Source organism: Staphylococcus intermedius NCTC 11048 (assembly GCF_002902385.1).
GTDB lineage: Bacteria > Bacillota > Bacilli > Staphylococcales > Staphylococcaceae > Staphylococcus > Staphylococcus intermedius.
In genome coordinates, this window is sequence record NZ_PPQH01000007.1 from 1 (window position 1) to 51,566 (window position 51,566).

A 51,566-nucleotide genomic window follows, 5' to 3' on the forward strand; every position below is an offset into this window, starting at 1 on the left:
AATCTATATAATTTCTATATAGGGTTTACATAACATAAATATAGTCAAATTGAATTTTTACTTCATTCTCCGTGCATAGCTGTTAAAAGCCTTTAAATGCGCCTGATTAGTCCAAATTAAAAAGCCGGTAGCTTTGCATTTTCACAAAGTACAGGCTTTTTATTGTTATGTTATCGTTTAATTTTTGAGCGCAATCGATTTAACACATCAAACACGAAATATTTTACTTTATGGATCGGTTTATAGAAGTCACCAACCAGCTCTTCAATTTGCACTCCGAATCCTCGTTTAAAGCGATACACACCATAGTCCTCGCTATTTTCAGTGAAATCGCCTGAGACACCGTAAAAATTATAACGCTCATAACCATGGTCAAAACAATAATTAATCATAAACCAATGCATGGCGTATGGTCCCATAAAGTGGCTGTATTTCTCACTTGAACCACCTGAGAAGTAATTAATTTCGTATGCATTCGCAAAATAAACGCCTGCTGCTAAGTTTAAAACAGAACCATCCGTTTTGCGTAATTCACTCGCTTTTAACATCTCTTGTTGATCATGGTCGATTTGTTTATCTAATTCTGCAATTTTCTTAATTTGTTTATCTGATTTATTTTCATTGGCCATCATTTGGTCACGGCGCGTTTCTTTGTCGTTTAAACTTTCTTGCAACGACGTAATATATTCATCTAGATCAATGTAAGCCAATGGTACAAGCGCTTTATGGCCGTATGTGTTAATAAAGTTTTTGAAATAGTCGTCCGTTTTAGAGACAAATCCTGCACGTTCTTCAGTTTCACGGTATAATTCTAAAAATTGATCAAATTCATCCGCTTCAAGAAACCTTACTTTCACACCAAAATTAGTTGCTTTATTAATATTACGTTTACGCTGACTATCAAATTGCTTTTTCAACGTTTGTGGTGTGTGATCTTTTAAATCCAACACACCCATCCATCTCACTTGGCTAGACGTATCATATGATGTTGTAAAACCATGATGACGGTAACCATGTGATTTGAATAGTTGTACAAGTTTATCGTTAGGCATCTTGTCACCAATAGGATGAATATCTTTATCATACACTTGATAAATCCAATATGGGTCCATTTTTACGTATAAGCATTTATTTCTATTTAAATATTGATCTAATTCCTTTAAATAAAAATCTGCTAACCCTAAATCACTATAATCCATAACCGGACCACGGTTTGAATAATAAACATAACTTCCTGCTGTTGGAATTTTGGAAAATAAGCTCGCTGCTAAAACTTGGTTGTTGTCATCTTTCACACCTAACAGCACCACTTGAAAATCATCTGCTTCACGTGTTGCAATATTTTCTTTCACCTGAAAATAATGACTTTCTAATGCAGGATTTTGAACAAATTGGTCGTATTCTTCAACTGTTAATTCTGTAAATTTCATACCAATAAATCCCCTTCTCTTCACTCATCTTATCTTTTAATCTTCTTTTTAAGCTGTTTTAATGTCGTATAAATCTTATAGACCGGTTTTTGAACGGGCTTAATAAAATCACCTACGTATTCAATGACATCTGCGTTATAGCCTTTTTTGAACTTGACCACTCCAGCATCTTCCGCATCTTCAGTAAAGTGACCACTAATACCGTAAAAGTTGTAGCGTGGAATGTCGTGTTCAATCGCGTAATTAATCATTTCCCATTGAACAGCATAGCTTCCTGCAAAGTGGCGGAATTCATTTGCTGTTCCACCCGCATAATACACCACTTCAAACGGATTAATAATAAAGAAGCCGGCTGATATTGGTAATGTGTCACCATGTTTCGCTTGTAATTGTTCCGCTTCTTGAATTTTAGCTTGGTTCGCTTCTAATTGTTGCATTAAATTTTTCTTTTTATTCAATGCTTTTTGGTTGTCTGGGCGTTTCTCAAGTTCTTTTTCAGTTTTAGCAATTTGTTTGTGGAAATCTTGCTCTTCAGATTTCAGCTCTGGTATATACGTTGTAAAATCAATGTAAGCTAATGGGACGAGAACACGGTCTTTATAATGTTTAAGTCGGTGATAATAAAAGTCATCTTCACGGTCAACAAAGTCTTTTGTTTCCGATGTATCTTCCATAAACGAGCGTAAAATATGTAACTCATTCTCATCCAAAAAGCGCACTTTCACACCATTTTTCTGCACTTTTTTCGTATTTCGCTTTCTCAAACTATCCATATTGTTCAGTATATCTTTAGCCGTTTTACCTTCAACATCTAGTACAGAATGGAAACGAATTTGTCTTACTGTGTCAAATCCCGTTGTAAAGCCTTCGTGTTCAAACCCGAGTTGCGCCATTTTGTCAAAGAACCAATCATTTTGGAATCGTTCAATCACTTCACCATCATGATTACGTTTTAACATTGGCAAGTACGGGTCGACTCTTACATATAATGCATTGTATTTTTTTACATATTTCGTCAGTTCATTAAAAAAGAAATGAACGAGTTCTTGGTTCTCATAATCCATCACAGGTCCGCGATTCGTATAAAAATATTTGAACACTTTCATGACTGGTACCGCAGTTAATAAACAAGCAGCTAATACTTGGTTTTGATTATCTTTAATACCGACGAGATGTGTTTCGACACCTTCTGCCACTTTAAGCTCGTAGTTCCCTACCATTTGCGTAAAATGGCTGTATGGCATACTATCCGTGAACGCACCGAATTCTGCCGTTGTTAAATTTGTAAACTTCATTTTTAATACTCCTATTTCTCTTTATATCTTTTAGCGATATTACATATTCTGATATACCCTTATTTCACTATCTTTAAAAGATATACAATCTTTTTTCATTTCCCTCATATACACCCTTATAGTCTTTCTACATTTTAACTTATTGTATCAGAATTCGCCAACAAGACGTGGTGCGACTACACTAATTTTGAAAAACAGTAGGCTTCTAATAATGCTTGCGCTGCTTTAATAGAATCTAAATGCGTGCGTTCCATTGCATGAGATGACTCGATGCCTGCACCGAAAAGGCCGTGTTTGACATCTGCTCCTGCTTTTAGCGCCGCTGAAGCATCTGAGGCATAAAATGGATAAATGTCGACTTTATAAGGGATGTTGTGTTCTTGACATAATGATACGAGGTGATGACGTAACTGTTTATGATAAGGTCCTGAAGCATCTTGTGCACAAATCGATACCGTATATTCATCAGAAGCTTGACCATCTCCTAGCGCCCCCATATCAAATGCAATAAACTCAACTATTTTGGGGTCAATACTTGAATTTGCGCCATATCCAATTTCTTCATTATTTGAAATATAAAATTGAATCGTGTGTGGTAACTGGTCTTTGCGATGACGGTACTGTTTTAAAAATTCCATAATGATTGCGACACTCACTTTATCATCTAAATGACGTGATTTAATAAACCCTGAAGCTGTCACTTCTGTTCGCGGATCAAAGCTGACAAAATCGCCTACTTCTATACCGAGTGCTCGTGTTTCAGCTGCTGACGTTACTTTCTCATCAATACGGACTTCGATATGATCTTGATTCCGTGGAATTTCATGGTTATTCGCATAAACGTGTGGCGATGTCTCGTGTAGCAGTATTGTGCCTCGATACGTCTGACCTGTTGCTGTTTCGATCGTACAATATTCGCCTTCAATCGCGTTATAACGAAAACCGCCAATTAACGCTAAACGGAGTCGGCCGTCTTCTAAAATTTCTTTGACCATCGCCCCTAGTGTATCCACATGCGCCGTAATACACTTTTTCTGTGTATCATCGTCGCCTTTCACTTCAATTAATAACCCACCCTTTCTCGTCAACTGTGTTTCATAACCATAAGATGCCACTGTTTGCTGTACATACGATATCGCACGGTCCGCATTACCTGATGGGCTATGAATCGCTGTCAAGGCAGCTAATGTTTCAATCACTGGTTCATTCATTACAACGTCCTCCCTTATATCTTTGTTTCTATTGTACCGATGATTCTATAAAATCTCACGTATTCGTATAAGTACTATTGCAATTAAACGCGTTAAAATGTTAAACTATGGCATATTTATAAAAAATAGAGGCGGTGTTTTAGCATGACCCACGTATTTTTTGTTGGTTTAGGCTTAATAGGAGGAAGTTTAGCAAGTAACATTAAATATTTTCATCCAGACATCACGATTTCCGCCTATGATGCACATCACGAACAATTAGAACGTGCCTTATCCATTGGCATTATCGATCAAGCGTCTTCAAACTATGAAACGACCTTGCAAGAAGCAGATATCGTGATCTTTGCAACACCTGTACAAACAACAGTGCAATATTTGAATCAACTTCCACAATTGAAAACGAAACCTGGTTTAATTGTGACGGATACAGGCAGTACAAAATCTACTATCCAAGCATTCGAAAAAGACTTACTCTCAGCAGATATTCATCTCGTCGGTGGTCATCCCATGGCAGGAAGTCATAAATCCGGGGTACTTAATGCGAAAAAACATCTCTTTGAAAATGCCTACTACATCCTCGTTCATCAGTTAACAGAAAATCAAGAAGCCGCACAACAAATTGAACAATTACTTGCACCGACACACGCGCGTTTCATTCATTTAACCGCTGATGAACACGATCAAATCACAGGTGTGGTCAGTCATGTTCCGCATCTCATTGCTTCGAGTTTGGTTCATTTGAATGCCTTTTATGCAGAAGACGTACCTTTAATTCAAGATTTAGCTGCAGGTGGATTTAGAGATATTACACGTGTTGCAAGCAGTAGTCCTGAAATGTGGCGCGACATTTCGATTGAAAATAAAGCACATATCGTTTCATCTTTAAAACAGCTGCAACAACAGCTTACCGAAACCGTGGACATGCTTGAACAAGGTCACGAAGAAGCGTTATATCAATTTTTCGACCAAGCGAAAACATATCGTGATGGGTTACCTATTCGGGGTAAAGGCGCGATGCAAAGTACGTACGACCTTTACGTCGATATTCCTGATAAACCGGGGATGATTTCAAAAGTGACAGAAATACTGAGTACACATCAAATTTCTATACGTAACTTGCGTATTTTAGAAGTGCGTGAAGATATTTACGGTGCTTTACGTATCAGTTTTAAAAAAGCTGAAGATCGTGACGCAGCAATAATCGCACTTTCTGATTTTGATACGTATTTAAGTTAATTTTTCATATTTAATCATTGTATAAGCAATAGAAAGTTAAAAATTTTGAGCGCTATTCACTTTCATTGATTTTACAGCTTCATATTTTTGATTTTTGCTTACATCGTAGGAAGGGGCTGGGAAACTCAATTGTGTCCCGCCCTCATCTTAGTATGTTCGCGCTCGTGCTATGCCAATGTCAAAGCCTGTCTTACATTTGATGACCTGCCATTAATCCTAAACGACCATATTTCGTACCTGCATCAGTGAGAGAAATAGCTCTCGATACGATACCTCTCCCATATTTTGCTTGTAACCCATCGATTGTTTTCGCTAACTTCTCTTGGCGCAATCGTTGAAATTCATCGGTAAACAAATCTAAATTCCGTTCATTTTCATCCATCAATTGTGTAAGTGATACACTGAGCGTCCGATACAACGCGCCTTGGTCACAATGCATATCAGCTAAGCGCTTCACCTCTCGATAGATATCTTGATCTAAATTCGTCCCAGTGTGTAACGTATACTGTTTCGACACACGACCACCTTCTTTATAACCCATAGAAAAATGAATCGTCCGTGCAATTTGCTGACGCGCTCTCAAACGTTGCGCCACGTCTTCAATCAACTCTTGCATGACCACATGTGCTTCACGGTACGTATAATCACGCAATAAAATTTGACTTTTACATATCGACGGATTAATGATTTGATACGCCTCATTCATACGACTTTGATCTATCCCGTGCGCATGCAGGTGCCAATCCACACCTAAAATTCCGAAATCCCGCTTCAAATATTCATATGGATATTGTGCCAACTGTCCAATTTTAAATATCCCTCGCTGATTTAATTTCTTCTCTGTCTTTTTAGCAATACCCCAAAATGAACTCAGCGGTGTAATTTCCCATACTTTGTCAGGCACATCTTGATAACGCCATTCCGCAATATAATCTGTTCGCTTTTTCGCCTCATGATCGAGCGCTAACTTACTGAGCAACATATTCGAGCCAATTCCTATCGCACAATGCACTTTCGTCTCATCATAGATTTCTTTAATCAAACGTTCACAAAATGTCTGTAGCGTCGTATTGAAGCGATAGTAACTCTTCGTGACATCCATAAAAAACTCATCAATACTGTACTGATGTAAATCTTCAGGCGGCACATAGCGAAGTGCAATTTCAGAAATTTTAAGTGACACCTCTAAATAACGTCGCATACTCGGATTAATAATATAAATGTCATTATGATGTGGAATTTCAAACAAACGTGAACCTGTCTGAATTCCCATCGCTTTTAGAGGAGGTGTCGCCGCCAACACGACAGAACCTTGCCTTTTTGTATCTGCAACGACTGCAAGCTTGGTAGTCAGCGGATCGAGCCCTTTCTCAATACAAGACACACTCGCAAAAAAACTTTTTTGATCAACACATAAAATGTCCCTATCTTCTAATAAATGATAATCATACATCACATCTCACCCTTACTTATCAACCTGATATTCTCATTATACACGAACACTTGTTCTATAATCAAGACAAAAAGAATGTATGTTCTGTTTTTAAACAACACGCTACAATGGTACATCGCGCACTAAAAAAGGTAGATACGCCAATATATGACCGTACCTACCATAAATTCATTTCATTAACGACGATATGGAATCACCGCTTCAGTTTCCTCATCAACACCATAATCAATATAGACATGTGTATTGAGATAAACGTGACTTTTATTTGATTTGAAGTTCAATGTATCTGGATGAAAATGAAACGGAATTTCTTTTTCTTCACCGACATCAATTGTAAAAGCTTCGTCTATCTCAAAACGATTCAATTCATGTGAAATCAATGAAAAATCACTTGTTTCATCATCATTTTCATATTTTTCTATCATTGTTAACACAATATGATTCACTTTTTGATCACTTTGACCTGCTTTTAAATGGATTGTTCCGGCAATCGCATCAGAAACATCAAACGCTTGCTGTTCTAATCGAATAAAGACTTTCATACCATTGATGCCTAGAGATGTTAATACGTTGTCAAAACCCATAAAATCCCTCCATATTTCATTTCTTTACTCTTATGATACCGGCTAACGATTCTATCGCGCAACTCTGAACAAAAATGGTATAATGAAGACAAAGTATGAGGAGGTTAGAACGATGCCAATAGTAACAGTTCAATTATTAGAGGGGCGCAGTGACGAACAATTAAGAAACTTGGTTAAAGAAGTGACAGATGCCGTGGAAAGTACAACTAACGCTGATCGCAATGCCATTTCTGTAGTCATTCAAGAAATGAAAAAAGAACATTACGGTGTCGCTGGCGTACGTAAATCAGATCAATAAAATAAAAGTAAGTATAAAACGAGCCTGAGCTAAACACTCAGACTCGTTTTTTATGTTTTAATCTTCCAAAAATGCTTTAATTCTCTTTTTATTTTCAGCTTTATCAATACCTAAAGCTGATCCCCCATCATTCGTCGTAATATTTTCATAGCTGCCTTTTACGGGTACACTGAGCGTTTTAATGTCTTTGTCTCCTCGCACGATAAAGCTGAATCCCGTTTGATAAATTGCTGAATCCGGCATATCGGTACTCACATAACCACGCATAATCCCTGCAAGCTTCGGTGCTTTGAAAATAGATGAAGGTTGAACCAATTGTTGCTTTAATGCCGCCATAACTTGTTGCTGTCTTCTTACTCGCCCAAAATCTCCTTCTGGGTCATTACGGAAACGTGCATAACCAAGTAACTCTTTACCATTTAAACGATGATTCCCTTTTTTTAAAGATACACCAATTTTTTCAGACATATCTTTTTCCACATTAATTGGCACACCTTTTGGGGCAAGTTCATCAATCATAGCTTCAAAGCCTTTAAAATCTAGAGTGGCGTAATATTCTGGATCAATGCCTAAATTCGACTTTAACGTTTGGCGCAATAGCTCAGGGCCACCTAATGAGTATGCCGCATTAATTTTATAACTATTGTATCCAGGAATATCAGCATAAATATCACGCATGACAGAAATGATCTTCATATCTTTCTTAATATAGTCGTATTGTGCGACCATAATAGAGTCTGTACGTGATACACCACCATCTTCACGGTCAGCACCTAAGATGAGTACAGTTGCTTTACCATCATTTTTAGATACGCCATTAAATTTGTGGATCTTTGAAGCTTGATGCTTGTCCTTAGCCACTTCAAGTCCATTTTTGTAACTTGAAAAAGCGTACACGACAAAAATAAGAATAATAAGAATAATAAGAATCAACGCCAATATAACAAATGGCAATTTTCGTATCTTTCTCTTTTTTCGACGTTTCAATGTTTTCTCAGAAGAGTTTGAGCTGCTACGATTCAAATTGTTTTCTTTCATCTTATCAACCTTATATCTTCAAAATTGTGTAATTATGTATTATAATTAATACACACTAACGTTATATAAATTTATTTTAAAAATCAAGTAAAAACATTAAAAATGGTACCAAGGTCTCACAAAGGGAAGGATGTTTAGATGAATATCAACACAGCATATTTCGCAGGCGGTTGTTTTTGGTGTATGACACAACCCTTCGATCAAAATGAAGGGATTGAAAAGGTGAAGTCCGGTTATATGGGCGGACACGTCGATCACCCCACATATGAACAAGTGAAATCAGGCGATACAGGACACTATGAAACTGTAAAAATTGAATATGACGTCGCACTTTTTTCTTACCAAAAACTGTTAGAAATTTTCTTCTCAGTCATTGACCCGACAGATGACGGTGGACAATTCCAAGACCGAGGTTCACAATACCGTACTGCAATTTTTTATACTAATGATGATCAACGTCAAGTGGCTGAATCTTATATTGCTTCATTAGAAGGCACGTTAAATCACGACAAAGCGATTGCAACAAAAGTGTTACCCGCTTCAGCATTTTATGAAGCAGAAGCATACCACCAAGACTTTTATAAAAAACAACCTGAACGTTTTGCACAAGAAAAAGCAGAACGTGAAGCATACGCTAAAGAACACGGCATTCAATAGAATTATCACAAACTGACTGGAAGCTTATCAAAGTTTCCAGTCTTTTTATCAACTTTGATACATCCTATTAAAGCATATCTTGACCTTCAATTTAAGAAGCGGAAAAGATGCCTTTCATGTTATCCACTTTCACTTCCTCTGCGTTACCATTCCCTGCTAAAGTCCAACGAAGGTGACATCCAATATTGTTAAATATGCCTTTCCCCCGTGATGCTTTTACTTATTTTAATCAATTCATTTTTATCATATAACTTTATACGCTCACTTTCAATATCACGCGCATCATGCTTAAAAAGATTTTCATCCAATCAAACGACCCGATCATTGCTATCCCTAAACCCCTGGCTTATGAGAAAAGGGACCCGAACACTTAATGTCCAAGCCCCTCAATGAAATCTATTTATATTTTTTTCGAATGACACGTGTCACTTTCAGCAAGCTTTCCCATGCACTTTGTCCTCGATGATAAATGAGAAAACGTGATTCCCATTCCGGATTGAATTTACTTTTATATTGACGTAAGCCTTGGAAGCTATACAAACCATTAAAATGTTCATAAAAACGACCCGCAAATTTTTCTCTTAAATGGCCATATGGCACTTGACCGACATTCGACAAGGTTGCCATTCCCATATTAAAATGTTCATACCCTTCTGCTTGTGCCCACAAAATCATATGCAAATATAAGGCATCCATAAACGGTAATCCTAAAGACTTATCCCAACGAATTAAGTCAACAGAAATCGTTGTCGAACCTTCAACCGGCATCAATGTACAAAACGCATCGATATGACCATCTTCATTTCTTAACACAGCGACTGGTGCCGCATTGACATAAGACGGCGTAAAACGACCCACAGAGAAATAAAATTCTTGCTGCTTCCCTAACCACTCACGGCTAATCTCATGCAAGCGTTCGTATGTCGCTTCATCTAATGGGGTGTCGAGAATTTCAAATTGATAACCTAACGACTCCAATTTATTCAATGTCGCACGGAAACCACGACGTTTCTTTCCTGCAACAGTAAAGTCAGCCACTGGAATGAGCGCTTCTTCTCCCAATTTAAAGAACTGATTACCAAAGTCATGATATAACGTCAAATAATCTTTCGAAACTTGATAAAATATGACGTCGCCACCTAAATACGTTGCATATTCATAAAACTCGGTCAACAATGAATAAAAATCTGACTTTTCGCCGACTGGATCACCAAGCACAATAAATGAACTACGATCGTGACGATACATGATAAATGCCGTTTTTTGTTCGTTCACAAACACAAGCTTGTCATCACTATATAGCAAATGACTGAGGAGATGTCCGCCATGTTGTTTTAAAATAGCACTTGCGATTTCTCGATCATGTAACTCTCTAGGACGACGATAATTCCATTCAAAGATATAGATAAGTACAACAACTAGAATCGTCATACCGATAATAGATAACCAAAATGTCGAACGTAACAAGAAGAAGTCCACTTTAGGCGGTAAAACATCGAGCGCCAATAAAAATTCACGAACGAGCATTTGGTTGAAGTACAGTAAAATGACACTAATAACGACCATGGCCAACATACTTTTCATTCGTACAGGTCGTTTCAATACGCGTGACTTGCGGTAAGCAAAAATCAATGCGGCTAATATGAGCACGATGATCACCACTAACAATGACAAACCGTAAACGTAGAAGTTAGACAGCAACAAAATCACCATAGCAACAATCGCAAATAAAATCGCGCGTTTACTTCGTGCCACAATACCACGTAAATTCAGTAATAAAATCAAGCTCGCACTGACGTTAAAGATGTACAACAACGTAAACAATAAATGATGTTTCTTGTTGGCTGCATCAAATATAATTGAAAAATTGTTGAGCAGTAAAATCAAGCTCATCATAAAGACTAATATACTTAAAGCAATAGATGGCACTAATCCGACTAAATCTTTTTGGAAGGACTTTAAGAAGCCAGATAATTCTTTAGCAGGCAAAAAGTATTTCGATTCAAGTACATATTTACGTGCTACTGTTCCAAATTCGAATACCGTTAACACGAGTGCGATGAGTAGCGGGAAGAAATAATAAGCAAAACGATAAAGTAATAACCCTAAAACGACTTTTTCTTCTGCTACACCGAGTTGTTGTAACCCGAGTAAGACGATGAGGTCAAACGCCCCGAAGCCCCCAGGAATAAACGATAACAGCCCTGAAATCGCTGCAACGATGAAGATGCTTAACACAATTGGAAAAGACACATTCACCCCTACAAGCGTAAAAGCACAGTACAGTACGATACTCGCAAGCAACCATTCCATACTCGATATAATCGTAAATACAGAACCTAACCAACGTGCTGAACGATCAACCGGTGATACCCATGAAACAATAATAAAAACAGGTAATAAAAATGCAACAATATAAAGAAAAACAGTAAACCATACTGATGTGCGATTTAAAAAGCTAACATCTAGCACGTGCGTCACAATCAGTAACGATAAAAAGCTCAGACCTGTTAACATCGAAGTCAACATGTACGAAATAAATTTCACGAGTTTTTTACGTTCAGTCGTAAAACTCCCGTAAAACCACATTCTGACGCTCGCTCCAATAAAACCGCCAAAACCGATAATATTGTTAAATGAATTAATAATATAACCGACACGTAATGCTTTAAACTTTGATAAGGATAACTTGAAGCGTGCCGTTAAAATGACATCATAGAGTGATAATAAAATCACAGAACTGCCCCCAAGTAAAAAGAGGCTAAACGTTTCCATTCGACTAATTTGATTAAATAAAAGGAAAACACGTTTAAAATCAATATGCGCTAATTCACGTCCTAATACGATAGAAATCGTTACAATCAAAAATAGAATAAACGCGACTTTAAAGTATTTTAATAAATGCTGTTTTGTCATGATTAGGGGTCCTTTCTGTAGTGTAATAACTGTGCATACCAATAAAAAGAGATTGAGCTTCACAAAACCGCCCAATCTCGTTATGCTACACTCATTTAATCGTTACGACTATATTCTTCTTTAGGCATCTCATAAGGACCTGCATCATCCGCATAATATTTATTATAACGACGCTTGAATAGAAGGAAGATATGCGAAACGAGTACTTTTAAAATCGCATAGCTCGGAATTCCCAAAATCACACCGACAATGCCCAGTAAATTTCCGGCACATAAAAGGACAAAGATAATCGTTAAAGGATGAATTTTAAGTGTTTTACCCATAATATTAGGTGAAATAAAATGCCCTTCAATAAACTGCACTGCTGTCCATACAATAATGAGTTTAATCAACATAAACGGTGATGTAATAATCGAAATAATAATTGCTGGGGAAATCGCAATCGTAGGTCCTAAATACGGCACCACACTCGTTACTGCTGCGATACTTGCTAAAATTAAAGCATAGTCTAAACCGATAATTGAATAACCGATAAAGAGTAAAATACCGATACAAAATGAGACAATGATTTGACCTTGAATGTATGAGCCCACTTGTTCACTCATTTTATCTAACAAATCATGCACATCTTTACGGAATTTTGGCGGTACAATTTTATTTGAAAACTCTTTAAAACGGTGGCCATCTTTTAACATGAAGAATAACACGAACGGCACCGTAATAATAACGACTGTAATATTCACAACTGCTTCAGCGAAAACACGAATTTTAGAACTCAAGCCATCTGCAAAAGTCGGAATCTTCTCCTGCAAGCCTGTCACAGCCTTCTCAATTTGTGAATAGTAATCCGATAAAAATGGGATATGCATCATGTTATTGGCAAATGATGTCACTTTGTTTAAATAATTCGGGAAGTTATCCATCAAGCGCTCAAATTGAAATGATACAATCGGAATCAGCAAATTCACTGCAATCGTAATGATACCAATGATTCCTAAAAATAAAATCGTAATGCCCCAAATACGGTTAATATTATACCGTTCCATCAAATTGATTACAGGATTGAATAAGTAATACAGGATGAGCGCAATGATAATAGGCGCTGCAATCGTATTAAAAATGATGATAAACGGCTGGAAAATATATGAAACGCGATCAAAAATAAAGATCACAATTCCAAATAAAATAAAAACGAGTAACGCAAAAATGAGATCTTTGCCTCCGAAAAATTTCATGAAGCGGCTTTCTCGGATATCAATGTTTTTGGAAAGTCCATTTTCCTTATGTTGCTTTTCAGACATATCATTCACCAAGCCTTTTAGAAATTACTTATAGTTTATCGTTTTTTACATAAGATTGAAACTTAAAACCTATTATACCAAAGTATTTTTATAGATGAGCATTTTAATAACATTTCCTATTCATTTCAGTCGGTTCACCGTTCAAAACATCGGACTTTTTTCGAATTTTCATCATCTAGACCCCCAATAGAAGATGCGGTAAATTCGAAATGATACGCATAAAGAAGAAAAAGACTAGGATCATATCGTCCTAGTCTTTCTTGTAGTTTACAATTAAACTTCAAATAATTTTTCACCGTGTTTGACTTCAGTAGCCTCTGTATATTTCAACGCTGTCACATCTGATTGCGTCACAATGATTGGCGTAATATCACTTTTCGCTGATGCACGAATGATGTCTAAATCTACAGTCATTAAATGGTCGCCTGCTTTAACTGTTTGACCTTCTTCAACGTGCACCGTAAAACCTTCACCGTTTAATTTCACAGTATCCAAGCCGACATGGATCAATAATTCTAAACCATTGTCAGACACTAATCCAAATGCGTGTTTCGTTGGGAAAATCAATTGAATTTTACCGTCAAATGGTGCGTAAACTTCGCCGCTTGTTGGACGAATAGCAATCCCTTCACCCATCATTTTTTCGCTAAATACTTGGTCAGGTACTTCAGATAATGGCACGACTTCACCGTCCATAGGTGCAACAACTTGTCCTGTTTTCGTAACAGAAGTTGTGTCGGCAGCCTCATCGACCACGACTGCTTCATCCTTATCACTATCTAAATCTACAGGATGTTGTACAGCTTGACCTGACATAATTTGTTGCATTTCGTGTTTGATTTGGTCTGATTTCGGTCCAAAAATTGCTTGCATGTTGTTGCCGACTTCTAACACACCCGAAGCCCCTAAATCTTTCAAACGTGCGACATCGACTTTGGATTTATCATTCACTTCTACACGTAATCTTGTAATACATGCATCTAAATGTTTAATGTTGTCTTTGTCACCCATCGCTTGTAATACGGCATAAGGCAACTCACTCGCAGATGTCTTAGGCGCTTCTGTCTGTTTATCTTCACGACCTGGCGTTTTGTAATTCATTTTCGTAATTAAGAAACGGAAGATCGTGTAGTAAATGACTGCGTACACAAGGCCGACTGGGATAACGAGCCACCATTGTGTTTTGTTTGGTAAGATACCGAGTAATAAAAAGTCGATAAATCCACCAGAGAATGTATAACCTAAGTGTAAATCAAGTAAGTATAAAATTAAGAAACTTAAACCGTCTAATACAGCATGAATAAAGAATAATAATGGTGCTACAAATAAAAATGAAAATTCTAATGGTTCTGTAATACCTGTTAAGAATGATGTTAATGCTGCTGAACCCATCAAACCTGCAACCACTTTTTTATGTTCAGGTTTTGCAGTGTGATAAATTGCTAATGCTGCAGCTGGTAAACCGAACATCATGACTGGGAATTCACCTTGCATGAATTTACCCGCTGTTAAATTTGTACCTTCACGAATTTGTTCGATAAAGATACGTTGGTCACCACGGATAATTTCACCCGCCATATTTGTATATGAACCGAATTCAAACCAGAATGGCGCATGGAAAATATGGTGTAAACCGAATGGAATTAATAAACGCTTAATAAAACCAAATAAAAAGACTGCTAAACCTGTGTTGGAATCTAATAATCCTTCACTGAATGCGTTTAAACCATTTTGAATGAATGGCCAAATGAGCGCCATTGGGAATGCAAGTAAAAATGACGTCGTCGCCATCACAATCGGTACGAAACGTTTCCCTGCAAAGAAGCCAAGGTATGATGGTAAAGAAATGTTATAAAACTTGTTATAACACCATGCCGCTAATGCACCAATAATAATACCGCCGAACACCCCTGTTTGTAGTGTCGGGATACCTAAGACACTCGCATAACCTTTTGCTGCATCACTGACATTTTCAGGTGTCACACCTAAAAACTGCCCCATTGTTTTGTTCATAATAATAAAACCAACGAAAGCCGCAATTGCCGCAACCCCGTCACCGCCAGCTAAACCGATTGCAACACCCATTGCAAAAATAATCGGTAAGTTTTCAAATATGATACTGCCGGCTGCTGCCATCATATCTGCGACGTTTTGTACCCCATCCGCTTGAATGAATGGTAAGTACGATTGCAATTGTTCCCCTTGTAATGCTGCACCAAATGCAAGTAACAAACCGGCAGCAGGTAAAATCGCAACAGGTAACATTAATGCCTTACCGATACGTTGCAATTGTCCAAATAGTTTTTTCCTCACTGTAAGCCCTCCTATTTTGTTGATACAACACAAAAAGGCATGAGTAAAAAGCTGTGAACGTTTGGTCCACAAATTTAAACTCATGCCTAATCTCACTTAGTAACACGTTCTATGATTGATTTTGAGATGCGAGTGAGAGTTGCTGGATGTGCATCGTTAAATATGCAACTTCAGCTTCATCCACACTGACATCGATTTGTAATTGTATCATTTTAACTATTTTAACAGCTACATTATAGCACAACGGATATTGCGTCTTCAATAGGTTTTCAAAACTCAATTCAATTGTCGCACGCTCGCCCTTTTTTAAACGTTGTAACAGAAAATGAATATGTCTCACAAAACGTTGATACTGAATGGATGCGACTGGGATTTGAATCTCCATATCATGTTCAATCATTCGAATTGCATTGTTAATCAACTTTGGTACATTTTGCATTTCACTCAAATCGATATCATCTGTTTGAGACGCAATATGCAAAGCAATAAAACCGACTTCATCTTCTGGAAAATCTGTATTCAATTGTAAATTAATACGCGCGACGACTTTTTTAGCAATTTTATATGCTTCTGGATAACTGTATTTTGTTTCACTTAAAAACGGATTTTTAATTAATTGGCCCTTTTCCAAGCGTTTCAATGCAAAAATTAAGTGATCGGTTAAAGAGACGATAAACGATTCTTCATGATGCAATTCAAAATGCGTCATAATCATCTGTACAGAATCAATGACGGCACGCAAAACACGTTCATCGGTATGCTCGACTAACATTTTATAATGATCTTGTTCATTTTTATTTTCCAACTTAAACACTTTTTCAATCGTATCAGCATCATTGATTTTCATCTTCGGCTTTTTGTTAAATCCAAGACCTTTACCAATGATAACGACTTCTGATTGTTGGTATTCGCATATGAGCACGTTGTTGTTGAGGACTTTTTTTATCGTATATTGATTCACTTTTGTCACCTCTTCAAAGTACAAATCAAATCATATAACGAAACGACAAGAATTGAAAGGACTAATTTTCAAAATTGAGATTTGTACGACACTTTTTATTAATAAATATCAATGATGCTTCACCCCATCATCATAGTGGAAAATACCAAAAAAATAAAGGGCCGAAGACATTGCTGCCTCAGCCCTTTCAAATTAATCTTCTTTTTTAGTTTTATGAATGGCGTTACCCCAAGATTCAATACCAAATAAATTAATTTCTAATTCTTCTGGTTTGAATATTGGACGTTTGCCTGCTTTACGTTGGCGTTGATAATCTCGCATCACCGCTAGAGCAATATTGGACAAGCCGATAATCGCGATAATGTTAACGATAGCCATTAATCCCATGAATACGTCGGCAGTACTCCAAACAGTTTCTGTTTTTACAACTGCACCAACAAACACAAGGATCACAACGAGACAACGGAAAATAAATAATACGATTTTATTTGTAGACAAAAATTCAATGTTAGATTGTCCATAGTAATAGTTACCTACTACAGATGAAAACGCGAATAATGCAACCGCAATCGTCAAGAAGATACCGCCTGCACTACCTAAATGTTCATTCAACGCAGATTGTGTAACAGCAACACCTTGCGATTCACCTTCACCAAATTTCAAACCTGAATATAATAAAATCATAATCGCTGTCGCAGTACAAACTAAGATCGTATCAAAGAATACACCTAATGATTGAATTAAACCTTGCTTAACTGGGTGGGATACTGCGGCAGTTGCAGCTGCGTTCGGTGCAGAACCCATCCCTGCTTCGTTTGAGAAAAGACCACGCTTCACACCTTGTAACACAGCAAAACCAACTGCGCCACCTGTTGCTTGATCAAGACCAAAAGCACTTTTAATGATTGTAGAAATCATAGGGATAATTTGGTCGATATGCATCAGCAAAATCACTAATACCATTAAAATATAAATGATTGCCATCACAGGAACGATAACAGATGATAATGTTGCAATACTGCGCACACCACCAAAAATAACGACCGCTGTAATCACTGCTAAAATGATACCAGTTACAACTGGACTTACGTTATATTGTGTATTTAATGACTCAGCAATTGTGTTAGATTGTACTGTGTTAAAGACAAATGCGAATGTCACAGTAATCAATATTGCAAATAACACACCTAACCAACGTTGATTCAATCCTTTAGTAATATAATATGCTGGACCCCCACGGAATCCACCTTCCTCGTCAGGCACTTTATATACTTGTGCAAGTGTTGCTTCGATAAATGCACTCGCAGCACCAATAATGGCAATGATCCACATCCAAAAAACAGCACCTGGGCCACCAAGCACAATTGCAGTCGCAACACCCGCAATGTTTCCTGTCCCTACACGTGAACCTGCACTAATCGCAAAAGCTTGGAAAGATGAAATCCCCTTCTTACCACTTTCTAAGGTTTCCGATTTGTCGGTTAATGCACGAAACATCTCAGGAAGCCATCTAATTTGGACAAACTTTGAACTAATCGAGAAAAACAAACCAGCAGTCAGTAACAACCCGATTAAGTATTGTGACCAAATCAAATCGTTTCCTACTTGAATAAATGTTTTAAACCAATCCGGAATTAAACTATCAAAATCTCTCACTCGAACCCCTCTTTACTCTTCAGTTTAAATGTCAGTGTCATTTTAAAATAACTAGTCTCATTTTATCATCATTGTGCAAAAGTGACTATCTCTTTTTTGTACTAGTCCACAAATAAGTCTTCAATTTCACCAAATGTATTGGTATCTACGACAAAACTTCCATTTGTGTACTGTTCTGACAAGTGAATGTCTTTAATCAATCCTGTTACCTCATCTTGTTGAGATACAAGTCGATATTGTGACTGCTCAGGGTGACAAACACGTGCTGCAACGACACGATGGGGTTGTTTTTTCAATTCTTTTAACAACGTAATTCCTCGTTGTGCACGTTTCGCTTGTTGTAACACTTTGAAGCCAATTCGTTTTAATGCACCGCGTTGTGTCGCAATTAAAATCGTATCTTGGGGTTGAATGTGATCCGCCAAAACGACATGGTCTTCATCTTTCAAGTTAATCGCTTTTATTCCTGCCGCACGCAATCCAGTATCTGGTAGTTCTGACATCGGATAAGTCAGCGACATGCCTCGGTGTGTTAATAATGTGATGCATTGTGATGCCGCATTAGCAGGCACATACATCACTGAGATGAGTGCATCGCCTTCTTTCACTTTCATCGCGACAAGTGGCTTCGATGTTCTCGTTGATTTAAAGCCAGACAATAAACTTTTCTTAATCATCCCTTGTCGTGTTGCTGTAATTATCGCATGCTCATCATTAAAATCAGACACTGTGTAACAATTTACCACACGTTCATCTTCTTCAATTGGCACGATTTGAGATACATGTTGGCCTAAATCTTTCCATTTCACATCAGGCAATTTATGCACAGGAATGAGAAGGTATCGACCTTTGTTGGTAAAGACCATCACGTAATCTTGCGTATTCGTTTCAATGATTTTCAATACACCGTCACGTTCTTTTAAGCCGATTTCTTCTTTACCGCTAGCATTGAAACTTCTGAGCGATGTGCGTTTAATATACCCTGCTTGTGTCAAACTTAACATGACTGTTTCACTCGGTACAATCACTTCTTTATCGATCTTAATTTCAGAAATTTTCTCCTCAATGACCGACAGACGTGGTTGCTTAAACTGCTTTTTAATTTCTGATAGTTCATCTTTGATCACATTGAGTAAAGCGTCGTGATTTTCTAAAATATGTTTGAGTGCCGCAATTTTTTGTTTTAATTCATCATATTCTTCTTGTAACGCTACAATGTCAGTGTTCGTTAAACGATATAACTGCAACATAACGATTGCTTCAGCTTGTGTTTCTGTAAAGTCATAAGTTGCTACTAAATTATTTTTCGCATCTCGTTTATTTTTTGAATTTCTGATTAATACAATGACTTCATCCAAAATAGAAAGTGCTTTCATCAATCCTTCTACGATGTGCATTCGCTCTTCTGTATGTTTCAAATCAAAACTTGTACGACGTGTGACCACTTCAATTTGATGGTTCAAATAACTGCTAATAATCGGTTTAATGCCCATCAATTTCGGGCGACCTTCCGTAATCGCAACCATGTTAAAGTTGTACGCCACTTGCAAATCTGTATTTTTGTATAAGAAGTTTAAAATCGATGTCGCATTTACATCTTTTTTCAATTCAACAGCGACACGTAAACCACTACGATCCGTTTCATCACGGACCTCTACAATACCTTCTACTTTTTTATCGGCACGTAATTCATCAATCTTTTTCACAAGACTGCTTTTATTCACTTCGTATGGGATTTCTGTCACGATAATTTGACTACGTCCATTACGCAACGTTTCGATGTCAGCTTTTGCACGTACAATGACTTTCCCTTTACCTGTTTCATAAGCCTTTCTAATACCATCAATACCTTGTACAATACCACCTGTCGGAAAATCAGGCCCTTTAATGTATTGCATGAGCTGTTTTACTGTCAAATCAGGATTGTCGATATATTTCAATGTCGCCGTAATCACTTCAGCTAAGTTGTGTGGTGGAATATCAGTTGCATAACCCGCTGAAATCCCTGTTGAACCGTTCACCAATAAATTCGGAAAACGTGCCGGCAATACCATAGGCTCCATTTCAGTATCGTCATAGTTCGGTACAAAATCGACAGTATCTTTATGAATATCACGTAAAAGCTGTTCAGATAACTGACTTAATTTCGCTTCAGTGTAACGCATCGCAGCAGGAGGATCATTATCGATACTCCCGTTATTCCCATGCATTTCAACGAGCACATGACGCAATTTCCAGTCTTGACTCAAACGGACCATCGCATCATACACCGAACTATCGCCATGTGGATGGAGCTGCCCAATAACGTCCCCTACTGTTTTGGCACTTTTACGAAAATGTTTATCGTACGTATTACCATTCGAATACATAGAATAAAGAATCCGACGCTGTACGGGTTTCAATCCATCGCGTACATCCGGCAAAGCACGCTCTTGAATGATGTATTTACTGTAGCGACCAAAACGATCACCAATCACGTCAACTAAAGGTAAATTTTGGATGATTTCAGCCATTATGCGTCCTCCTCTACGATATCCTCATCTGATAAAATTTGGATTTCGTCATTTTCTAAAATACTTAAATCTTCTTGCATACCAAATTGAACATGGCGCTCAATCCACTCTCGTCTCGGTGCAACTTTGTCACCCATCAATGTTGAAACACGTTGAGATGAGCGAACTTCATCATCGATTTGGACACGAATCAATGTACGCGTTTCAGGATTCATCGTTGTTTCCCACAATTGGTCAGGGTTCATTTCACCTAAACCTTTATAACGTTGAAGAACGAAACCTTTGCCCATCTCACGTTGTAACTTTTCTAATTCTTCATCTGTCCAAGCGTATGCAATCTTTTTATTTTTACCTTTCCCTTTTTCTAACTTATAAAGTGGTGGTAAGGCAATGTAGACGCGTCCTGCCATTACAAGCGGTCTCATATATTTGAAGAAGAATGTCAGTAGCAACACTTGAATGTGGGCACCGTCTGTATCCGCATCGGTCATAATAATAATACGGTTGTAATTGCTGTCTTCTAAATTAAAATCATTACCCACGCCTGCACCAATCGTATGAATAATGGTATTAATCTCTTCATTTTTAAAGATGTCTTCTAAACGGGCTTTTTCAGTATTAATCACTTTACCGCGCAATGGTAAAATCGCCTGAAACTTGCGATCACGACCTAATTTAGCAGAACCACCTGCAGAGTCCCCTTCGACTAAGTAAAGTTCATTTTTTTCAGTATTTTTACTTTGTGCCGGTGTTAATTTACCTGACAATAATGTATCTTTACGCTTATTCTTTTTACCTGAACGCGCATCTTCTCTCGCTTTTCGTGCAGCTTCACGCGCTTGTTGGGCTTTGATTGCCTTTTTAACGAGCGACTTAGACAGTTGACCCTTTTCTTCTAGATAAAATGGTAACTTTTCAGCGACAATCGCATCTACAGCACTTCTCGCTTCTGGTGTACCGAGTTTAGACTTCGTTTGACCTTCGAATTGTAATAAATGTTCTGGAATACGCACCGAAATAATGGCTGTTAATCCTTCTCGAATATCATTACCTTCTAGATTTTTATCTTTTGCTTTTAAATCACCAATCCGACGTGCATATTCATTGAACACACGTGTCATTGCAGTTTTAAAGCCGACTTCATGCGTACCACCATCTTTCGTACGCACATTATTGACAAAGCTCATAATACTTTCAGAATATTGATCATTATATTGGAAAGACACGTCGACTTCGATTTCATTCGATGTCCCTTGGAAAAGCGCGACATCATGAAGGACTTCTTTTCCTTCATTGACATAACTTACAAACGCTTTAATCCCTTCTTCGTAATGATACACTTCGCTACGTTCTTTCCCTGCACGACGATCTTCTAATGTGATTTTCAAATTTTGTAATAAAAATGCAGACTCTTGAAGACGCTCGCTTAAAGTTTCAAAATTAAAACTCGTGGCTGCCTTGAAAATTTCAGGATCTGGCTTAAATGTCACGGTTGTACCTGTTCGTTTTGTTTTACCTTTTTTGATGAGTTTCGTCTGAGGCACACCCCCATGAGCGAACTGTTGTTCAAAAATTTCACCATCACGATGAATTTCTACTGTTAAGGATTCACTTAAAGCATTCACTACTGAAGCCCCTACACCGTGCAGACCACCTGATGTTTTATAACCGCCTTGACCAAACTTCCCACCAGCGTGTAATACCGTAAATATAACTTCGACTGTCGGCTTGCCCGAACGGTGCGTCCCTGTTGGCATACCACGACCATTATCCGCAACAGTAATGCTTTCATCTTCATTAATAGTTACGTTAATTTCGTTACCGTAACCATTTAAAATTTCATCTACAGAGTTATCCACGACTTCATATACTAAATGGTGCAAACCGCGTTTATCTGTAGAACCTATGTACATGCCTGGTCTTTTACGTACGGCTTCAAGTCCTTCTAAAACTTGAATCGCATCATCAGAGTAATTATTAACCTTTTTTGCAGACACTCAATTCCCCTCCTACAAACATACGTTCGTTTATCAAACTATACAATAGCTATTCTTATATAAATCTAGGTAAAATGCAAGCCTAATCTAGATAGCAGGAAAAAATAATATTATTTTTATGTACGTTTATTATTGATTAGATACTGCAATTCAAGTCAAATCATCATGCATTAATGATACATTTTTAAATTCGTTCGTCACATCAATCAATTCAACAAATTATAAAAATAACTCATTTTCTCTAAAATTATGTTAAAATAGGAGTAGGTACTAAAAGGATGTGAAGAATCATGGTGTTAATCCTACTATTCATCGTTAGCTATTTAATTGGTTCCATACCAAGTGGCTATTTAATTGGTAAGATTTTCTTCAAAAAAGATATTAGAGAATATGGAAGTGGTAATACAGGAGCCACAAATAGTTTTCGTGTACTTGGGAAGCCAGCTGGTTTTGCAGTCACATTTTTCGATATATTCAAAGGCTTTATCGTTGTATTTTTACCGGTACTCTTTAATGTAGAAATACACGGCTTACTTGTAGGGATTTTTGCAATTCTAGGGCATGTTTACCCAATTTACTTAAAATTCCGTGGTGGAAAAGCGGTTGCGACGAGTGCAGGCGTGTTGCTTGCGGTTAATCCAATTTTGTTACTCATTCTTGCCGCTATCTTTTTCATCATTTTGAAATTAACAAAATACGTTTCTTTATCAAGTATTATTGCAGCCATTTGTTGTGTCATTGGTTCATTCTTCGTGAGTGACTACATTATGCTCTTCACAAGTTTTGTTGTGGCGATATTGTTGATTTATCGACATATGAGCAATATTAAACGAATTATCAAAGGAACAGAACCGAAAATTAAATGGATGTAATCATAACGTTTTAAATTTCTGTGAAAACCCCTTACAATAAGGTTAAATTATTTTAACCTGAATATTGAAAGGGGTTTTTTACGTGAGCATTGAACTTACAGATAACGCTGTCCAATGGTTCAAAGACGAACTAGAGTTACCTGAAGCAGGAAAGGTATTACAGTTTTATGTGCGATATGGTGGCGAATTCCAACTTAAACAAGGTTTTAGCCCCGCTTTTAATGTAGAATTTGAAAGTGATATTGACGAAATTGGTTTTGAAGAAACTTTTGATGAAATTCGTATCGTAATTGCCGAAAAAGATGTTTGGTACTTTGAAGATCACAAACTGCACATTGACATTAATGATGATGAAGTGATATATCAAGCTGAAACGATCGAAGCGTAAATATGGATCCACCACTTATAAAAGGTGTCGAACAAGAAATCTAATTCTAATTGCAAGATTTCTAGTTGACACCTTTTTATATTTCAATATCTTTATGAAACAAGCTTTATCATCGCGCTGAATCAAACTGCTTTCAGAACATAAAACACGATTATTTCACTTCCAAATCCTCTCCAGCTTGATTTCGTTGGTCCACATCATGATACACGTCATACCAATTAGGAAACGCTTTATCTAAACGTACAGGTCTCCCTGCATCCTTCGTAATAATGACGTTATCTGTATATCCTGTTGTAACGACTTCTCCTTTGGCATTATAGATTTCATATTGATAACGCGAACGTAAACGTGAAAATCGCGATACCCACGTTTTAATCGTCACTTTTTCAGGATATGTCACACTTTTTTTATACTGTATATTAAGTTCTGTCACTGGTGACACAATCCCTTCTTGTTCCATTTCTGCATAGTCCAAACCTAATTTACGTATGTAATCGGTACGTGCGACTTCAAACCAAGTTGCATAATTCCCGTGGTAAATCACACCCATTTGATCCGTTTCTTGATATCGTGCTTCAATCTCTGTTAATGCATAAATCATTCTTTAACCTTCTTTCTATATTAGCGAAAAATATCATATTTGTTTATATACGGCTCTTTTCAAATCAACGTTGCCTCACATATTGAAACATTTACTTTAGCTTTATCCTTCTCTTTTACATTATCGCATATTTAAGACCATTTGATACAGTGTAGACCCCTTGTCAATGAACTATAAAAGCTGACAGTCCAATTCAGGTTACCATAATATAATTATAGTCAGTTTGAATGTTTAACACGATTGTTAGAGGCTTTTGTGTCCTTCTCTTCAAGGCAAAATAAAAAGGGATAAGTGCCTACAAAGACCTTATCCCTTATGATTAAAATCTGTACGATGCAATTATTCTGAAGCTAACTTCTTACGCAATACAAGTTGTAAAATACCGCCGTGGCGATAGTAATCAATTTCAACATTTGAGTCGAAACGTGCAGTCGCGTCAAATTCAACTGTTGTACCGTCTTCTTTAGTCGCTGTGACTTTAACCGTTTGACCTGGTTGAACATTTTCATCAATATCAACAGCAATCGTTTCTTTACCGTCTAAACCTAGTGTATCTGCAGATTCGCCTTCTTTAAATTGTAAAGGCAATACACCCATCATCACTAAGTTTGAGCGGTGAATACGTTCGTAGCTTTGTGCGATAACTGTTTTAACACCTAAAAGATTTGTACCTTTAGCGGCCCAGTCACGTGAAGATCCCATACCGTAGTCGTTACCTGCGAGCACAACTAAACCAGTACCGTCTTCTTTATATTTCATTGCTGCATCGAAAATCGGCATCACTTCACCCGTTGGCCAGTAAGTAGTGAATCCACCTTCTGTACCTGGCGCAAGTTGGTTTTTAATACGGATGTTCGCAAATGTACCACGTACCATCACTTCATGGTTACCACGACGAGAACCGTAAGAGTTGAAATCACGTGGCGATACACCATTTTCTGTTAAATATTGACCTGCTGGCGTATCTTTACCGATTGCACCTGCTGGAGAAATGTGGTCCGTTGTCACTGAATCACCAAATTTACCCATTACACGTAAGTTGGATAACGGTTGGATAGCACTTGGTTCTTTTGATAAACCTTGGAAGAACGTTGGATTTTGAATGTATGTGGATTGTGGATCAAAGTCGTACAATGGTTGATCAGTTGTATCGATTTGGTTCCATAATTCATTGTTATCATACACGCTCTTATATTCTTCTTTAAATAATTCAGGTGTCACTACGCTTTCAACTGCGTCAGCCACTTCTTGAATTGAAGGCCAAATATCTTTCAAGAACACATCATTGCCTTGTTGGTCTTGACCTAATGCTTCGCTGTGAAGATCGATATCTACTGTACCTGCTAATGCATAAGCAACAATAAGTGGTGGTGAAGCTAAATAGTTCGCTTTCACTAATGGATGGATACGACCTTCGAAGTTACGGTTACCTGATAATACAGAAGTCACAAGTAAGTCTTCATCAGCAATCGCTTTTTCAATTTCTTCTAATAATGGACCTGAGTTACCGATACAAGTTGTACAACCGTAACCTACTAAGTTGAAGCCCAATTGATCTAAGTAACTTTGTAATCCTGAATCACGTAAGTAACCTGTAACAACTTTTGAACCAGGTGCTAATGACGTCTTCACATAAGATGGTACCGTTAAACCTTTTTCAACCGCTTTTTTCGCTAATAAACCTGCACCTAACATCACGTATGGGTTAGATGTGTTCGTACAAGACGTAATCGCAGCAATTGCGATATCCCCTGTCGTCATTTCAGTTGTTGAACCATCTTTAAAGTTGACTGTCGCTGTTTTGTCGAATTCCGCTTTGTCTAAACCATGACCTTGGTTACCCGCTGGTGCTGTAACAGATTTTTCGAATTCTTTTTTCATGTCGCTTAAGAAAATTAAATCTTGCGGACGTTTAGGACCAGATAAAGAAGCTTCAACTGTTGATAAATCTAAATCTACCACATCTGTATAGTTAGGTTCTTCATTAACATCGAAGAATAAGTGGTTTTGTTTTAAATATTTTTCAACTGTTTCAATATGCTCTTCTGTACGACCTGTTAAACGTAAATATTTTAAAGTTTCATCGTCAACTGGGAAGAAACCACAAGTTGCACCATATTCAGGCGCCATATTCGCAATTGTCGCACGGTCAGCAAGTGGTAATTTGTCTACACCAGGACCGAAGAACTCAACAAATTTTCCAACAACACCTTTTTTACGTAATAGTTCAGTCACACGTAAAGCTAAGTCTGTTGCATTCGCACCTTGAGGTAATTCATTTGTTAAGCGCACACCGATCACTTCTGGAATTGGGAAGTATGAAGGTTGGCCAAGCATACCCGCTTCAGCTTCAATACCACCAACACCCCAGCCAAGTACACCAAGACCGTTAATCATTGTTGTATGAGAGTCTGTACCTACTAATGTATCAGGGAATGCGACTTGTTCACCATTTTCTTCACGAACGTGTACGACATTAGCTAAATACTCTAAGTTAACTTGGTGAACGATACCTGTTGCTGGCGGTACAGCGTTATAGTTATCAAACGCTTTTGTCGCCCAGTTTAAAAATTGATAACGCTCATAGTTACGTTCAAACTCTAATTTCATATTGCGCTCTAATGCTTCAGGATTCGCATAGCTATCTACTTGTACTGAGTGGTCGATAACTAAGTCCACTGGTACTTCAGGATTGATTTTTGATAAGTCCCCACCGACATCGTCCATCGCTTTACGTAATGATGCCAAGTCTACTACTGCTGGCACACCTGTAAAGTCTTGTAAGATAACACGTGATGGCTTGAATGGCACTTCACCTTTTTCATTTTCTTTACCAAAAGTTGAAAGTGCTTTAATGTGTTCGTCAGTAATGACAAATCCATCTTCTTGACGTAATACAGATTCAAGTAATACACGAATTGAGTATGGTAATCGACTAATTTGTGTGTAACCTTGCTCTTCTAAAGTGTTTAAATCGTAATACGTTAAATTCTTACCATTTAATTGGAATGACTTTTTTGCTTGTGCTTTTAATTTTGAAGCCATTGAATATCCCCCCTGATATTTTTATATGCCGTTTATTTAATTGTATAATTAACGCTTTGTGAAAACAACTAAATGGAGCGCAAAAGTAACCATTTGGTGTTTTGACTTTCTAATCAGTTGCTATAAGTAAAAGTTATAATATTGATATAGCGTTATAAGTATATGTTATTAGTTGAGAATGATTTTCAATAACATTGGATATTACGCATGGTCATCTCAATGAGGTCTTAAAATCAATCCGTGTGACAGCATTAAAAATACGGCTGATGATATGCAATCACCAACCGTAAAAAATTCGTATTTATTTTTCTTGTTCGCGCAAGCCTTTGCGTTTTGAAATCAATTCCTCTTCATAGTCTTGCTGTGAATTTGCAACGTATTCTTTCAATCGATGCTTATTCGGCGTTAAAGTAAGACCTAGGAATTTACGCTCTTTATTGGCATCTTTATAGAAACTGATCATCATCAGTATCACGATAAAGGAGAATGGTAATGCACTAATAATCGCGGCACTTTGCAAGGCATTTAAACCTGCTTCACCATCACCACCACCTGAAAGCAATAAGACGAATGCGATTAATGATTGCGCAATCCCCCAAGTTACTTTAATGAAAGCACTTGGATTAAGCGAACCATTTGTTGTTTGCATGCCTAAAACGAATGTCGCTGAGTCTGCTGATGTAATAAAGAATGATGCAATAAGTAATAAAGCGATGATCGATAGGACGATACCGAGTGGAATCTGGTGGAACACACCGAACAGTTGTGTTTCTGCTGACATATCAAAAATTTCTTTATGTTTTTTAGCAGTTTCAATACCTAATACGCCAAAGACACTAAACCAAATGAAACTTACGATAACAGGTACAAGTAAGACCCCAGAAATAAATTCTCGAATCGAACGTCCTTTTGATACACGTGCGATGAAGACACCTACGAATGGGCTCCAACTTAACCACCAACCCCAATAGTAAAGCGTCCAGTCAGACATCCACTCACGCTTTTGTGGGTTCGTAGCTGCTGCATCAAAACTGTTAAATAAAAATGAATTTAACAAACTACCTGTTGAACTTGTAAACATATTTAAAATGAGTACTGTCGGTCCAACAATTAAAGCAGCAATTAACAATACTGTACCGAGTCCAATGTTTAAATTACTTAAATATTGAATCCCTTTACTTAAACCTGACCATGCACTCATGATAAACAAGATCGTTACAACAACAATTATGATAGATTGCGTCACAATGGTATTTGGTAATCCAAATAAGTAATGTAAACCACCTGAGATTTGTAATGCTCCCATACCAAGTGAAACTGCAACACCAATCACTGTTGCGAATACTGCCAACACGTCGATAATTGTTCCGATAATCCCATCAACATGGTCTCCCAAAATAGGGCGCAACGTTTTAGAAAGTAATCCTGGTTCTCCTTTTCTAAATTGTGCATACGCTAATGCTAACGCAACAACGCCATACACTGCCCATGCGTGAAAGCCCCAATGGAAGAAAGTTGAACGCAATGATTCCGTATATGCTTCCGTAGTTTGCGGGTCAGCATTAGGAGGTGCCGCAAAGTGAGAAATCGGTTCAGCTGCCCCGTAGAAGACTAAACCAATCCCCATACCTGCACTAAATAACATTGCAAACCATGAAATTGTATTGAATTCAGGTTTGTCGTTAGGACGGCCCAATTTTAACTTTCCGATTGGGCTAAATATTAAAAAGATACAGAAGAATACGATGATCGTAGTTAAAATGAGATAGTACCAACCCAGCTTGTCTGTAATCCAAAGTTTAATCGTATTCGTAAATTCACCAAACTGTGTTGGAATGAATACACCAATTAGTACAATTGCAAACACGATAACTGCACTAATTAAGAATACGGGTGAAAACTTCTTACCATTTGGTTCTGGAGTTGAAGAATTCATAAAATAACATACTCCCTTTCCTTATATTAAATTTTAAGTATCACACACTAATAATTAAAAAAACTCAATAATTAAATTAAAAGTGCAATCGACATATCTACCATAACAAAACATTATCATATAATCAATGTACTGAGAAATGTAAGGATTTTTATGAAAATTTTATATTGCAATAATGTTGCTTTAGTGTATAATCATTTTTGTTATTCAAAATTTTAGCTAGTAGAGGTGATTAAACATGCTACAAGAATTTAAGGACTTTGCATTGAAAGGTAACGTGCTTGACCTAGCAATCGCTGTTGTCATGGGGGCCGCTTTTAATAAAATCGTTACATCATTAGTTGAAAACATCATCATGCCATTAATCGGTTTATTATTTGGTGAAGTTGACTTCGCGCAAAACTGGTCAATGTATGGTATTAAATACGGTATCTTTATCCAATCTATCATCGACTTTATCATTATCGCATTTGCATTATTTATTTTCGTTAAAATTGCAAATACAGTTGTAAAGCCGAAAGAAGAAGAAGTTGTCGTTGAAGAAAATATCGTATTATTAACTGAAATTCGTGATTTATTACGTAAAAACAATCAATAATACACGTTGCGATGAAGCTGTGAAATTCAATTTTCTCAGCTTCATTTTATATGCAACAATATTATAAAACAAAACTATCGCATTACGCCTTGATTGCCGATTGAAACAAAATTTCTAAAATATTATCGAAAAAAGCCACCCATGCCTTTGAATTTAGCAGCATCGGTGGTTTTTTCATTTGCGTCGAACAAATGCTAAACTGGTTTGTCTTATGCACTTTAATGATGATTGATGGGAGCATCTACAAAGAAACATGGGCTATATTTGCATCTTGTGCACCAATCATCGCCTATTCATTACTTCTTAACTGTGTTGTACTTTGATAATTTTTAGAAACCACTTCTAAAATAATTGGAATTCGATTTTTTAATTCTGAAACATGTGAAATAATTCCGACTAAGCGGCCACTCGATTGCAATTGAATTAATGTATCGAGCGCTGTTTCTAATGTTTCTTGGTCAAGCGTTCCAAATCCTTCATCAATAAACATCGCATCTAACGCAATGCCCCCTTGTTCGCTTTGAACAACTTCACTTAATCCTAATGCCAATGCAAGTGAGGCTTGGAACGTTTCTCCGCCAGATAACGATGTGATATGACGCGCTTGGTTGGAATAGTAATCAAATACCTCAATCTCTAAACCACTGAAGCCTCTTCCTTTTTTCTCATTCCTCACTAATTCATAACGCTGTCCAGTCATACTCAGTAAACGTTGATTCGCTTTCAACAATATCTGTTCTAGATAATGCATTAATACATAATTTTCTAAGGTCAGATTGTGTGCATTTTTACCTTTCAAAATCTCAGCCAGTTGGAATAACTCTAGTTGCTCATTGAGTGTGTTTTTTAAGTATGCCACTTCATCCTTAATTTTTTGCGCCGTTTTTTGATTTTGCGTCGCTTGAAATGCATATTCATTAAAGCGTCTCTGCACATCTTCAAAAGCTTCTCGTTGTTCTTGTTGTTTTGCTTTTAAAGCATCGATATTTTCAACATTGATTTTCGAAAGTTGCTGAGACACATCTTGTAATTTAAGCGCTACTGTTTGCTTTTCTTGATAAAACGTTTGTACTTCTTCTTCGTACGCATCTTTATGAACACTGTCTTGTAAAATCTCTAGTAATGTTGCACGATTTTGGATGTTTAATGCTTTTAATGCTTCATCAATATCCACATCCAAAGTTTTAACTTGTTCTCTACGTTCGTCAATTTGATGTGCGCGCAATTTGAGTTCATATTGCTTTTCTCTTAACTTTGTGGCAAGTTGATCCCGTCGTTCTGTGAGTGTTGTTTTATCTTGGTTAAACTGATTCACAGTAGATTGCATCTTGCTAAAAACGGCTTTGAATGTATCAATATCATTGTATCCAGTTTCCGCAGCAAATTTCTCCAAATGCTCTTGAATATATTCCTGTTCTTTCATCAACAATTGTATTTGCTGCTTGTTTTCATCGATGACTTGATTAATTCGGCTGACTTCTTCTTGGATGGCTGCAATACGTGAATTTTCTTGATCGATAACTTCGAGTTGCTGTTTGATTTCCTTTTGTTCCGCTTCAGCTGATTTGGGGTGCGCTTCATTAAAATCAACTTTACCGATTTCAGCAAGCCGTGCTCTCGTATGTGAGATATTCGCTTCACTTTTAATTTTTTGTTCATTGAGCGTTGTAATTGCTTGCTCAATGGCACGATTTGCTTCTTGAATCTTTTTAATTTGCTCTATATCCGCATCAGTTTCCAGAACATGTACCGTTTGACCACATACAGGACATGGCTCATTTTGGTTTAATGTAGCCCGTAGTGTCATGACCGCTTGCTCATGGTTCAACAGTTGTTGTTCATTATCCGATATCACTTGAATATTCGCCTGATGTTGAGCGATTTCTGCATTGATTCGATCTAATGCCTCAGTCTCGTTTTGCAGCTGTTCTTGTTGCCGTGCTTGAATCATTGCGTTATTTTGCGCGACTCGTAATGTTGCAATCTTTTCTACTAACGTTGCCTGTTCACCTTGTAATTGTGATTTTTGTTCATAATTAGGCTGGCGTTCAAGATCGTCTTTATCCATCGCTTCAAGCTTTTGTATCTCCAAGTCATTCTGTTGACTTAACTTTTGCGTCGTTTCTTTAATGATTGTCAAACGTGAAGATTTATCTTTCAATTGGTCACATGCTTGATAAAAATGTCGTGTGCGTTCAAGATACTGTGCTTGTTGATTCATTTCATCTTCTTTTAACAAATGGCTTTCAAGCGCTTGCTGCAATTCAACCTGTTGTGCTTCTAATTTTTTGATTTCAGTTTGCTGTTGTTGATGCTCTTGTTGTTGTGCCTTTAATGTTTCTTCAATTTCTTGAAGATTTTGATACATTTTAAGCGCCACTTTACTTTCATTTATTAACTTTAATTGCGTTTCAAGTTGCTGAATACGTGGTTGACGTGCTTCAAATTGATTAAGCGCTACCTTTAATTGTTGCTGTTGTTCTGATAGCTGTTGACGCAATAATTGACGTTCTACTGCTGCATTCACACTGTTCAACACTTTTTCTACTTGTTGCTTTTCTCGCTGCACTTCTGAGACTTGTTGTTGTGCAATCGTTTCAAATTGAGGCAATGCTGCGATCATTAAATCATATTGCTCACTTTTAAGACCTTTTTCTACTAACAAATCGGGATGATCTAACGTATACAATTCGTCCCATCCACTTTGTATTTTAGTATAGATTTGGTCAATTTCATTTTTCATATGATTTGTTTTATCAGTGAGTCGATTTTTCAATACATCATATAATTGGGTGTTAAAAAGCGTTCTTAAAATGGTTTGCTTATCTGTACTATTCGAGACTAAAAATTCTTTAAACTCACCTTGAGGTAATACGAAAAGCTGTCTAAACTGATCTTGTTTCAATTTAAGGAGCTCTAAAATGAAGCGTTCACCTGCTTGAATCGTACTTTCTATGAGTTCAAACTGCCCTGCCTCATAACGGTACACTTCAAGCTTAGGTTTAGTTTCATTTTTATTGCCAGGTTTTAAAAATGAAGCTTCTCGAACAACCTTATAGACATGTCCCGATACTTCAAATTCAAATGTCACGGTCAATGGTTTTGTTGCATCTGCAAAATGACTTCTTAAATGTTTGACTTCTCTTTTCTCCGTAGATGCACGACCGTATAAAGCATACACAATCCCATCGAAAATCATCGTCTTCCCTGAACCTGTCTTACCACTAATTAAAAACAGTTGATTGGACTGGATACGGGAGAAATCAATCGTCTCATCTAAAAATGGTCCAAAATTTTGAAGATGTAATTTTAATGGTTTCATGATTATTCCTCCTCATCCATCGATTCTAACAACTGTACAATATGACTTTGTTGCGTTTTAGATAACGTATCGGTCGTCATTTCAGAATAAAATCGCTCCACTATATCTAATGGTGATAACTTTTTGACATTTGTCAGTGCTTTAGACTGATTAGAAGATGGTTGCACTTGTTGTGTTAATGACAATGTATTCGGATATATTTGTTTCAACTTCTGCATTGGATCTTGAACATGCGTTAATTGTTCAACATTAAAATGAAAATAACTGTCATCACTTTTACGTTTAAAACGGCCATTCATGATATCATCAAAACTTGCTTCCACAACTTCTAACTCTCGATTTGGCTTTAAAGGAATAAATCTTTGTCGCATTGCTTGTTCGGAGTCAATTTGGAATAGACGGATTCCTTTAGCTTGTTGTACTTCTGAAAACGAGTATTGTAACAGTGAACCACTATAAACGACATTTTGATACTGGGTCGCAAAAGGATGATGAATGTGACCGAGCATCACTGCATCAAAATCCAACAAAAATTTTGGAGACACAGCTTCAATAGTTCCTATAGTAATGTCACGTTCGGAGTCGCTTTTCGGCGCACCTGTAAGTGTAAAGTGGCCTACGAGTATATTTGTCATTGTAGGATTTAACTGTGGACGTATTTGATCTACTAAATGTTTTACTGCCTCTTCGTAATAATCTACAGCAACGCCTAAATACTCACGCGCTTCAGATAACGTAAAAAATGGTAGCGTGTAAATGGCCACGTTCCCTAAGATGACAGGTTCAAAAAACTGTTCAATTTCTGTTGCAATATAAAGTTGATTATGTCGAAACCAAGATGCACCATAGCGTAGACGTTCTTTACCATCATGATTCCCATTTATCATCACGATTGGAATTTGCATGTCTAAATTTATTTTTGCAATCGTCTCTTCCATCAGTTGAATCACGTATTTACTCGGATAAGCCGTATCATAAATATCTCCAGCAATAATGAGCACATCTGGTTGTTCACGTTCAAGGGCATCGATCAATTGTTGTAAAACGTATTGCTGATCTTCTAAAAATGAATGACCATTTAAAACTTTACCTAAATGCCAATCTGCTGTATGTATTAATTTCATTTTCATCACCTCAGAACAAATGTTCGATTCTATTTTATAGCATGCTGAATTACATTTCAAGTTAATGATGTAGCTTTTCATCCTCATTTTGCACAGGCCTAATTATAGAAAAAGACCTCGCAGTATTTTCACTGCAAAGGTCAATAACATTCAAATTATGCGACAAGCTGATTTTTGATTCTTTTATAACGATAAAGCATTGCAAGTCGCCAAGGTACCAGCATACTAAATGCAAGCAAGAAGAACATGCCTGCTAACTCCCCAGGGTCTATAGAATTGCCTAAAAAGACTTTCAATACTGTACGTATCAGTAGTAGCGTCACCAATACAAAGGGGAATGCTTTTGATTTTTTTAAATAAATTTGGCTACCTTTGACTTCAAAATGTGAGGTCATGATGAGCACACTTGAAAATACAACCCCTAAAACGACTGATTCAATGATTTCAAAGCCAGTTAATCTAAAATAAGGGACGACATACATTACTGCACCCGTAGCCATAAAGAAAGGAGGCAAAATAATTTTCTTTGTATTTACTGGATATTTTTGCGCCTTCATTCTAATGACAATAACACCTGCACCCATCACAAATGCAATGAGTATGGATATAACTAAATACGTCAACGCTGCTCCTCCTAACATGATCCAAAGATACCAATAAGTATATCACATGGCGCGCGAAATGAGTAATGCCCTGAACGCACCATTTCTAAAATATGAAAATCAATGATAGCTAAATCAGCATCTTACTCCAAATAAAAATAGCAAAGGATAAGCGCTTTTCAATTTCAGCACAAATCTTTGCTATCATTAACATTTAAGAACATTACATTTTTTTATCCATGTTTTTGTTCATCATTGTCATCATTTGATTGATTTTCTTTTGAGATGGTTTTTGTCCCATCTGCATCATCATCATACGTAACATTTCTTCATTGATTGGTGGGTTTTTCTTTAAATAGTCCATCATATATTTACGAGCTAAGAAAAAGCCCCCAACTAATCCACCGATAAGTGCAATAACAATTAATAAAATTGCTAACCATGTAGCCATAGTTTCACCCACTTTCTTTATCCTTTTGCATTTTACTAAAATTATGTATGCTTTTCAAGATATGGAACAGAAATTTATATCAAAATCCATAAGAAAAGCCGAGCTCAAAATCGACTGATCGAGCTCGACTGTATAGTTGACTCTATTTGAGATGCAATTATAATTTTTCGATTTCAGCTAAAACATTTTCTTTAGTGAAGCCGTATTTTTCAACCACTAAGTCACCAGGCGCACTTGCACCGTAACGGTCGATACCTACAACGACACCGTTCATACCCACATATTTGTGCCAACCTAATGAGGCTGCCATTTCAACAGCTGCACGTTTTTCAACATGTGGTAATAAAATTTCATCTTGGTATGCTTTAGGTTGATTTTCAAATGCATTCCAGTTAGGCATTGACACAACACGTACGCCTTTACCTTGTTCTTCAAGCGCTTTAGCAACGTCTACAGTTAAACTTACTTCTGAACCAGATGCTAATAAAACATATTCTGGTGCTTTTTCAGTTTCATATACAACGTAAGCACCTTTTCTTACGCCTTCTTCAACTGTTGCTTCTTCTACATCTAATACAGGTAAGCCTTGACGTGTTAATACTAATGCAGTTGGAGTGTTGTTAGATTCAACAGCCACTTTCCAAGCTACACGTGTTTCGTTACCATCAGCTGGACGAATCACATTTAAGTTAGGAATCGCTCTTAAACCAGCTAATTGTTCAATTGGTTCGTGAGTAGGACCGTCTTCCCCAACAGCAATTGAGTCATGTGTGAAGATGAATGTTGAACGTAAGCCCATAATTGCTGCTAAACGTAATGCTGGTTTCAAATAGTCACTGAATACGAAGAATGTCGCACCATATGGGATTAAACCACCGTGTGCAGCCATACCGTTAACAGCAGCAGCCATAGCGAATTCACGTACACCGAACCATACGTTTTTACCAACGCCATTTTCAGCGGAGAAGTCTGATTCGTTTTTAACATTTGATTTGTTAGATGATGCTAAGTCTGCTGAACCACCAAATAAAGTCGGTACTGCTTGACTTAATGCTTGAATCACATCACCAGAGTCAGCACGAGAAGCTCCTTTGTGACCAAGTTCGTATTGAGGAAGCTCTTTTTCGTAGCCTTCAGGTAATTTACCTGCAATTGCATCTTGGAACTCTTGATATAATTCAGGATATTTCTCAGCATATTGTGCTACTTTTTCTTTCCATGCTTTTTCATTTTCATCAGCACGTTGAATCATTGTTGATTTGAAAATGTCATAAACTTCATCTTCAACATGGAAATGTTTAGAAGGATCAAGTTGGTAGCTTTCAAATGTTAACTTACGTTCTTCTTCACCAAGTGGTGCACCATGTGAAGCGTTACTGTTAGATTTATTTGGTGAACCATAACCAATGATTGTTTTTACTTCAATGATTGTTGGACCTGTTTGACCTTTAGCTTCTTCAATCGCTTTATCGATTGCTTCAACATCATTACCATCTTTAACAAGAATATGGTTCCAACCATATGATTCAAAACGTTTTTTAATATCTTCAGAGAATGCTTTTGAAGCTTCGCCATCTAAAGAAATATCGTTCGAATCATAAAGGGTAATTAATTTATCTAACTTTAAGTGACCTGCAAGTGAAGCAGCTTCATGTGAAATCCCTTCCATCAAGTCACCATCAGATGCTAATACGTAAGTGTAGTGATCAACAACGTCGATATCTTTGTTGAATTTAGCTGCTAAATGTTTTTCAGCCATTGCCATACCTACTGACATTGCAAAACCTTGTCCAAGTGGTCCAGTTGTAATCTCTACACCTTGTGTATGATGATACTCAGGGTGTCCAGGTGTTTTAGAATCCCATTGTCTAAATTGTTTTAATTCATCAAGTTCGAGTGAACCAGATACATGCAATAAACTATAAAGCAATGCTGATCCGTGACCTGCTGATAAAATAAAGCGGTCTCTGTTGAAATATTCATGTGAATTTGGATTAAAGTTTAAATGGCGTGTCCATAAAGTGTACGCCATTGGTGCAGCCCCCATTGGTAAACCAGGGTGACCTGAATTTGCTTTCTCAATAGCATCAATACTTAATCCACGTATTGTATTTATAGCTAAGCTATCATTTCGTTGAGTCATTTAAAAATCCTTCCTTTCTCATTCCATATCATAGTTACATTATAACCGAAACAATGTCTGAAGCCTAATAAATGGTACCGCGTTATCCATTATATTCAAAAATACTAACTACGCAATTGATTTTGCTTTTGTACTTCTTTTAGTTTTTCAGGTGTCACGTCATTACCATCCGGATCAATCACTTTTGTATTTTCGATTTGACTCTTAAAACTACTTCTAAAAACATTTAAATATTCACTTCTTAATTGAGATTGTTCTTTGGCTTCTGTTTCAGTCAAACCTTCATTTTTCTTTTTGTTTGCAAGTTCATTAATTCTATCTAATTTTTCTTTACTAAGCATATGAGCTCCCCTCCGTGATTTTCTTTACAAAAATATAACAGAAAAATGTTATAAAACCAAATGCTTGAACTCGGCTCAAAAGTAAGCGCTATCACGGATTACACATTTAACGATTGATCAAATTTTACTCGAACGATAACTCATCTCATTCTCTAAAATTTGATTACACGTTATTTGATAAAGTTTTACCTATATTAAAGAAGAAACTAGAAAAAGACCATAGAAGAGATGGCATGACCTTTTCTCTCTATAGTCTTTGTATCGATCATTTAATGACTCAGTGTCACAGCGACAACGGACTGTTCGTTTGTATGATTGTGTTTCTGTTCGTATTTTTGTTGTTGTTCTGTTTGTGTCGATTTAAGTTGATGGTCTGTCATTTCGTACGTTTGTTCTGTTTTACTGGCATCATTAGCGAGTAAAAAGAATGATAAAAATAAGATTAAAGAAATGATAAATACTGATAAAAACAAGTAAATCTCTGTATATTTAATATGAAGCATCTTCTCCACTCCTCGAACGTTTGTTTGTATTAATAATCTAACAGAACGAATGTTCTATGTCAACACCAAAACGAACAAACGTTTGTTAATGTTCGTGTGGTATGTTATAATATCAATAAATAGTACTGAGAAGGAGTGTGGAAAATGAGAGAATTAACTAAAAGACAAAGTGAAATATTTGATTTTATTAAACACGTCGTGCAAACAAAAGGCTATCCACCTAGTGTTCGTGAAATCGGAGAGGCAGTGGGATTAGCTTCGAGTTCAACTGTACATGGACATTTATCAAGATTAGAGGAAAAAGGCTATATTCGACGGGACCCTACCAAGCCACGCGCTATTGAAATCGTGAATGAATTGATGGGCGAACCAGTAAATATGGAGGAAACGATTTATGTACCTGTCATCGGTAAAGTTACTGCAGGGACACCGATTTCTGCTATCGAAAATGTTGAAGAGTATTATCCATTACCCGAACATTTTACGTCAACACATAACGGTCAGATTTTTATCCTTAATGTTGTGGGAGATAGTATGATTGAAGCTGGTATTTTAGACGGAGATAAAGTCATTGTTAGAAGTCAATCGATTGCTGAAAACGGGGACATCATTGTTGCAATGACAGAAGAAGACGAAGCTACTGTAAAACGTTTCTATAAAGAGAAAAATCGTTATCGTTTACAACCAGAAAACAGTAGTTTAGAACCTATTTATCTGGAACAAGTTACTGTGTTAGGCAAAGTCATTGGCTTGTTTAGAGAAATGTAATTTAACGTCCACCACTCCTTCAAAAAAATGGACCTTACAACTTAACTGTAAGGTCCACTTTTTCTAATCTTTATTCAGAATTTTTTTCACTTTTATTAAAATGTCTTCTGCTGCTTGCTTTTCATTAATTTTAATTTGTTTTGAATTCTTCTGCTTTGATGTCATTTGAATCACTTCCAACTGTGATATTCCCCAAACTACATCTTTCAAAACATTTATCCAATATAATTTTCCGTCCAATATGGCTGGCGTTGCGCATTAAAATCGACACCAATTCCAATTGTATTGACATTTTCATTCAAAATATTTTTACGGTGACCACTTGAGTTCATTAAGCCATGGTGTGCAAAAATCGCACTTGTTTGACCATATGCCAAATTTTCAGCTGCTGTCTGGTATTGATGGCCGTCCTTCTCTATACGATCAAATGGGGATTCTCCTTTTTGATTATTATGATCAAAAAATTGATTTTCAGCCATATCTGTACTATGTTTACGCGCAGTCTGAGCCAATTGATTTGAATAACTTAGCGGTTGTAATCCTTTTTGAACTCTTTGCGCATTTAATAAATAGTAATCTTCTTTTTCAAAACTCTCTTGCAGATATTTTGAAGGCGCGGCATATTGACTGTTCAATCTATTTTCCATTTGGTGACTGATTTGCATCAAACCTGTTAATTGATCGTTTTCATGTTGATCATAAAATACTGTTGTATAAATCCCGTCCTTATCAAAAATATCGTACTCATCATTATCATTTTCGTATATCGTGCGACCTTTTTGAATGCCTTTGATTGGTTGACCGAGTTCTTTACGCACCATTTCTTTAGGTGTCCCGTATTTCACACCACTTTTCGATGTCACCATGTTTTGATTTGTATATAACCCATGCACTTTATTATCCATATAACTGATCATCACAAAGTTACTAAAGTCTTGATGATAAACTTTCCATTTTGTACCGTATTCATTCCCGATTTCTGACTCTGGTTGACCGAGTTTTTGTTCAACTTCATCACGACTCATGTTCATCTGAATATTTCTAATTGCAAAATTTTGCGATTTAGGTTTTTTAAGTGCGATTTCGTTCGTTTTACCTTCTACAAGTTGATCGATTTGTTGTGTAATCGGTGCAGCAATTTTAGAAAATGTTTCATTCGGTTGAATAGGTATGAGTAATATAAGAATGATACCAATAACGGTTATTGAGAGAAATCTTTTAATCATCAACAACTCCTTTTAGTCACGGTCTCCATTAAAGATAGAATTGCGAACAATGACATAATCTACTTTTCTTAATGCGTCTACGTCTTTACCACCTGCATAAGAAATCGAGCTCTGTAAATCTTCTTGCATCTCTATAAGCGTATCTTGAAGTGATCCTTTATGTTCAACAAACATCTTTTTACCTTCAACATTTTTACGTTCACCTTTTTGATATTCCGATGCACTACCAAAATACTCTTTATATTTTTTACCTTCAATTTCAACAGTTTCGCCTGGTGATTCTTCATGAGCAGCAAAGAGTGAGCCAATCATAACCATTGATGCACCAAAGCGTACGGATTTAGCAATGTCGCCATGTGTACGGATACCACCATCTGCAATAATAGGCTTGCGGGCTGCTTTACTACAATGATTGACTGCTGCTAATTGCCATCCGCCTGTCCCAAATCCAGTTTTAATTTTTGTGATACATACACGACCAGGACCGATGCCGACTTTCGTAGCATCAGCACCTGCATTTTCGAGTTCTCTCACGCCTTCAGGTGTACCGACATTTCCTGCAATGACGAAAGCTTCTGGCAAGTGTTTCTTAATATATTGAATCATTTCAATCACTTGATCTGAGTGACCATGTGCAATATCAATCGTTATATATTCTGGTGTTAAATGCTCTGCTTTTAGCGCATCAATAAAATCAAATTCTCCGGGTTTGACGCCTACAGAAATTGAAGCAAATAATCCTTTACTTTGCATTTTTTTAACAAATGGTAAACGTGCAGCTTCATCAAATCGGTGCATAATATAGAAGTAATCATTTTGTGCAAACCATTCAGCTAAGGATTCATTCATGACAGTTTGCATATTGGCTGGCACAACTGGCAATTTAAAACGTTTCGGTCCAAACTGAACAGATGTATCGATTTCTGAACGGCTTTTCACGATACTTTTATTCGGGATGAGTTGAATGTCTTCATAATCAAAAATTTTCATAAAAAAAGGCCCCTTTATCACATTATTCCTTTGATAATATACTATCTTTAAGGAATAAAGTAAAATAAAGAGGGGTAGGCACACTTTACCAACTTGATTTTTTAACGCCTGGAATTTGACCTTTATGTGCGTGTTCTCTAAAAGCAATACGAGACATTTCAAATTTACGTAGCACACCACGAGGTCGACCTGTTACTTTACATCTACGTGTTAAACGTGTAGGTGATGAATCTCTCGGCAATTTTCTTAATGCTTCGTAGTCACCTTTTGCTTTTAATTCTCTACGTAATTCAGCATATTTTGCGACTAATGCTTCTCTTTTTTGTTCTTTTACAATTTTCGACTTTTTAGCCATTTATATGAACACTCCTTATAAATCGTAATCATTACGTTTTACATATTAGCATAAGTTTCTTCCAGTTGGCAAGACTTTAATCAATGAAATTAAAAAAGAGTTGGCAAAACGCCTGGCACGTGCTAAAATAATAAATCGTAATAGTTTCAATTTGAAAAGGAGGGACTAGTCATGCGCGTAAACGTAACTTTAGCATGTACTGAATGTGGTGACCGTAACTACATCACAACTAAAAACAAACGAACTAATCCTGAGCGTATTGAAATGATGAAGTATTGCCCAAGATTAAACAAACACACTCTACACAGAGAAACAAAATAATCATAGTGGACGATCACTTGCATTGATGATGCGACGCTTTCTCGCAAGTTTATCTATGCATTCGCACGCGTCACCTTGCTTATAATTAAAATACGACACAAGTCAAATGATATTGTACATCATTTGACTTTTTTATTTACTTTATCATAATGCATCTTTTCTTCATATTTACTACAAATTGCTTATACATATGATTGCTTGATGCAAGTATCCATCTTACACGAACTGTTTGATACACTTTTTCAACCGCTAAAATATTTTATCGCTTTAAAGTCACAAATTTTTATTGAAACTCACCCTCTTTACAAGTAAAATATATAGAAAGCTAACTGTTGAGGAGAAGATATGTATGGAAGAAAAGAATTTAAGTAGAGGTCTCCAGTCAAGGCATATTACAATGATTGCCATTGGGGGCGCGATTGGTACAGGGCTCTTTGTCGCAACTGGCGGTGTCATTGCACAAGCTGGTCCAGGCGGTGCAATACTAGCCTATTTAGTTATCGGGGTGATGTTATACTTTTTAATGTCATCAATAGGAGAAATGGCAACTTTTTACCCTGTGTCTGGGGCATTTAGTAGTTATGCCAATCGTTTTGTAGACCCATCTTTAGGTTTTACGATGGGTTGGTTATATTGGACAATTTGGTCTTTAGTCACAAGTGTTGATATTATCGTTGCATCAAGTGTCATCAATTATTGGGATGCATTTCATTTCTTCTCACCGCTTGTATGGAGTTTAATCTTTTTAGTATTATTATTTTTAATTAACATCTTTACTGTTAAAGCGTTTGGTGAAGCTGAGTTCTGGCTTTCTTTAATTAAAGTCGTCATAATCATTATTTTCATTATCTTAGGTATTTTAATGATTTTCGGTATTTTAGGTGGGCATTATTATGGCTTTAAAAACTTTACAACTGGCGAAGCACCATTTGTTGGCGGCATTTCTGGATTTTTAAGTGTCTTATTAATTGCAGGGTTTTCCGTTGGTGGGACTGAGGTTGTTGCAGTAACAGCAGGAGAATCAAATAATCCGAAAACATCAATGCCACGTGCAATCAAACAAGTTTTTTGGAGAATTTTATTATTCTATGTATTGTCTATCGCAGTCATTTCAGCCATCTTAGCCTATACAGACCCAACATTACTGAATCAAAGTGGTTCTATCGCACAAAGTCCATTTACGATTGTTTTTGATAGAGTCGGTATCGCTTTTGCAGCTTCTGTCATTAATGCGGTCATTTTAACATCATTACTTTCAGCTGCAAACTCAGGTGTCTTTACGACAAGTCGTATGTTGTACTCTTTAAGTCAAGACGGACAAGCACCAAAATTTTTAGGTAAAATTAATAGCCGTTCACAATTGCCATTACGCGCTTTATATACAACTTTTATTTTTATTGCAGCTGTAACAATTTACGCAAACTTTAATCCACAAAGTGTCATGGGCTTACTCAACATTATCGGTGCCCTCGTCACATTTGTTTGGGCTTCAAGTATTATTGCACAAATCAGATTACGACGCGCGATTAAAAAGCAAAACAAAGATATTAATCAATTGTTACCTTACCAAGCACCATTTTACCCGGTAGGTCCAATTATCGTTATCGCCACATTATTATTTTTAATTTTCGGTAGTTCAGCAGAAGCCTTTGTTCATTTTGATTTAGCGAAATTAGCGCAAAACTTTTTACCTATTTTCATTTTAATACTCGTTTATATTGTTCATAAGTTGATTCATAAAACACGTATTATTCCACTTGAAGAAATCGATTTAAGTGAACATGAATCTTATCGCGAATAGTATTGAGCTAAAGAGCCTTGTTTTCAGGGCTCTTTTTTAGTTCACGCTTCTGCCAACGATGACGATCCAATTGCATATAAAGGTGCGCATTTTATTAAAAAATATGTATATTCCGTTTCCTACATATTGTCATTTCATGTATAATTAAATTAATAAATTGTAAAGGTGGGCACGTGATGATAGGACAAACAAACCTTTTCGATGATGTTTTAAAGACTGAAGAACGCTTTGTCATTGTGGTACAAGTTTTAGAAGAGAAAAATGGGAATTTGTTGAAACGTACTTTACGAGAATACAGCAGTTTAACGCACGAACAAATGGAAAGTTTGTTTCAACATTTAAAAGAGTTGTATTTGGAGACTGATTTTGAGCCGTCTCAATCGGCATTTGCCATCACCGTTTACACAAATTTAGATTATGCAGCAGACCAAGTGTACGCACATATTAAGCGTCACCGTGGCAAACATGAATGGACACATACCGCGAAATAGCTAAAAAAAGAAGTGCTCTGTTGAAGGGCACTTCTTTTTTATTACATTAAACAGCTATTCAAATGCTACATGCGCCTCATTATGACAATATTTGATCTAATGCATATGGAATGCCATCTTCATCGTGGCTTTTAGTAATCATATGTGCATAAGATTTCACTTCGTCTGACGCATTATCCATCGCCACTGCTTTTCCGACAACTTTAAACATTTCGATATCATTCGCACTGTCCCCGAAAGCAACCATTTTATTAACATCTAAATCTAAACGTTCTGCTAATTTTTTAATAGCTTCACCTTTAGATACACCTTTACTCATAAATTCAAGGAAAAATGGTTTGCTTGTTGTCATGTCAACATCCTCATCAAATTCGCCCTTCGTTTGATTGATCAATTCTGCAATATGGTCTTCATAATCGACGCCCATGACTTTAGGTACCGCTTCTTGAATATAGTCTTTAATATCGGCCACTTTTTTCATTGGAAGTCCAGTCAATTCAGATTCAATATTCATATATTCATGTTCACCTTCATAAATAATCGTATCATCATGATAAGTTAATACGAAAAGTTTATGTTCACGGCAAAAGTCTACAATTTTATCGAATTCTGCTTTTTCAATCACTTTTTTCGAAACAATTTCTTCACTAGAGAGTTCAATGGTTTGTGCACCGTTATAACTCATGATATAACTTCCAAATTCATCCATCTTTAATGCCTTGGCAGTCGGTATCATCCCCGCTGTTGGACGCCCTGAAGCAAGTGCGATTTTTACGCCATTTTTTTGAAGCAATAATAGATATGCTTTTGTTTTATCAGAGACACGGTTTTCGGAAGTCATTAACGTATCATCCATGTCCATCACGACTAAATCTGGTTTCATCTCGAAAAACTCCTTTCAATTTGATTTTATCTTACACTAAACAGCAGTAAATTCAAAATGAAAGAAGCTTACATTGACGCGCAACTATCAATCTTTATAATGCTCTTATTTCAATGCGAAATAACAGAAAAGACTAAGAGACATTTAAGTTCCCCTAGTCTTTTCAATAGCTATCATTCAATTAAAGTGATGCGTCACTTTCGATACAACACCTGATGTATTCACTGTCACAAGCTCAGAATGACAATTTTCAACCTGTCGTCGTAACGCTCGCACAAGTGGACCGCTATTTTCCTTTTTAATCATGGTTAAAATGGTTGGACCAGCACCGGAAATGACAGTCGCATAAGCATCATGGTCATGCGCAATTCTTTTAACCGCTTCAAAGTCTTGAATTAAATGCTGACGATACGGTTCATGTAGGCCATCTTGTTCCATCATTTGACCCGCAAGTTCATAATGATGTTGAATAAAAGCGCTAATCATTGTATTGCTAATTGCGCTATATTTGACAGCATCTTGATGTGTAATGCTATCTGGTAAAACTTTTCTCGCCTCTACTGTTTCAAGTTCGTACTCGGGTATTGAAATGATGAAATCCACATCTGGTACTTCAATATGTGCAATACGCGTGACCTTTGTCTCAGCATGGTGATAGCCCACGACTAATCCACCATAAATCGTTGGCGCAACATTATCTGGATGCCCTTCAATTTGCGTCGCTAATTGTAATAATTCGTACTGTGACAACTCAATATCTCCAAAATAATTGGCGATGAATAAAGCCCCTACCAACGCTGAAGCAGATGAACCTAAGCCACGTGCTAACGGAATATCACTGTACATATTAATTTCGAGTGCGGGTAAAGTCACATCATATTCCGCAGCGACTTGTTGTGCAATTTTATAAACGTAATGGGTTTCGTCTTCAGGCAAGCCAACGAGATGTGGACCGTTGTGAATAAAGCGCCATTTCTCTCCCTCAATCACATGCGCATCAATACGTAAAAATTTGTTAAGGGCCATGCCAATGGAATCAAATCCGCAGCCTAAGTTCGCCGTTGAAGCCGGAATCTCTAAATGCAATTGTCTTTTTATCATTTTAACGCGTCCTTAATGTATTGAACGATACTTTCTTTATGATTAGGTAATGCTTGAATTGGATTTTCTAATAACCCGATTGCTGTATCTGGATCTTTCAAACCATTCCCCGTTAATACTGCGACCACTTTTTTACCTTGAGGCAATTTTCCTTGGCGATGCAATTTAATCAGTCCTGCAATAGATGCATTACTTGCAGGTTCACTGAAAATCCCTTCTTTAGATGTCATCAATTGATAGGCTTCTAAAATTTCTTCATCAGTGACCGCGTCAATCAGGCCATCTGATTCTTCAATTGCTTGAACTGCTTGCTTCCAACTTGCTGGATTACCGATACGAATCGCAGTTGCAATCGTTTCAGGATTTTTAACGACTTGGTTGTTAACGATAGGTGCTGCTCCAGCCGCTTGGAATCCAAACATCTGTGGTAAACCTGTTTGATATTTCTCCTCATATGTTTTAAAACCTTTCCAATAAGCTGTAATATTTCCGGCATTACCAACAGGAATCACTAAAATATCTGGTGCTTGATCTTCTAATTGCTCAACAATTTCAAAGGCACTTGTTTTTTGACCTTCAATACGATATGGATTGACTGAGTTCACTAACTCGATTTCTCCATCTTCAGCCACTTCTTTAACAATTTCTAATGCTTCGTCAAAGTTCCCTTCAATTGAGATGATTTCCGCACCATACATGACCGCTTGTGATAATTTCCCTAATGCAATCTTACCTTCAGGGATTACGACAATCGCTTTCAAACCTGCACGCGCTGCATATGCCGCAGCAGAAGCAGATGTATTCCCAGTTGAGGCACAGATGACCATTTTCTTGCCTTGTTCTTTCGCTTTCGTTACCGCCATCACCATTCCACGGTCTTTAAATGAACCGGTTGGATTAGCACCTTCATATTTGACATACAGTTCAATGCCTAACATTTCTGAAATCGTATCACAATAAATGAGTGGCGTGTGTCCTTCATTTAATGTCACTTTCGGCGTGTTTTCATCTACTGGCAGAAATGCTTTGTATTCTTCAACAAGACCTTTCCATAATTTCATACTCATCAAACTCCTTCAACTGGATAAATTTTTTCAACTTGATATTGGGCTTCTTGTTCAACATAAGATGTCGGTTCAGTATCAATGCCTACCACAATCGCTGCAAATGTTGTCGGTGAGAGTTCAATGACTTGGAGCGATTTATGGAATGGTAAGTGACTTTTTATAGTCGCTTCCACTTGTTTGAGTGGCACTTCAGGTGTATTCACGACAAAATAGTAACTTTCTTTATCTTTTAATGTTACAGTCTCACCATCGTCCATCATTTCTTTCGTTGCTTCAGTTTTTAATTCAAAGTGAGGCGGTAATGTGTGCAAGTTCGATTCGAATTGTAATGCAACATTCAGTAAATCACTCACAACTGCAGAACCTGTTGCTAAACTTCCTGCACCTTTACCGTAAAACATTGTCTCACCCACTGCATCACCAATCACGTATATTGCGTTGTACTCATTTTCGACTGCTGCGAGTTGATGCGTATTTGCAATAAGTGTTGGACGTACGGAAGCATCAATTTTACCTTGCGCATAGGAGCCTTTACCAATGAGCTTAATTTTATATCCTAAAGCCTTTGCGGCATCGATGTCTTGCGGTGTCACACCACTGATTCCTTCTGTTTTAACGTCATTTAATGTAATGACCTGATTGAATGATAAATATGATGTAATCACTACTTTACGTGCTGCATCGATACCTTCAACGTCATCAGTTGGGTCTGCTTCAGCAAAACCAAGTGCTTGTGCTTCTTGCAATGCGGCTTCATATGGTGCGCCTTCTTCAGTCATCTTTGTCAATATAAAGTTAGAAGTACCATTGAAAATTCCCATAAATTTGCTAATGTTGTTCGCATTTAATCCGTTGTTAATAGCGTTGACAATTGGGATGCCCCCAGCGACACTTGCTTCATATTTAAGCGCAACACCATTTGCTTCAGCTAAATCTTCCAAGACACGAAGGTGTACCGCTAATAAATCTTTATTGGCAGTAATCACATGTTTCTGTTGACTTAATGCTGCTTTTAACCAGTCAACTGTCGGTTCAATACCACCCATCACCTCAATGATAATATCCACTTCGTTATCATTTAATATGTCATTCACATCTTCCGTTAAATGATAACGTGAAATGTTCAGTGGCCGCTTTTTTGATTTATCTCGAACCAAAATATGTTTAATTTGAATATCTTTTTGTATCGTTTCTTTAATTTGCTGATGGTTCTCTTCTATAATCTTAACGACACCTGAACCGACAGTCCCTAATCCTAATAATGCAACATTAAGCTGTTTCATTTATCTTCCCTCCAAATCAAATCTGATGAAATTACTCATGTTCTATTGAAATATATGTAAATATGGTTTAGTATAAATTCATTCACAAAGTTTGTAAAGTTCTAAAAATTTAGAAAAGACAGTTCCATTTTACCATTAGTTTTGGTTAATTTGAATAGGTATCTCATTTTATAGAAAGGTTGTCTAAGGTTATGAAAGTATCAAAATTTGGAGGCAGTTCAGTCGCATCAGCTGAACAGATTAAAAAAGTTTTAAATATCGTGAATAGTGATTCAGAAAGACGTATTATTATCGTATCCGCACCTGGTAAACGCTATAGTGATGATGTGAAGACAACCGATCTACTCATTAGGTTGTATGAAAAAGTGATTAACCAACTCGATTATACTCATAAAAAACAAGAAATCCTTAATCGTTTTAAAGATATTATAGATGAATTACCGTTAGAAACAGATATACTCACTGAGATTGATCGTACACTCGAATCACATATTGCAACTTTAAAAGATCAACCTGAACGACTACTCGATGCTTTAAAATCATCAGGTGAAAACTTCAATGCACAGATTATCGCTGCATATAATAATGAACAAGGTATTCCTACGATATACTTATCACCTCAAGAAGCAGGCATCATTGTGACGGATGATCCGGGTAATGCACAAATATTAGAATCGAGTTACGATAAAATAAAAGAGATTAGAAATACAAACAAAAAAATTATCATTCCTGGCTTTTTCGGTTATTCAGAGTCGGGCCATATTGTGACCTTTCCACGTGGGGGTTCTGACATTACAGGTGCCATTGTCGCTAGAGGTGTTAAAGCAGATTTATATGAAAACTTTACGGATGTGTCGGGTATTTTCCGTGCCAATCCTACTGTCATCAAACATCCTGAAGTGATTCCTGAAATTACGTATCGCGAAATGCGTGAGCTCTCGTACGCTGGTTTTGGCGTATTTCACGACGAAGCATTACAACCGCTTTATCGCTACCGCATTCCAGTCGTGATTAAAAACACGAATCGCCCGAATGATTTGGGGACGTATATTGTTCATGACCGTCAAATCAATCATGACAAAGTGGTATCTGGGATTAGTTGCGACAAAGGCTTCACGAGTATCAACATCAAAAAATATTTAATGAATAGACAGGTTGGTTTTACAGTTAAAATTTTGAAAATACTGGAAAAACACCAAATTTCTTTCGACCATATGCCTTCAGGAATCGACAATATCAGTATTATTATGCGTTCAAGTCAACTGGCTGGCAAAGAGCAGAAAGTTTTAGAGGAAATTCGTCATTATTGTGAAATTGACGAACTTAATGTTGAACACGACTTAGCAATATTAATGATTGTTGGTGAAGGTATGAGCGCAACAGTCGGTACAGCAAATAAAATTACTGATGCTTTAGCACAAGCGGGTATCAACTTAAAAATGATGAACCAAGGCTCTTCCGAAATTTCGATGATGTTCGGAATCTCAACTCAAGATGCTGATGCTGCTGTAAAAGCATGCTATGAAAATTGTTATAATCGTTAAAAATTTAAAGAAGTACTTAGCGCTGAATCGTATTGTCATTCACGTTAGGTACTTCTTTCTGTAATTACACGTTTTAATAAATCTTCTCCCACTGCCACTTTTAACGTCACAAATTGAAAGTAACTCATTTTATCGATTAAATGACGATAAAATGGGACTTTTTTATCGTTAAATGGTTCATGTAATAAATACATCAACACAATTTCAGGTTTAATATAATCCACTTTCCATTTAAGTGAATGATAGTAGATGTATTTTTCAGGGATTCTAACATTATGATTGAGTCGAAACAGCCAAAGTTCATTATCTACATCATAAATAATAATGTTCATTAATAACTCATTATGATCATATACTTCTACGGAGGACAATTGGTGGTGTTGCACATCTTCACACGGCAGTGGTTTTCCCATGCTATTCATACCAGTTATCGAAAATGATTTGGGTATCACACGTAAAATTTTCGATAACGCATTTCGATTAACACAAATTTCAACTTTTTCATCAAAATAGAGTTGATCGTTTAAAAATAAATGCGTTGCCATTTCACCGTGAAATTTAAATGCATGAGGTACGCGATCGATCAATGTCTGTACCAAATATTCCATTTGTTCTTTTTTGGATGTATTCATATGATTCCACCTCCTCAGAAAACGCTTACAGTCATATTTAATTATACTAAATTAATTGAGTTTGTTCAATGAATGCCCTAGCTGCAACACATATGCATTCACATTAAAATCTAATCAACCTGTACTTTAATCAATACTCTCAACCAATAATGATGACACATTCAAATCAAACAACATCTTTATTATCTATAAAACAAAAAGGTTTTTAGTTTCGACAAATTTAATAACAAAAATCATTAATATTCATACTTTTGCGTTGAATTATATCTAATTTCATTGTAAGCTATTAAAAATGTCACTCCTACATTCGAATTATAAC

At 36.8% G+C, this 51,566-nt stretch carries 43 protein-coding genes; 11 read left to right on the forward strand and 32 right to left on the reverse strand.

Annotated features, from left to right (window positions below; all coding sequences use genetic code 11):
• Positions 1-170 precede the first annotated feature (170 nt).
• From CD138_RS01655 to CD138_RS01665, 3 genes are all read right to left on the reverse strand, one after another.
• The gene (locus CD138_RS01655; protein ID WP_019167723.1) at positions 171-1,430 is read right to left on the reverse strand and encodes an aminoacyltransferase; all 1,260 of its coding nucleotides are present in this window, start codon (positions 1,428-1,430) and stop codon (positions 171-173) included.
• A 29-nt stretch (positions 1,431-1,459) separates the two neighbouring features.
• Entirely contained in the window at positions 1,460-2,725 is a 1,266-nt protein-coding gene (locus tag CD138_RS01660; protein ID WP_019167724.1) for an aminoacyltransferase, read from the reverse strand.
• Positions 2,726-2,901: 176 nt separating this feature from the next.
• Positions 2,902-3,936: a M42 family metallopeptidase gene (locus tag CD138_RS01665; protein ID WP_019167725.1), complete on the reverse strand. Its 1,035-nt coding sequence runs from the start codon at positions 3,934-3,936 to the stop codon at positions 2,902-2,904.
• 144 nt (positions 3,937-4,080) lie between these two features.
• Between CD138_RS01665 and CD138_RS01670 the strand changes: the two genes are divergently transcribed.
• Positions 4,081-5,172 (forward strand): prephenate dehydrogenase, encoded by a 1,092-nt coding sequence (locus CD138_RS01670; protein WP_026066794.1) that lies wholly within the window; start codon positions 4,081-4,083, stop codon positions 5,170-5,172.
• A gap of 190 nt (positions 5,173-5,362) precedes the next feature.
• Here CD138_RS01670 and CD138_RS01675 read toward each other — a convergent pair whose 3' ends face one another.
• Positions 5,363-6,625, reverse strand: a complete 1,263-nt coding sequence (locus tag CD138_RS01675) for a Y-family DNA polymerase (RefSeq protein WP_019167726.1) — start codon at positions 6,623-6,625, stop codon at positions 5,363-5,365.
• Between the two features lie 176 nt (positions 6,626-6,801).
• Positions 6,802-7,209 (reverse strand): sporulation protein, encoded by a 408-nt coding sequence (locus tag CD138_RS01680; protein ID WP_019167727.1) that lies wholly within the window; start codon positions 7,207-7,209, stop codon positions 6,802-6,804.
• A gap of 112 nt (positions 7,210-7,321) precedes the next feature.
• Here CD138_RS01680 and thmT point away from each other — a divergent pair, with 112 nt between their 5' ends.
• Positions 7,322-7,507: a 2-hydroxymuconate tautomerase gene (thmT, locus tag CD138_RS01685; protein ID WP_019167728.1), complete on the forward strand. Its 186-nt coding sequence runs from the start codon at positions 7,322-7,324 to the stop codon at positions 7,505-7,507.
• A gap of 57 nt (positions 7,508-7,564) precedes the next feature.
• On the opposite strand, the gene CD138_RS01690 is transcribed toward thmT, so the two are convergent.
• Positions 7,565-8,545 carry an LCP family protein gene (locus tag CD138_RS01690; RefSeq protein WP_019167729.1) on the reverse strand — a complete coding sequence of 327 codons (981 nt, stop codon included), beginning with the start codon at positions 8,543-8,545 and terminating at the stop codon, positions 7,565-7,567.
• A 138-nt stretch (positions 8,546-8,683) separates the two neighbouring features.
• Between CD138_RS01690 and msrA the strand changes: the two genes are divergently transcribed.
• Positions 8,684-9,202 carry a peptide-methionine (S)-S-oxide reductase MsrA gene (gene msrA / locus CD138_RS01695; RefSeq protein WP_019167730.1) on the forward strand — a complete coding sequence of 173 codons (519 nt, stop codon included), beginning with the start codon at positions 8,684-8,686 and terminating at the stop codon, positions 9,200-9,202.
• A gap of 396 nt (positions 9,203-9,598) precedes the next feature.
• Here msrA and mprF read toward each other — a convergent pair whose 3' ends face one another.
• The 7 genes from mprF to parE form a co-directional block, all read right to left on the reverse strand.
• Positions 9,599-12,118 carry a bifunctional lysylphosphatidylglycerol flippase/synthetase MprF gene (gene mprF / locus CD138_RS01700; protein ID WP_019167731.1) on the reverse strand — a complete coding sequence of 840 codons (2,520 nt, stop codon included), beginning with the start codon at positions 12,116-12,118 and terminating at the stop codon, positions 9,599-9,601.
• Positions 12,119-12,213: 95 nt separating this feature from the next.
• The gene (locus tag CD138_RS01705) at positions 12,214-13,419 is read right to left on the reverse strand and encodes an AI-2E family transporter (protein ID WP_019167732.1); all 1,206 of its coding nucleotides are present in this window, start codon (positions 13,417-13,419) and stop codon (positions 12,214-12,216) included.
• 273 nt (positions 13,420-13,692) lie between these two features.
• Positions 13,693-15,732: a glucose-specific PTS transporter subunit IIBC gene (ptsG, locus tag CD138_RS01710; protein WP_019167733.1), complete on the reverse strand. Its 2,040-nt coding sequence runs from the start codon at positions 15,730-15,732 to the stop codon at positions 13,693-13,695.
• 109 nt (positions 15,733-15,841) lie between these two features.
• Entirely contained in the window at positions 15,842-16,693 is an 852-nt protein-coding gene (gene glcT / locus CD138_RS01715; protein WP_019167734.1) for a glucose PTS transporter transcription antiterminator GlcT, read from the reverse strand.
• A 192-nt stretch (positions 16,694-16,885) separates the two neighbouring features.
• A complete protein-coding gene (alsT, locus tag CD138_RS01720) occupies positions 16,886-18,349 on the reverse strand; it encodes a glutamine transporter AlsT (protein WP_019167735.1) in 1,464 nt (487 codons plus the stop codon).
• 101 nt (positions 18,350-18,450) lie between these two features.
• Complete coding sequence (gene parC, locus CD138_RS01725) at positions 18,451-20,862, reverse strand: DNA topoisomerase IV subunit A (protein WP_019167736.1); 2,412 nt, start codon at positions 20,860-20,862, stop codon at positions 18,451-18,453.
• A complete protein-coding gene (gene parE, locus CD138_RS01730) occupies positions 20,862-22,859 on the reverse strand; it encodes a DNA topoisomerase IV subunit B (protein WP_019167737.1) in 1,998 nt (665 codons plus the stop codon). Before parE ends, parC begins: the two co-directional genes overlap by 1 nt.
• Before the next feature lie 290 nt (positions 22,860-23,149).
• Between parE and plsY the strand changes: the two genes are divergently transcribed.
• Entirely contained in the window at positions 23,150-23,731 is a 582-nt protein-coding gene (gene plsY, locus CD138_RS01735) for a glycerol-3-phosphate 1-O-acyltransferase PlsY (RefSeq protein WP_019167738.1), read from the forward strand.
• Between the two features lie 82 nt (positions 23,732-23,813).
• Complete coding sequence (locus tag CD138_RS01740) at positions 23,814-24,119, forward strand: HesB/YadR/YfhF family protein (RefSeq protein WP_019167739.1); 306 nt, start codon at positions 23,814-23,816, stop codon at positions 24,117-24,119.
• Between the two features lie 151 nt (positions 24,120-24,270).
• Here the strand turns inward: CD138_RS01740 and menI are convergent, their stop codons facing one another.
• The 3 genes from menI to CD138_RS01755 form a co-directional block, all read right to left on the reverse strand.
• Positions 24,271-24,720 carry a 1,4-dihydroxy-2-naphthoyl-CoA hydrolase MenI gene (menI, locus tag CD138_RS01745; protein ID WP_019167740.1) on the reverse strand — a complete coding sequence of 150 codons (450 nt, stop codon included), beginning with the start codon at positions 24,718-24,720 and terminating at the stop codon, positions 24,271-24,273.
• A 339-nt stretch (positions 24,721-25,059) separates the two neighbouring features.
• The gene (gene acnA, locus CD138_RS01750; RefSeq protein ID WP_019167741.1) at positions 25,060-27,765 is read right to left on the reverse strand and encodes an aconitate hydratase AcnA; all 2,706 of its coding nucleotides are present in this window, start codon (positions 27,763-27,765) and stop codon (positions 25,060-25,062) included.
• A gap of 301 nt (positions 27,766-28,066) precedes the next feature.
• Positions 28,067-29,701 (reverse strand): BCCT family transporter, encoded by a 1,635-nt coding sequence (locus tag CD138_RS01755; RefSeq protein WP_019167742.1) that lies wholly within the window; start codon positions 29,699-29,701, stop codon positions 28,067-28,069.
• A 238-nt stretch (positions 29,702-29,939) separates the two neighbouring features.
• On the opposite strand from CD138_RS01755, the gene mscL reads away from it, so the two are divergent.
• Positions 29,940-30,299 (forward strand): large conductance mechanosensitive channel protein MscL, encoded by a 360-nt coding sequence (mscL, locus tag CD138_RS01760; RefSeq protein ID WP_019167743.1) that lies wholly within the window; start codon positions 29,940-29,942, stop codon positions 30,297-30,299.
• A 289-nt stretch (positions 30,300-30,588) separates the two neighbouring features.
• Here the strand turns inward: mscL and sbcC are convergent, their stop codons facing one another.
• The 7 genes from sbcC to sosA form a co-directional block, all read right to left on the reverse strand.
• Entirely contained in the window at positions 30,589-33,621 is a 3,033-nt protein-coding gene (gene sbcC, locus CD138_RS01765) for an exonuclease subunit SbcC (RefSeq protein WP_019167744.1), read from the reverse strand.
• 2 nt (positions 33,622-33,623) lie between these two features.
• Positions 33,624-34,745: an exonuclease subunit SbcD gene (sbcD, locus tag CD138_RS01770; protein ID WP_026066795.1), complete on the reverse strand. Its 1,122-nt coding sequence runs from the start codon at positions 34,743-34,745 to the stop codon at positions 33,624-33,626.
• Between the two features lie 155 nt (positions 34,746-34,900).
• Positions 34,901-35,368: a CcdC family protein gene (locus tag CD138_RS01775; protein ID WP_019167746.1), complete on the reverse strand. Its 468-nt coding sequence runs from the start codon at positions 35,366-35,368 to the stop codon at positions 34,901-34,903.
• Positions 35,369-35,570: 202 nt separating this feature from the next.
• A complete protein-coding gene (locus CD138_RS01780) occupies positions 35,571-35,798 on the reverse strand; it encodes a YneF family protein (RefSeq protein ID WP_014613986.1) in 228 nt (75 codons plus the stop codon).
• Positions 35,799-35,955: 157 nt separating this feature from the next.
• Positions 35,956-37,941: a transketolase gene (gene tkt / locus CD138_RS01785; RefSeq protein ID WP_019167747.1), complete on the reverse strand. Its 1,986-nt coding sequence runs from the start codon at positions 37,939-37,941 to the stop codon at positions 35,956-35,958.
• A 104-nt stretch (positions 37,942-38,045) separates the two neighbouring features.
• Positions 38,046-38,282, reverse strand: a complete 237-nt coding sequence (locus CD138_RS01790; protein WP_019167748.1) for a DUF896 domain-containing protein — start codon at positions 38,280-38,282, stop codon at positions 38,046-38,048.
• 269 nt (positions 38,283-38,551) lie between these two features.
• A complete protein-coding gene (gene sosA, locus CD138_RS01795) occupies positions 38,552-38,785 on the reverse strand; it encodes a DNA damage-induced cell division inhibitor SosA (protein WP_019167749.1) in 234 nt (77 codons plus the stop codon).
• 144 nt (positions 38,786-38,929) lie between these two features.
• On the opposite strand from sosA, the gene lexA reads away from it, so the two are divergent.
• Positions 38,930-39,553, forward strand: a complete 624-nt coding sequence (lexA, locus tag CD138_RS01800) for a transcriptional repressor LexA (protein ID WP_019167750.1) — start codon at positions 38,930-38,932, stop codon at positions 39,551-39,553.
• A 63-nt stretch (positions 39,554-39,616) separates the two neighbouring features.
• Here lexA and CD138_RS14120 read toward each other — a convergent pair whose 3' ends face one another.
• The 4 genes from CD138_RS14120 to rpsN form a co-directional block, all read right to left on the reverse strand.
• Complete coding sequence (locus CD138_RS14120; protein ID WP_167414217.1) at positions 39,617-39,793, reverse strand: hypothetical protein; 177 nt, start codon at positions 39,791-39,793, stop codon at positions 39,617-39,619.
• Positions 39,769-40,779: a CAP domain-containing protein gene (locus tag CD138_RS01805; protein WP_019167752.1), complete on the reverse strand. Its 1,011-nt coding sequence runs from the start codon at positions 40,777-40,779 to the stop codon at positions 39,769-39,771. Before CD138_RS01805 ends, CD138_RS14120 begins: the two co-directional genes overlap by 25 nt.
• A gap of 12 nt (positions 40,780-40,791) precedes the next feature.
• Entirely contained in the window at positions 40,792-41,769 is a 978-nt protein-coding gene (gene guaC, locus CD138_RS01810; protein ID WP_019167753.1) for a GMP reductase, read from the reverse strand.
• A gap of 85 nt (positions 41,770-41,854) precedes the next feature.
• On the reverse strand, positions 41,855-42,124 hold the full coding sequence (gene rpsN, locus CD138_RS01815; protein WP_014613993.1) for a 30S ribosomal protein S14: 270 nt from the start codon (positions 42,122-42,124) through the stop codon (positions 41,855-41,857).
• Positions 42,125-42,295: 171 nt separating this feature from the next.
• On the opposite strand from rpsN, the gene rpmG reads away from it, so the two are divergent.
• From rpmG to CD138_RS01830, 3 genes are all read left to right on the forward strand, one after another.
• Complete coding sequence (gene rpmG, locus CD138_RS01820) at positions 42,296-42,445, forward strand: 50S ribosomal protein L33 (RefSeq protein ID WP_014613994.1); 150 nt, start codon at positions 42,296-42,298, stop codon at positions 42,443-42,445.
• 349 nt (positions 42,446-42,794) lie between these two features.
• Complete coding sequence (locus CD138_RS01825) at positions 42,795-44,246, forward strand: amino acid permease (protein WP_019167754.1); 1,452 nt, start codon at positions 42,795-42,797, stop codon at positions 44,244-44,246.
• A 176-nt stretch (positions 44,247-44,422) separates the two neighbouring features.
• Positions 44,423-44,737: a hypothetical protein gene (locus tag CD138_RS01830; protein WP_019167755.1), complete on the forward strand. Its 315-nt coding sequence runs from the start codon at positions 44,423-44,425 to the stop codon at positions 44,735-44,737.
• Between the two features lie 79 nt (positions 44,738-44,816).
• On the opposite strand, the gene CD138_RS01835 is transcribed toward CD138_RS01830, so the two are convergent.
• The 4 genes from CD138_RS01835 to CD138_RS01850 form a co-directional block, all read right to left on the reverse strand.
• Positions 44,817-45,620 carry a Cof-type HAD-IIB family hydrolase gene (locus CD138_RS01835; protein ID WP_019167756.1) on the reverse strand — a complete coding sequence of 268 codons (804 nt, stop codon included), beginning with the start codon at positions 45,618-45,620 and terminating at the stop codon, positions 44,817-44,819.
• A 177-nt stretch (positions 45,621-45,797) separates the two neighbouring features.
• Positions 45,798-46,718, reverse strand: coding sequence for a homoserine kinase (gene thrB, locus CD138_RS01840; protein WP_167414231.1), 921 nt, complete (start codon positions 46,716-46,718; stop codon positions 45,798-45,800).
• The gene (thrC, locus tag CD138_RS01845; RefSeq protein WP_019167758.1) at positions 46,718-47,782 is read right to left on the reverse strand and encodes a threonine synthase; all 1,065 of its coding nucleotides are present in this window, start codon (positions 47,780-47,782) and stop codon (positions 46,718-46,720) included. Before thrC ends, thrB begins: the two co-directional genes overlap by 1 nt.
• A gap of 5 nt (positions 47,783-47,787) precedes the next feature.
• Positions 47,788-49,071 carry a homoserine dehydrogenase gene (locus CD138_RS01850; RefSeq protein WP_019167759.1) on the reverse strand — a complete coding sequence of 428 codons (1,284 nt, stop codon included), beginning with the start codon at positions 49,069-49,071 and terminating at the stop codon, positions 47,788-47,790.
• Between the two features lie 191 nt (positions 49,072-49,262).
• Between CD138_RS01850 and CD138_RS01855 the strand changes: the two genes are divergently transcribed.
• Positions 49,263-50,615 (forward strand): aspartate kinase, encoded by a 1,353-nt coding sequence (locus CD138_RS01855; protein ID WP_019167760.1) that lies wholly within the window; start codon positions 49,263-49,265, stop codon positions 50,613-50,615.
• A 44-nt stretch (positions 50,616-50,659) separates the two neighbouring features.
• Here CD138_RS01855 and CD138_RS01860 read toward each other — a convergent pair whose 3' ends face one another.
• Positions 50,660-51,247, reverse strand: a complete 588-nt coding sequence (locus CD138_RS01860) for a hypothetical protein (RefSeq protein WP_019167761.1) — start codon at positions 51,245-51,247, stop codon at positions 50,660-50,662.
• Between the last annotated feature and the right edge of the window lie 319 nt (positions 51,248-51,566).

What these genes read in the sequence shown, in the direction of transcription:
- lexA (WP_019167750.1), top strand. Translation starts at nt 38,930, where the DNA reads ATGAGAGAATTAACTAAAAGACAAAGTGAAATATTTGATTTTATTAAA.
- sbcC (WP_019167744.1), bottom strand. Translation starts at nt 33,621, where the DNA reads ATGAAACCATTAAAATTACATCTTCAAAATTTTGGACCATTTTTAGAT.
- guaC (WP_019167753.1), bottom strand. Translation starts at nt 41,769, where the DNA reads ATGAAAATTTTTGATTATGAAGACATTCAACTCATCCCGAATAAAAGT.
- CD138_RS01690 (WP_019167729.1), bottom strand. Translation starts at nt 8,545, where the DNA reads ATGAAAGAAAACAATTTGAATCGTAGCAGCTCAAACTCTTCTGAGAAA.
- CD138_RS01825 (WP_019167754.1), top strand. Translation starts at nt 42,795, where the DNA reads ATGGAAGAAAAGAATTTAAGTAGAGGTCTCCAGTCAAGGCATATTACA.
- CD138_RS01705 (WP_019167732.1), bottom strand. Translation starts at nt 13,419, where the DNA reads ATGTCTGAAAAGCAACATAAGGAAAATGGACTTTCCAAAAACATTGAT.
- CD138_RS01675 (WP_019167726.1), bottom strand. Translation starts at nt 6,625, where the DNA reads ATGTATGATTATCATTTATTAGAAGATAGGGACATTTTATGTGTTGAT.
- CD138_RS01665 (WP_019167725.1), bottom strand. Translation starts at nt 3,936, where the DNA reads ATGAATGAACCAGTGATTGAAACATTAGCTGCCTTGACAGCGATTCAT.
- rpmG (WP_014613994.1), top strand. Translation starts at nt 42,296, where the DNA reads ATGCGCGTAAACGTAACTTTAGCATGTACTGAATGTGGTGACCGTAAC.
- CD138_RS01830 (WP_019167755.1), top strand. Translation starts at nt 44,423, where the DNA reads ATGATAGGACAAACAAACCTTTTCGATGATGTTTTAAAGACTGAAGAA.
- mprF (WP_019167731.1), bottom strand. Translation starts at nt 12,118, where the DNA reads ATGACAAAACAGCATTTATTAAAATACTTTAAAGTCGCGTTTATTCTA.
- CD138_RS01680 (WP_019167727.1), bottom strand. Translation starts at nt 7,209, where the DNA reads ATGGGTTTTGACAACGTATTAACATCTCTAGGCATCAATGGTATGAAA.
- CD138_RS01790 (WP_019167748.1), bottom strand. Translation starts at nt 38,282, where the DNA reads ATGCTTAGTAAAGAAAAATTAGATAGAATTAATGAACTTGCAAACAAA.
- msrA (WP_019167730.1), top strand. Translation starts at nt 8,684, where the DNA reads ATGAATATCAACACAGCATATTTCGCAGGCGGTTGTTTTTGGTGTATG.
- CD138_RS01805 (WP_019167752.1), bottom strand. Translation starts at nt 40,779, where the DNA reads ATGATTAAAAGATTTCTCTCAATAACCGTTATTGGTATCATTCTTATA.
- CD138_RS01755 (WP_019167742.1), bottom strand. Translation starts at nt 29,701, where the DNA reads ATGAATTCTTCAACTCCAGAACCAAATGGTAAGAAGTTTTCACCCGTA.
- CD138_RS01660 (WP_019167724.1), bottom strand. Translation starts at nt 2,725, where the DNA reads ATGAAGTTTACAAATTTAACAACGGCAGAATTCGGTGCGTTCACGGAT.
- CD138_RS01835 (WP_019167756.1), bottom strand. Translation starts at nt 45,620, where the DNA reads ATGAAACCAGATTTAGTCGTGATGGACATGGATGATACGTTAATGACT.
- sbcD (WP_026066795.1), bottom strand. Translation starts at nt 34,745, where the DNA reads ATGAAATTAATACATACAGCAGATTGGCATTTAGGTAAAGTTTTAAAT.
- menI (WP_019167740.1), bottom strand. Translation starts at nt 24,720, where the DNA reads ATGATTTATGCATTAACAGAGATTGAAGCACGATATCAAGAAACGGAT.
- mscL (WP_019167743.1), top strand. Translation starts at nt 29,940, where the DNA reads ATGCTACAAGAATTTAAGGACTTTGCATTGAAAGGTAACGTGCTTGAC.
- CD138_RS01655 (WP_019167723.1), bottom strand. Translation starts at nt 1,430, where the DNA reads ATGAAATTTACAGAATTAACAGTTGAAGAATACGACCAATTTGTTCAA.
- thmT (WP_019167728.1), top strand. Translation starts at nt 7,322, where the DNA reads ATGCCAATAGTAACAGTTCAATTATTAGAGGGGCGCAGTGACGAACAA.
- thrC (WP_019167758.1), bottom strand. Translation starts at nt 47,782, where the DNA reads ATGAAATTATGGAAAGGTCTTGTTGAAGAATACAAAGCATTTCTGCCA.
- CD138_RS01670 (WP_026066794.1), top strand. Translation starts at nt 4,081, where the DNA reads ATGACCCACGTATTTTTTGTTGGTTTAGGCTTAATAGGAGGAAGTTTA.
- parC (WP_019167736.1), bottom strand. Translation starts at nt 20,862, where the DNA reads ATGGCTGAAATCATCCAAAATTTACCTTTAGTTGACGTGATTGGTGAT.
- tkt (WP_019167747.1), bottom strand. Translation starts at nt 37,941, where the DNA reads ATGACTCAACGAAATGATAGCTTAGCTATAAATACAATACGTGGATTA.
- sosA (WP_019167749.1), bottom strand. Translation starts at nt 38,785, where the DNA reads ATGCTTCATATTAAATATACAGAGATTTACTTGTTTTTATCAGTATTT.
- CD138_RS01850 (WP_019167759.1), bottom strand. Translation starts at nt 49,071, where the DNA reads ATGAAACAGCTTAATGTTGCATTATTAGGATTAGGGACTGTCGGTTCA.
- acnA (WP_019167741.1), bottom strand. Translation starts at nt 27,765, where the DNA reads ATGGCTTCAAAATTAAAAGCACAAGCAAAAAAGTCATTCCAATTAAAT.
- CD138_RS01780 (WP_014613986.1), bottom strand. Translation starts at nt 35,798, where the DNA reads ATGGCTACATGGTTAGCAATTTTATTAATTGTTATTGCACTTATCGGT.
- plsY (WP_019167738.1), top strand. Translation starts at nt 23,150, where the DNA reads ATGGTGTTAATCCTACTATTCATCGTTAGCTATTTAATTGGTTCCATA.
- CD138_RS01860 (WP_019167761.1), bottom strand. Translation starts at nt 51,247, where the DNA reads ATGAATACATCCAAAAAAGAACAAATGGAATATTTGGTACAGACATTG.
- CD138_RS01855 (WP_019167760.1), top strand. Translation starts at nt 49,263, where the DNA reads ATGAAAGTATCAAAATTTGGAGGCAGTTCAGTCGCATCAGCTGAACAG.
- rpsN (WP_014613993.1), bottom strand. Translation starts at nt 42,124, where the DNA reads ATGGCTAAAAAGTCGAAAATTGTAAAAGAACAAAAAAGAGAAGCATTA.